This window comes from Actinocorallia herbida (assembly GCF_003751225.1).
Classification (GTDB): domain Bacteria; phylum Actinomycetota; class Actinomycetes; order Streptosporangiales; family Streptosporangiaceae; genus Actinocorallia; species Actinocorallia herbida.
The window spans coordinates 3,063,240-3,120,910 of sequence record NZ_RJKE01000001.1 but is presented as its reverse complement, the minus strand read 5'-3'; the positions used below and the strand labels follow the sequence as shown (position 1 = coordinate 3,120,910).

Genomic DNA, 57,671 nt, shown 5'->3' with positions numbered 1-57,671 from the left:
AAGTCGACCTGGCCCGAGTCGGGATGCCGCCACTGGCCGTGCTGGATGTGCGATGCGGTGTTCATGACGAACGCGTTGAAGTGAAGGGTCATCCTCTGTCCTTCGGGAGAAAGGGGGTCAGGAAAGGGTGAGGCGGCGCGGCGGTCAGGCGCCGGCCAGCCGGGGCGCGGCGTCCAGGAGCCTGCGCGTGTAGGTGTGCTCGGGCGCGGTGAAGACCCGGTCGGCCGGTCCCGACTCGACGATCCGGCCGTCGCTCATCACCGCGACGTCGTCGCTGACGTGTTGGACGACCCCGAGGTCGTGCGAGATGAACAGGTAGGCGAGGCCGAGGTCGCGCTGGAGGTCGTCCAGCAGGTCGAGGACCTGCGCCTGGACCAGGACGTCCAACGCCGACACGGGCTCGTCGCAGACGATCAGCTCGGGCCGCGGCGCCAGCGCGCGGGCGATCGCGACCCTTTGCCGCTGCCCGCCCGACAGCCGCAGCGGCCGCCGGTCCACCACGGACGTGGGCAGCCCGACCGCGTCGAGCAGTTCCTCGATCTCCTTGCGGTGCTGCCCGGCCCGGGTGGTCCTGCCCCGGCTGACGGCGTCGGCGAGGATCTGCCCGACGGTGTGCCGCGGATCGAACGAACCGAGCGGATCCTGGTAGATCGCCCCGATCCGCCACCGTTCGGGGCGGCGTTCCGGCTCGGTCAGCGCGCTCCACGGGCGGCCCGCGAGCCTCAGTTCGCCCGCGTCCGGCCGGACGAGCCCGAGCGCCATCCGCGCGGTCGTCGTCTTGCCCGACCCGGACTCGCCGACGAGCCCGAGGGTCCGGCCGCGCCCGAGCGTGAACGACACGCCCTCCACGACGGGCTTCAGCACGCCGTCCGGTCCGGTGTAGGACTTGGCGAGTCCCGTCGCGCTGATGATCTCCGCGTCGGACCCGGGTGCGGGCGGCGTCCGCTCGGCCGTCTCCAGCCGCGGCCCGGACAGCGGCACGCCGCGCGGCCGGTCGCCGGGGATGGCCGCGATGAGCCGCCGCGTGTAGTCGTCGCGCGGGTCGCCGAGCACCTGGGCGGCCGGTCCGCGCTCGACGACCTTGCCGTGGTGCATGACCGCGATGTCGTCGGCGATCCGGTTCACCACGGCGAGGTCGTGGCTGATGAGCAGGACCGCGGTACCGGCCTCCTTGAGGCTCAGGAGCAGTTCGAGGATCTGCTCCTGGACCGTCGCGTCGAGGGCGGTGGTGGGCTCGTCGGCGATGAGCAGCGGGGGGTCGAGCGCGATCGCCGAGGCGATGAGCGCGCGCTGCCGCAACCCGCCGGACAGCTCGCCTGAGCGCTGCGCGGCCCGCTGCTCGGGGTTCGGCACGCCGGCCGAGGTGAGCAGCTCGACCACCTTCGCGCGCCGCTCGGCCCGCGTCGACCTGGTGTGGCGGGCGAGCGCGTCGCCGATCTCCTTGCCGACCGGCCGTAGCGGGTCGAGCGAGACGAGCGCGTCCTGGAGCACCAGGCCGACCGACGGGCCGCGCAGCTCCCGCAGCCCGCGCGCCGACAGGCCGAGCACGTCCTTGCCGAGCACCCGCAGGGTTTCCGCACGGACCGTCGCGCGCGCCCCGGCCAGGCCGATCACCGACCGGGCCGTGACGCTCTTGCCCGAGCCCGACTCGCCGACCAGGGCGAGGCAGCGCCCGCGCTCGAGCGTGAGGGAGACGTCCGAGACCGCCTCGGCCCCGCCGAACGCGACGCTGAGACCGCCGATCTCCAGGACGGGATCGCTGGGCTGGGTCATGTCATGCCTCCCGGGAACGGTTCTGGAGGGAGCGGCCGAGCAGCGTCAGGGTCGCCGCGGTGAGCACGATGAACACCCCGGGGAAGACCGTCAGCCACCAGGCGTTCGAGATGTAGTCGCGGCCCGCGGCGAGCATCGCGCCCCACTCGGTGTTCGGCGGGGCGACGCCGAGGCCGAGGAAGCTCAGCGAGCACGCCCACACCACGGCCTGCCCGACGCCCAGCGTGGCCAGCACGAACAGCCGGGACGCCATGTTCGGCAGGATGTGCCGGCGCAGCGACGTCCACCGGCTCCGGCCCAGGACCGTCGCGGCCTCGGCGTACCCGGACGTCCGGGCGCTGATCACCTGGCTGCGGATGAGCCTGGCGTACCCCGGCGCGGTCGCCAGCCCGACCGCGATGCCGGACGGCACCACGCCGCTGCCGAGCACCGCGACGAACAGCAGCGCGAGCAGCAGCACGGGCACCGCGAACAGCACTTCGAGTACGCGGCCGACGGCGAAGTCCAGCGCCCGGTTGCCGAGCCCTGCGAGGGTGCCGAGCACGACCGCGAGGCCGAGCCCGATGGCCATCGCCAGGAGGCCGATGAGGATCGATGACTGCGTGCCGTGGATGACCCTGCTGAACGCGTCGCGTCCCGACTCGTCGGTGCCGAACCAGTGGCTCCAGGACGGGCCCTGGAACGCCTCGGACGGGTTGATCTCGAACGGGTCGTAGGGGGCGAGGACGCTCGGGGCGACCATCGCCACGAGCAGGAGCAGCACCAGGACGGCGCCGACCGCCTCTCCGGGGCGCACCGACTTCAGCAGGCGTGCCGGCCTCGCGGGGCCCGCCGTTTTCGTCAAGGTCACCATGCCGCCGCCTCCGTCGGACGGGCGGCCGCCTTGAGCCGCGGGTCGGCGATCCGGTCCGCGGCCTCGGTCGCGAACGTCACCAGGACGTACACGGCCGCGATGACGAGGACCACGCCGACGATGACCGGGATGTCCCCGGCGAGGACCCCGGCGAGCAGGGTCCGGCCGAGGCCGGGCCGGGAGAAGAGCGTCTCCACCACGACCGCGCCGCTGATGAGCGAGCCGAACGCCCAGCCCGACAGGCTGATCGCGGGCAGCGCCGCGTGCCGCAGCGCGTGCACCAGCCGGACCCGGGTCTCGGTCTCGCCGCGGGCCCTCGCCGAGAGGGTGAACGGCGCGTCCAGGGCCGCGATGAACGACTCGCGCATCACCTGGCCGAGGAACCCGGCCAGCGGCAGCGCCAGACTGAGCACCGGCAGCACCAGCCCCGAGGGACCCGGCGTGCTGATCGGCGGCAGCCAGCCGAGGCCGACGCTGAACAGCAGGATCAGCACGCTGCCGAGCCAGAAGTGCGGCACCGCCACGGAGGTGACCTCCAGCAGCGAGCCCAGCGCCGTGCCGAGCCTGCTGTCGCGGGTCGAGCCGAGCGCGACGATGATCGCGACGGCCCAGGCGACGGCCAGGGAGGCCGCCGCGAGGACCAGGGTCCCGCCGACGGTCTGCCCGATCAGCGTGGCCACCGGCGTCTTCAGCGAGTAGGAGGTGCCGAGGTCGCCGTGCAGCAGGTCGCCGAGCGTGTCGAGGTACTGGACCCACAGCGGCCGGTCGAACCCGTACTGCGCGCTGATCTGGGCGAGCTGCTCGGGCGTCGACCGCGATCCCGCGCCGCCCACGACGGCCTCGGCGGGGTCTCCCGGGATCGCGTAGGCGCCGAAGAACGCCAGGGTCACGACGGCCCAGAGGACGAAGACCGCGCCGAGGACGCGTGCGACGATCCTTCCCATCAGTCGTTGATCCAGGCGTCGTAGAAGGTCGGCATGCTCAGCGACGGGAGCAGGCGCAGGCCCTTCACCTTGGTCTCGTAGCCGAGGCGCGTCTGCTGGTCGTAGACGGGCAGCACGTAGTAGCCGTTGGAGAGCAGCTCCTGGGCCTGCTTGTAGAGGTCGGCGCGCTCGGTGTCGTCGGTGCTCTCGCCGGCCTTCTCCAGCAGCGCGTCGAGCTCGGGGCTCTTCAGGGCCGTGTTGCCCGAGTGGTAGCCGCCGACCGTCGTCGCGGTGTTGGCCGAGCTGAGGGAGGTGATGCGCAGGACGTCGGCGGAGTTCTTCGTGTAGTAGATCGGGAGCGCGTCGTACTCCCAGTCGTTGTTGGCGACCCACCACTTGGCGGTCTCCAGCGGCTGGAGCTTGACGTCGAATCCGACCTTCTTCGCGGTCGCCTGGACCTGCTCGTAGAAGCCGGGCTCCAGCGGGATCGTCGCGGCGTACGGCAGGACGACGGTCAGGGCCTTGCCGTCCTTGCTGCGGATGCCGTCGGCGTCCTTGGCGGTCCAGCCCGCCTCGTCGAGGAGCTGGTTCGCGGCGTCGGGGTCGTAGGCCTGCTTGACGGTGTCGGCGCGGTAGCGGGTGGCGGAGCTGAGCGGCGACTTCGCCTGCTCGACGGTGCCGAGGTAGACGCTCTTGAGCGCGCCCGCGACGTCGACGGCGGAGAAGAACGCCTCGCGCACCTTGGCGTCGTCGAACGGGGCGCGCCCGGTGTTCAGCTTGATCTCGACGGGCTCGCCGGGCCGGGAGGCGATCAGCGTCCCCAGCGTCGGGATGTTCTTCGCCGCGACCGCGTTCTGCGGCTCCAGGACGTCCACCACGTTGACCTGGCCGCTCTGGAGGGCCGCGAAGCGGGTGGTGCCGTCCGGCACGAAGCGCCACACGATCTTGTCGAGATAGGCGGGGCCGGTGTGCGACGCGCCGGGCGGCGGCGTGCTGTAGGAGTCGTTGCGGGCGAGGGTGACGTTGTCCTGCTTGGTCCAGGACTCGATCTTGAACGGGCCGGTGCCGACCGGGGAGAGGCAGTTCTCCTCGTTGCTCCGCTTCAGGGCCGTCGGCGACTCGATCGGGAGCCACACCTGCGACAGGGACTCCAGGAGGGCGCCGTCGGGCTGGAGCAGGTGGATCACCGCGGTGTACTCGCCCGTCACCTCGACCTTGTCGACCTTCGACAGGGCGAGCCGGCCGGTGGTCGACTGGGTGTCGGGGTTCAGGACGCGGTCGATGTTGACCTTGACGGCCTCGGCGTTGAGCGGGGTTCCGTCGGAGAACTTCACGTCCTGGCGGACGTCGACCGTCCAGGCCTTGCCGTCCTCGGAGACCTTCCAGGCGGAGGCCAGCCACGGCTGGATCTCGCCCTTCTCGTCCTGGTAGAAGAGGCTCTCCAGGAACTGGCTGCCGAGCAGCGCCTGCGGGACGTTGCCGCGGGTCTGCGGGTCGAGGCAGGCCGGCTCGTCGTCACCCGTCGCGTAGACCAGGGTCCCGCCCTGCTGCGGCGTCAGGTTCGCGGTGTCTTCGCCGCCGCCCCCGCCGCACGCGGCGAGCAGCACCGTGCTCAGGAGGGCGACGGACAGCGAAGGAAGGGTTCTGCGCACGTTGGTGGTCTTTCTGTTCTCAGGGGTCGTGCCGGGATCGAACGGGGTCATGGCGAAGGTCAGAGCAGGCCGTGCCGGGGCGGCGCGGCGCCGTCGAGCAGATGGCGGCCGATGTGCTGGACCTTCCAGCGGGACGGGTCGTGCAGGGTGTGCGTGCGGGCGTCGCGCCAGTACCGGGAGAGGTTGAGCCCGGCGAGGGCACCGCGCGTCCCCGCCAGCTCGAACAGGGCGGAGGACGCCTCCACACAGGCGCGGGCCGTGGCGACCTTGGCGACGGCCGTGGTGACCGAGGCGTGCACGGTGGTCGTCTCGTCGGGGGCGGTGCGGGCGGCGTCGACGGCCTCGGCGGCCTCCCGCAGCAGGGCTTCGGCGGCGCGGACGGTGATCTCCAGCTCCCCCGCCTGCTGGACGAGCAGCGGGTCCTCGGCGGCCCGGTCCGCGCCGCTCTCGAACCACGGCCGGGCGCGGGCGACCTGCCGGACCGCCTCGGTGAGGGCGGCGCGGGCGATCCCGGCGTCCAGGGCGGCGTGCAGGACCTGGGCGAACGAGCCGTAGGCGGTGGGCACGTCGAAGATCTCGGTGTAGGGGACGACGGCGTCGGCGGGCACCGCGACCCGGGCGAGCCGGACCGTGCCGCTGCCCGTGGTGCGCTGGCCGAGCGCGTCCCAGTCGTCCTCGATGGTGACGCCCGGGGCGTCGGCGGGGATGTAGGCGACGGCCTTGCGCAGGGCCCCGGACGGGGTCGGCGCCTCGTGCGGGAGGACGGCGCGGACGACGAGCCAGTGCGCGAACAGCGAGCCCGTGGCGTAGAACTTCTCGCCGTCCAGGACGAAGCCGCCCGCGCCATCGGGGGTGAGGGTCGTCGCGTCGTCGGTGATGGTGCGGCCGGACCGCTCGGACTGGGCGTTGGCGAACCGGCGCCCGGCCAGCGCCTCGGCGAAGAAGCGCGCCTGCTGGGCCTCGGTGCCGCGCAGGCGCAGCGCCTCGAGGAACACGAAGTGGCTGTGCGGGATCTGGCCGATGCTCGGGTCCGCCGCGGCGATCAGCCGGAAGACCTCGGCGAGCGCGGTGACGGGCACGTCGGCGCCGCCGAAGCGGGCGGGGACGGTCAGCCCGAAGATCCCGGCTTCGGACAGCGCGTCGAGTTCGGCATGCGGGAGGCGGCGGTCGAGGTCGCGGGCGGAGGCGCCCTCGGCCAGCCGGGCGGCGAGGTCGCGGGCCGCCGCGACGGCCTGGTCGCCGGTGCGGATCACCGTGGCGCTCACGCGGCGGCTCCGCGGAACGTTCCACCGCGGTGGAGGTGCGTCGCGCTTGCGTTCATGGGGACCTTTCCATACCGGGACGCGCGGGCCGGCCCGCGCGCGGGGAGACAGGGTGACGCGTGCAGCGCGCCCGGACCCCGGTACACCCCGGGTCGCGGGGAGCGACCTTCGCAGGCGACCGAGGCGCCCTGACCGTGACCGGTTCGATGGCCCATGACCTGCGCCGACACAATCCCTACCTTTCAGGTGGACATGGTTAGTATTGTCCCGTGCCTCACGCAGCGTCAAATAGGCGCTGTCGAGAGGGCGGCAGGGAATCCCTTCCACCGGCGACGACAGGAGCGGCATTTGCGGATCGAGCAGCTGGAGTACCTCGCGGCGGTCACCCGCCTCGGATCACTGCGCAGGGCGGCCCAGGAACTGCACGTCTCCCAGCCCGCGCTGAGCGAGACCATCCGGAACCTGGAGCGGGAGCTGTCGGTGACGCTCCTGGACCGCAAGCGGTCCGGCGCCAGCATCAGCAGCGACGGGCGGGAGCTCCTGCCCTACATCACCGGCGTCCTGGAGGCCGTCGACCGGCTCAACCGGGCCGCCGACCAGCAGCACCAGAGCAACCGGATGGTCCGGCTCGGCACCGTCAACGCCGCGACGGTCTCGCTGCTCGCCCCCGCCGTCCAGGCGTTCCGCCGGATCCACCCCGAGACCCGGGTCGAGGTGATGCCCGCCCAGCAGGCCGACATCCACCGGTCGCTCCTCGAAGGCGGCCTCGACCTCGGCCTCGTCAACGTGCTCGCGGGCGACGACCCGCCGCACGACCTCGACTCCACCCTCCTGCTGCGCGGCAGGGTCGTCGCCTGCGTCCGCGCCGACAGCCCCCTGGCCTCGCTGGACACGCTCACCACCGACGACCTGCTCACCGAGCCGCTCATCGTCATGCGCGCGGGCTACCTCATGCACCGGTACGTCCACCGCCTCTACGACGGCCGCGTCCCGTTCTCCTACTCCACCGACGGCGCCGAGATGGGCAAGCTCATGGTCGCCGAAGGCATGGGCGTCACCCTCCTGCCCGACTACAGCGTGCGCGGCGACCCCCTGGAACGCCTCGGCGCCATCACCATCCGCCCCCTCTCCCTCCCCCAGACCGAGGTCTTCCTCCTCCTCCAGGGCCGCCCCTCCCCCCGCCTCCCCAGCGCCGTCCGCGACCTGCACCACCAGCTCGTCCACCACGCCCGCCTCCACCCCGTCCCCTGACGGACGGCGGGAGATGACAGGCGCGGCACAGGTCGCGGGTCCCTCCGTCAGAGCGCTGCCAAGCACCCTTCGCGATAAAGCGTTCAGGGCCATTCGGTCGGATCTTCCTCGGCCCACACCCGTTGCTTCCGTCTCTAAGAGATCACCACGACCAGTGGCCCGATCGACACATGAGACGGTAAAAATGGGATCCATGCTGCGCCGCGCCCAGATCATCCTCTCGGTCATGTTCGTCGCGCTGCTCGGTATCGCGACCAACATCGCAACCGGAGTCCTTCCGTCGTCGTGGCAAGGCCGACTGTGGGTCGCGTGGCCGCTCCTGATCGTCATCCTCATCGCAGCGGCGGTGCTGGAGGTCAGCCAAAAAGACGAACCCTCACCGGACTTTCCTTCACACCAGGCGAGGGACGAACTCCTCCGCCGAGTGAGACGTTTCTGGGTGACCGGTGTCCTGGAGAAGTCCCTGTACAACGAAGCCAGGATCGAACTCGACCTCGTTGTCGAGGACTCGACCGACCGCCCGTTCGACATCACGGTCACCTGGTCGAACGGAACACGAGAACAGTTGCCGCCGGGAACGGGGATGGCCGAGGTCTTTGCGCGAATGGACCGGCGTATCGTGATCCTCGGCGATCCGGGTGCGGGCAAGACCACCATGCTCTTGGAACTCGCCAAGGCCCTCTTGTCCGAAGCGGGGAACGAGACAGATCCTGTGCCTGTCGTCCTGCCGCTCGCCTCCTGGGCACGGCAGCGTAGGTCTATCGGTGAATGGATCGTTGACGAACTCGTCGAAAGCTACGGCATGCCGCGACGTCTCGCGGGAGATTGGCTGCGCGCCCACCAGATCCTACCCTTGTTCGACGGACTGGACGAAGTCGCCCTCGAGCATCGCAAAGCGTGTGTCAGCGCACTCAACCGGTACCTGCATGAGAACCCCACAAGCAGTGCGGTCTGCTGCCGCAGCCAGGAATACAGGCTTCTCGAGGGCGGAATCAAGTTTCATGGCATGGTCACGATCCAGCGCTTGAGCCCCGCTCAGACCGAACGCTTCCTCGCCGCTGCCGGCCCCGGCCTCGACGGTCTGAAGGCCGCGCTGACCTCCGATCCCGAACTCCGGCAGCTCGCGGACTCACCGTTGCTTCTCAGCATCATGGCTCTCGCCTACAGGGACGGCCCCGAGACGACGTCCGCGAACCGGTCCGCCGGCCCACGCCACCGTCTCTATGCGCAATATGTCAGTACGATGCTTCGATGGCGGAAGAACCGACTATATCCTCCCGATAAATCTCACCGCTATCTCAAGCTCCTGGCCCACCGGTTGCAGAGCGACCGGCAAACGGTATTCACCCTCGACCTCTTGGGCACCAATTGGGCTTTCACAGGACGGCGTTTCAGCAATACCTGGTACATCATGGCCTTGGCCGCAATACCGGCCTGTGCGGTCATGTTCCTCACTTCCCAGGTACTCGCGGGCACGACTGTGGCGTTCATCGCGACCACGGCCCTCGGCATCGCATTGATCATCCAAATGTCCAGCGAGGATTACGAGGATGCCGCTGGCATCTCCTGGCGCAGTCAAGAAAATCAAAGGAACTCCGTCGACATCATCCGGCCGCCCCGAGAGTTGCCTGTCCGCGGAGACATTACCTCCAACTCTGTCATGAAATCGTTCATCATGACCGTGAGAGGTTTCCTCGACAGCGGACAGCGAGACAAGATCGCAGCGCTGCCGATCACCATCGGCGTCGGCGTCAGCCTCAGCGTGCACGAAAAGGCTCCGGCAGGACCCGTCTACGCGATCGCACTGTTCGTCTTCTACGTTCTGGTCTCCGGAATGATCGATGGCCTCATGTTCGAACTGGCGAACTCAGGCCGAACCATTTTCCGGCGCTCCGAAGTACCGAGCCCGGCGCTGCGTCCGCGGGTGCGCCTCGCGCTGCGGGTGGGGTCTGCCTGGGGACTGATGACGGGCTTCCTCACGTCCTACATCGCCTCTGCCGCACCCGCCGAGTCGGTTGCGCCCGGAAACTACGGCGTACTCCTCGGCACGGCCGCGTTCCTGCTCACCTTCGTTTCGATCGGTGGCGGACCGCTTGTCGAGCAATGGATCCTGCGCTCCAACCTCGCACGGCACGATCGGGTCCCCTGGCCGTGCCTGCCGTTCCTCGACTTCATGACCGAGTGCCTGATTCTTCGGCAGGTGGGGCACGGCTACATCTTCGTCCACCGCGAACTCCTTGACTTCCTCGCTCAGAACCACCGAGAGGACGCCCCAAGGTCCGTTCTGCCGGATCGCCGTACCCGAACGGATCCTCGCTGAGCGGGAGCCGGACATGCAACGGCAGCCCGCTGCGGTGCTGTGGCCACCTCGTTCGAACATTCACCTCGGGTTCAGGTCGAGCGGGACGGGAAGCGACAAGAAGGGCCTGGTGTTGCTTCAAGGGCAAGGAAGGGGCACACCGAAATGCATGGTGAGTACAAGGTTCCCGGGGGCAAGCTCGTCGTCGTCGACCTCGATGTGGTCGACGGGCTGCTGAGCGACGTCCGGGTGGCGGGGGACTTCTTTCTGGAGCCCGACGAGGCGCTGGCGGCGATCGACGCGGCGCTGGTGGGGGCGCCCGCGGAGACCGCCACGGAAGGGCTCGCGGCGCGGATCGACGCGGCGCTGCCCGAAGGCACGGTGATGTACGGGGTGACGTCGGAGGGCATCGCGGTCGCGCTGCGGCGGGCGCTCGCCCGGGCCACCGACTGGAGCGACTACGAGTGGCAGCTCATCCGCGACGCGCCGCAGCCGCCCGCGCTGCACATGGCCCTGGACGAGGTCATCACCACCGAGGTCGCGGCGGGCCGCAGACCGCCGACCCTGCGCGTCTGGGAGTGGGCGGAGCCCTCGGTGATCATCGGCAGCTTCCAGTCGCTGCGCAACGAGGTCGACCCGGAGGGGGCGGAGCGGCACGGGATCAGCGTGGTCCGCCGCATCTCGGGCGGCGGCGCCATGTTCGTCGAGGTCGGCAACACCATCACGTACTCGCTGTCGGTGCCGGCCCCGCTCGTCTCCGGGCTGTCGTTCGCCGACTCCTACGCCTACCTGGACGACTGGGTGCTCCAGGCGTTCGCCGACATGGGCATCAAGGCCTGGTACCAGCCGCTCAACGACATCGCCACCGACGCGGGCAAGATCGGCGGCGCGGCCCAGAAGCGCCTCGCCCCGATCGACGGCGGGCCCGGCGCGGTCCTCCACCACGTCACCATGAGCTACGACATCGACGCGGACAAGATGCTGGAAGTCCTCCGGATCGGCCGCGAGAAGATGTCCGACAAGGGCACGAAGAGCGCCAAGAAGCGGGTCGATCCCCTGCGCCGTCAGACCGGCCTCCCCCGGGAGACCGTCATCGACCGCATGCTCGCCTCCTTCGCCGCCCGCCACGGCCTCAGCTCCGGCCAGGTGACGCCGGAGGAGATGGCCCGCGCCGAACACCTCGCCGCCACCAAGTTCGCCAACCCCGAATGGACGGCCCGTATCCCCTGACGCGCCGAGCCGCCCGTCGCCTCCGGCCCGGCCGACGGGGAAGGGACTGTGCCCGCCCGGACACGTCACAGGCCGCGGACAGGTGTCTAGATTGAGCGGTATGTGGCACTTGCGGTTGGTGGGCGGGATCGTCGGAGGCGTGGCGGGGGTGGTGGTCACCGGGCTCGTGCTGTGGGTGGCGCTCGGGCCCGGAGCCGTCTGGGTGCTGGCGCACGCGGACGGGGTCCGCGGCCTGGAGGGGGCCGCGCTCGCGGAGGCGATCGACCGGGTGCGGGGGCGCGCGGTCTCGATCGGCACCGGCCTGTTCGCCGTCGCGGCCATCTACTTCACCGCGCGGACCGCCCAGGCGGCACTCGACAGCAGCGCCGCGGCCCGGCAGACCGCGGTCGCCACCGAGCAGGGCCAGGTGACGACCCGGTACACCGCCGCGATCGAGCAGCTCGGCTCGGCCACCATCGACATCCGGCTCGGCGGCATCTACGCCCTGGAGCGCATCGCCCGCGACTCCGCGCGCGACCACCCGACCGTCATGGCGGTCCTCGCCGCGTTCCTCCGCGAGCACTCCCACGACGACGACGCGCACTCCGCGCGGCCCGGCGCGGCCGGGGCCGGGGACGCCCGCTCACCACGGACCCGGCTGCGCCCCGACCTCCAGGCCGCCCTGTCCGTCATGGCCCGCCGCGACCCCGACCTCGACGTCGAACCGCTCGACCTCACCGAGGCCGACCTCAACCGCAGCCGCCTGCGCGGCGTCCGCCTCCCCGGCGCGCACCTGCGCGGCACCGACCTGCGCGGCGCCGACCTCACCGACGCGCAGCTCCAGGGCGCGGATCTGGGCGGCGCGAACCTGCGCGGGGCCCTCCTGGCCGGAGCCGATCTCACCGAAGCCGACCTGCGCAACGCCGACCTGTCCCACGCCGACCTGCGCGCGGCACGTCTGCGCGACGCCGCCTTCCGCCGCGCCGACCTCACCTCCGCGAACCTCGCCCAAGCCGACCTGACCAACGCCAACCTGGGCCGCGCCACCCTGCGCAACGCCAGGCTCCCCGGCGCCGACCTCTCCCAGGCCCACCTCGCCGGCGCCGACCTGGAAGGCGCCGACCTCACCGACGCCGACCTCCAGGGCACCGGCCTCCCCGAACCCGACGCCCCGGAGCCCCCGGCCAAGGACATGGCGGTCAAGGAGTGAGGGCGATGGCCTCGGGGGGAGGGACCAGGCGAACGCAGTCCGCGAGCGGCGGGCACCCGTCGCCGCCCCAGACGACGAGTTCGGCACCCGTCCAGATCAGGACGCCGAAGGACCGGCCGGGCCGACCGGGCACGGGCTGGCTGCTCCAGCGCGCGGTGGCGGGATCGAAGCGCGCGACGGTAGGCCCGCCGTCCCAGAACAGCACGCCCCTCGGCGTGAGCGCCCCTCGGTAGGTCGCCCCCAGCCCGGCGGGCGCGAGCGGCAGCGCCGACCACCGATCCGTCGCCGGATCGTAGACTCCACCGGGATCGAGCGGCTTCGGAAAGGGGTCCACCTCACCCCCGTCGACCCGCTCCGAAGACGGCGAAACCACGAGAACCTTGCCGGAACTCCATACCGCCACCCGCCCGGACGACGAGGAGACGCCCGGTTCCGGCAGTTCCCGCCACCGGTCGGCCCCCGGGTCGTAGGCCGCCCCGGCGAGTTCCTCCCCTCCGTCCGACCCGAGGACGATCACCTCCGACCCCGTCCAGACGAGCTGTTCCACCCACTCCAGCCCCGGCCCGCCGGCCAGCGTCCGCCAGGTCCTCCGCCCCGGATGGTAGGCGACCCCGCCGAGCTCCGACACGAACACGGCCTCCTCCCCCGTCCACACCACATGCTCCGACGGCGGCTCGGGCGCGCCGGGCAGCACCTCCCAGGAATCGGCCACCGGGTCATAAGCCGCCCCGTCCCGAACCCCGTCCGTGCGCCGCCGCACCCGCCCGCCGACCACCAGCACCCGCTCCCCCGTCCACACCATCACCGGCCGCTCCCGCCCGGACAGCGGCGCGACCGGGAGCACCCGCCACCGATCCGTCGCCGGATCGTAGGCCGCCCCGTCCGCCCGCTCCTCCACGACGGTTCGCACCTTCTTCCCGTCCGTCTCCTCCCGCTCCGTCACCCCACCCCAGACGACCATCTCCCGACCCGTCCAGACCGCCCCGCTCCACGACCGGCCGGGGACCGGCGCCCCCGGCAGCACCCGCACCGTTCCCGCCGCCCGGGTCGGCGGTACCGGCACGTCACCCGCCCTCGGCACCGCCCCGGCGCAACCGACCGCGAAGAGAAGCGCGCAGCCCGCCGCCCCCGAACCACGAAGTGTCATACCTCCAAGACGCCCCTGCCCCACCCCCACGTTGCACCGAGCCCATGTTTAAGATCATCGAGTCGACATTATGAAATGTCGACTAATGCAATTATCGGCCTTCCTTCGATCCCGTTCCGCGGGATCACCAGAAAGGGAAACAGCGCAGATGATCCGGGGTTTCACCGGGCGGCTGATAAGAGCCGTCGTGGCCGTGTGCATGGGCGTTAGCGGGGCCGTCCTGGTCGGATCCGGGGCGGGGGCGGTGGTGACCTGGACGGAGAGCAGGTCCAGTGGACCGTCCACCTGGGAGTTGACCTGGTCGGATGAGTTCGCGGGAACGGCGGGGACGCTGCCGAACTCGAGTAAATGGCGATTTTATGAGGGCGGGGTGGGCAACAACGAGCTTGAGCGCTATGTGAAGTTGAACGACCCGGACAACGCCGCGCAGAAGCACGCCTCACTCGACGGCAACGGGCATCTGGTGATCACCGCGTACGAGAACACCGACCCGAACCTGCGCTGCCCGAACCAGGAGAGCGCGACGGTCTGCGCCGCGACCTCGGCCAGGCTCGACACCTATCAGAAGTTCTCGCAGCAGGCCGGCCGGTTCGAGGCGAACATCAAGGTTCCGGCGGGCAAGGGCCTGTGGCCGGCGTTCTGGGGCAAGGGCACCGGGACCCTGGTCAACGAGATGGACATCATGGAGCAGATCGGGAACGCGAACGGCGAGGCCGGCAAGGCGCACAGCGCCCTGCACGGCACCGACGACCTGCACCTGACGAGCACCTACACGCTGGCGAGCGGGAACTTCTCCGACGCCTACCACCTCTTCGCCGCCGACTGGTATCCCGACCACATCAACTACTCCATCGACGGTGTCTCCTACCACACCATCTACCGCGCGCAGGTGGAGTCGCTGGGCAAGCAGTGGCCTCTGGTCGAGGACTTCTATCTGATCCTCAACCTCGCCGTGGGCGGCGACTGGCCGGGCCCGCCGGACGAGACCACGCCCTTCCCCGCCCAGATGTACATCGACTACGTCCGGGTGTACCAGCAGACCGCGCCCAAGGTGAACGCCGTCGGCGCCATCACCAACCACAACGACAAGTGCGTCGACGTCGCCCAGAGCAACCCGCCGGACGGCACCGTCATCCAGCAGTACACCTGCAACGGCACCCAGCCCCAGACCTGGACGCTCGCCACCGACGGCACCATCCGCGCCTTCGGCTCCTGCCTGACCGTTCCCGCGACCGCCCCCGGCAGCAAGGCCGAGGCAAGGGCCTGCGTGCCCAACGACCTGACCCAGCAGTGGCGGGTCGAGATGGGCGCGCAGTCGGGCAGCGTCAAGATGGCCCAGCTCTACCACTCCGCCAGCGGCAAGTGCCTCCAGGTCCCCGCCACCGGCGCCCAGCTGGAGATCCAGCCATGCGGCCCCGCCCTCGGCCAGGCGTGGAGCGTGCCCGCGGGCCCGACCAACCACTGGAGGCTCACGGACGGCACGGGCACCACGGCCAAGGACTTCTCCCGTAACGCCAACCACGCCGCCTGCGCGTCCGGTGTGACCTGGACCCCGGACGCGGTCCGCGGCACCGTCGCGGAGTTCAGCGGCGCCCAGTCCTGCGCCACCGGCACCGGTCCGGTGGTCAACACCGGGCAGAGCTTCACCGTCTCGGCCCGGGTCAAGCTGCCCGGCGTGCCCCTCACCGGCAACAAGACCGCGGTCAGCCAGGACGGTGCCCAGCAGAGCGGCTTCTACCTCCAGTACAGCGGCAGCCTCAACGCCTGGGGCTTCAACCGGATGAGCGCCGACATCGCCAACCCCACCAACAACACGGGCACCTACGGCACGACCACGCCCACCGCCGCCTGGACCCACCTCACCGGCGTCTACAACGCCGCCGACACCACGCTCCGGCTCTACGTCAACGGCACCGCGGAAGGCACCCCCGTGGCCGTCGCGAACCCCTGGAGCGCCACGGGCCCGCTCGTCCTCGGCCGGGGGAAGTGGAACGGCAACCCCGCCGACTTCTTCCCCGGCCTCATCAGCGACGTCCAGGTCTGGAACCGCGCGCTCAACGCCCAAGAAGTCAAGTCGGTGGCCCTCTACCAGTGACCTTTGGCAACACCTGAACAGAGCGGGGCAGGCGAGGGTCTGTCCCGCTCTGCCGTTTCCGCCGCTCTCGTGGACCGCGCCGACGAACCGGGCCGTCCCGGCCGCTCCGGCAGAAATCGACCGGGAATGCGGAGTGACGTGGCATTTCTTCACCGCGCGGGCCGCTTTCTGCCCTACGGTGCCGTTCATGGGGAAGACGAAGGCGCGACTCCTCGCCAAATGGGCGGAGCGCGAAGCGGAGTACCAGCGGATGCTCGGCCTGGAGACGAGCGAAGACCGGCCCGTCGAGGAGGTCGTGACGGTCCGGGCGGCCGAGGTCGCCGAGGCGGTGGAGGCGGTCATCGAGGCGCCTCCGCCCAAGCCCGCGAGACGCACGCGCGAGCGCCGCCCCGCCCCGCAGCCGACCGACGTGAAGCCCTACCAGGTCGGCTGCCCACGGTGCGCCGCCCAGCCCGGCAACCCCTGCCGGACGGGCGCGGGCAAGCCCGTCCGCCCGCACACCGACCGGCTCCGCCAGGCCGCCGAGGCCGCCCGCACCGCTCCCGTGGACCAGGCCCCGCCCGCGGTCGAACCGGGTGCCTCCCCACTGTCCCACTTCTTCGAGACCGCCCGCGAGACGCCCGCCACCGGCGGCTGACCCGTCCCCGGCCGCCCACCCGACGCCGTCGGCGGGGCGGCCGGTCGGCACACGTCGGCCGGTGGCCGGGCGATCGGCCTTCGGCGGGACCGAACCGTCGGTGGGGTCGGGTACGGTCGGCGCATGAGCAAGATCGTGCCGTTCGCCGGAGGTGAGAAGGAGAGCCTGCACGCCAGTCTCGACCGCCACCGCGACGTCGTCCTGTGGAAGCTCGAAGGACTGACCGACGCGGACCTCCGCCGCCCGATGACCCCTTCCGGCACCAGCCTCCTGGGCCTGGTGAAGCATCTGGCGAGCGTCGAGTACTCCTGGTTCTGCGACACCTTCGCCCGCCCGTCCGAGCCACTGTGGTTCGACCCCGCCACCGAGGACATGGCGGCCGCCGAGTCCGAGACCGCCGCCGACCTCGTCGCCTTCTACACCCGTGCCCGCACGGCCGCCGACGCCACCATCGCCGCCCTCCCCCTCGACACGCTGGGCACCTCCTGGGACGGTCGCCGCGTCTCCCTCCGCTGGACCCTCATCCACATGATCGAGGAGACCGCCCGCCACACCGGCCACCTGGACATCCTCCGCGAACTCCTCGACGGCACCACGGGCGCCTACCCAGCCCCCTGACGTCCTCACCACCGGCTCCGGGCGTTCGCCGGTCCCTGGCGCACCGCCTTGGAAGGCCCCGCCGTCGCCGGAACCGCCACCATCGGAAGCGCTCAGGGCGCCGTCGGAGTCCTGATCGTCGGGGTTCCCGGCACCGGGTCCGCCGACGCCGGGTCCGTCCGCCCCGTCCTCAGCAGCGTCCCTGCCGGGATGCAGATCTCCGATACCGAGTCGCCCGTCTTCCGCATGGCCTGCTCGAAAGCGGAACCGACCGTCGCATGACGGCTCTTCGCCCAGGGGATTCCATCGCGCAGCGCCCCGCCCGCCGCTTCCGGAGTGGCCGGGCCGACGTCCGGCCGGTGCCAGGGCGCGACCGGCTAGAGGATCCGGTGGTGATCTGTCGGTTCTTGACTCGGCCGAGTCCGGGGGGATTCCCGGTGCGGGGCAGGTTCGATGCTGGGCTCGGAGGTGCGGTTCCGCCGCCCGGGTCGCCTGCGTCAGGGGAAAGGGGATCTCATGTCCACGGTCGTCGTCTTCGGCGTCACCGGTTATGCGGGCGGGCATATCGCTCGGGAGCTGCTGGATCGGGGGCACTCCGTCGTCGGGGTTGCGCGGAATGTCGGGAAGGTCGCTCCGCGGGAGGGCCTGACCGTCCGAGGCGGGTCGCTCTACGACCCCGCGTTCGTCGACGAGGTCGTGCGGGGCGCGGACGCCGTCGTCATCGCGGTTCACGCGCATCAGGGCGATGAGCCGGATCTGGTGGAGGCGGTGCCCGGCCTGCTGGACGCCGCGGCGAAGGCGGGCGCGCGGCTCGGCGTGGTGGGCGGAGCCGGGAGCCTGCTCGTCGCCGAGGGCGGGCCGCGCGTGCTCGACACCGGGTTCCCCGAGGAGTACCGGCCGGAGGCCGAGGCGCACGCGCGCGTGCTGGAGGCCCTGAAAGACGCCGACACGAAGGCCGACTGGTTCTACCTCAGCCCGGCCGGGTCCTTCGGCTCCTTCGACCCGGGTGAACGAACCGGTGCCTTCCGCCTCGGCACCGACGTCCTCATCACCGACGCCGCAGGCCGCTCCTTCATCTCCGGCGCCGACTACGCCATCGCCTTCGCCGACGAGCTCGACCATCCCGCCCACCACCGAACCCGCTTCACCGTCGCCTACTGACCCCGAGATACCGGCTTCGCGCACTCCCACCGGAGTCCGCCCCGCCCTCCGACCGACGCGGGACCTCCCACGAGATCCGTCGCCCTGCCCGGCAAGCGCTCGCACACCGACCGAGCGCGGCCTCGCGGCCGCGCAGGAGGATCCCAGGAGCGGCAGGCGGAAGCCACGGGTCCCGACCTTGAAGACCACGCCGCGTCACGCCCACCGTCGCAGAGGCGTGAACCGGCGGTCCACCACGGGGGACGAGCCGAGCGCGTGCACGAGACGGCCTGACGTCTCGGACGCACCGACCGTCCGGGCCGGCACGGACAGTCCGCCGCCAGGGACAGACCGCGCATACGCACGTGAGCCGGCCGGATCTCTCGAACGGGACCGACGGGCGGCCCCCGCCGGGCATACCCACACGAGTCGGGCGGACATCCCGGGACAGGCCGATGAGCCGGGCACGGGCCGACAACCCGCCGCCAGGGACGGGCCAGCCATGTGCACGCGAGTCGGGCGGGCATCCCGGACGGACCGACGGGCCGGGCCCGGACCGGCCGCCCCCCACCACGCGTACGCACACAGGTCGGGCTGACGTCCCAGACGGACCGACGGGCCGGGCCCGGACCGGCCGCCCCCCACCACGCGTACGCACACAGGTCGGGCTGACGTCGCGGGCGGGCCGACGGGGCGGGGTTGGGACGGCGGGTCCCGCCGATCGGGGGAGGCCCGATCGGCGGGGCGGGGTTGCAGGTCAGCCGAGGTGGCGGGCGAGGAAGCGGGAGGCGCTGTCCGCCTCGAAGGCGGGGACGGCGTCGTGGCCGCCGGGGTTGGCGTGCAGGGTCTTCTCGGGGGAGGACAGGGCGTCGAAGAGGGCCAGGGCCTCCGTGCGCGGGACCCGTTCGTCGTCCCACTGGAGCAGGAACCTCACCGGGACGGTGACCTTGGCGGCGGCCTCGGGCGAGGCCAGTGAGGTGCCGCTCAGACCGACGACCGCCGCGCGGATGCGCGGCTCGGCGGCGACGAGGGGGAGGCCGAGGGCACAGCCCAGCGACATGCCCCAGTAGCCGACGGGTCCCAGGTCGCCGAGCGCGTCGAGGACCGCGCACCAGTCCGGGACGATCTGCGCGGCCAGCAGCGTGTGGAACTCGGCCAGCACCGGAACGGGGTCTCCCCCGCCGGTCATCCGGGCCCGCAGTTCGGTGACGAGCCTGTCGTGGTCGGCGGTCCTGGGCCGGTCGCCGTGGGCCGGAGCGTCGATCGCCGCCGCGGCGAAGCCGAGCTCGGCGGCCAGCCGGAGCCCCCGGGCCGTGACGCCGGGAGCCTGCTTGTGCTGTCCGCCGCCGTGTCCGATGAGCACGAGGGCACGGGGTTCGGCGTCTTCCGGAGTCCACAGCACACCGGGGATCTCGCCGAGCGTGAAGGAGCGTTCGGTGACGCCGTCGGCCGACGTCTGCGAAGTGAAGCGCATGCGCTTTTCAAGCCTTTCGGGATGCCTTGTGCGGGCGCTCCCTAGGCGATGCGCGAGAGGGAGCCCCGACCTGTCACAGCGTTGATCGGTCTCACCTCCTCGAAGTCGGCGCAGTGCGGTGCACTGGCTTCGCGAAGCTACCACACTTCACCAGATCCCAGGATCAACCGGGTGCGGGTGGCGGCGAAAGAGCGGGGATCGGTCTGGTGGGCGGTGTGCCCCTGCCCGTCGAGGAGGGCCGTGGTGAGGCGGGAGCCGCCGGTGAGGGCCTGTTCCGCGGTGCGGGCGACGGCCGGGCTCCCGGTACCGATGAGGACCCCCGGCCGAGGAACGGCCGTGGCCGCGGCGGTCGGGCATGATGACGCGGAAGCGGTCCTGGAGCAGCGAGGCGACCGGGGCCATTCCAGACCGTCGCTCATCGTGCCCTGGACCATCACCAGGTCCGGACCGCTCCCGACCGTGAGGTACGCCAGCACCGTCCCATCCGGTCCGGTGACCTGGCCGCCCTCGATCGCACGCTCACCCCTTCGCGGTGGCCGGGCACGCCCTCCGCCGACCCGCACGACCGGCATGGCGCGCAGGAACACCAGTCCACGCCCCGGGTGCCGACGGGACGGGAAGTCCGGTAAGCGGGTCCCCAGGGGGAGGTCCGCCTCCACGAGGAAGCCGCCCCCCTCTCGGCGGCCGGTGCGGACGCTGCCGTTGACGGCGCACGCGCGCTCGCGCATCCCGATCAGGCCCCGGCCGGTGCCGCGTCCTGGGACGGCGCCGAGACAGGTGCCGGGACCCTCGTCCTCGATGCGGATGCGGAGGGTGTCGGGGCCGTAGTCCAGGCGCACCCATGCCGTGCGGGTGTCGGCGTGCTTGCGGACGTTGGTCAGCGCCTCCTGGACGATGCGGTAGCCCGAGACGTCCACGGCCGAGGGCAGCGCGACGACCGTGCCCTTGCGACGCACCCGGACGTCGAGGCCCGCGAGGGCGAAGGAGGCGGCCAGATCGTCGAGCCGGCCCAGGCCCGGGATCGGCTCCCGTGGGGCCTCGGCGCCGCCCAGCAGCCCCACGATCGCGCGAAGTTCCGTCAGCGCCTCCTTGGAATCGTGCTTCACGTGCGCGAGGGTCTCGGCGAGCCGGGCCGGCTCCGGCGCCCCGGCGCCGTTCACATGGAGCGCCACCCCCGCCTGCGCGTTGATCAGGGTCAGCCGATGCGCGATCACATCGTGCAGTTCCCCGGCGATGCGCATGCGCTCCTCGGCGACGAGCCGGTCCGCCTCCTCGCGGCGCTGCCGCTCGGCCCGCTCCGCCCGTTCCTCCAGCGCCGCCACATAGGCGCGCTGCGCCCGCACCCCCGCCCCCGCCGCGACCGCGAACCCGGTCGAGGTGACCAGCCCGACCGCGCCCAGCGGTGGCCCGCCGGCCTCCGCCATCAGCACCTGTATCCCCGCGAGGACCACGAGCACCACCCCCGTGATCAGCCCGAACCTGCTCCCCCTGGCCGCCGTCACCGTGTACAGCGCCACGAGCGCCGGCAGGATCTGGTGCGCCCCCGGCCCCTCCGCCCACCCGTGGACGGCCGCCAGCAGGGTCACCGTGACGAGCACCCCGACCGGCCACCGCCGCCGAGCCAGCAGGACCAGGCACGCCGAGAGCGCATAGGCCTGATCGGCCGGGCCCAACACCTGTGGCGACGCCGCGGGCCTGCCGAACCGCAGGATTCCCATGAGCAGGAAGAGCGTCACGAACGCCACCGCCGCGTCGACCGCCCGCGGGCACCGCCCCCACCACGCCTGACCACTCCTCACGACCGCCACCTCACTTTCCGCGACTCCTCGCAGATCACGTTATGCAGCCGGCCCCCCGATCCACGTCCCCCATCCGCGGTCATTCGCCCCCGCCGCCTACCGCGCCCGCGGTATCACCCGCGCGCTAAGAACAGCCCCCACCTTCGTGGGAGGCACCCACCCGGAACGGGTCTCCACACCATGCGCCCCCGCCCTCGCGTCACCCGACTCGCCGAAACCCGACGCCCTCGGCGTCCCACGGAGCATCGAACGAACCTGCGGAACGCCCTTGAGGCCAGGCGCACGCGACGCCCCGGCAGACCGCGGGCCCGCTCCCGGCGGGCATGGCCCAACACACCCAGCGACACGACGGGCATGGTCCAGCACACCCGGCGGCTCTCGACAGCCGTGGGGGACGCCCGACGGCCCGGCAGACCATGAGTCCAGCACGCCCACCGGCACGGCGGGCGTGGTCCAGCACACCCGACGGCCCGGCAGACCATGAGTCCAGCACGCCCACCGGCACGGCGGGCCGTGGGCCGGGACAGTGTCTCCGGCGCTGACGGAGCCGGGCCGGGAGGTCGGTTCCGTCGCGGTACTCACGACAGGCTCCGTTGAGGATCTCGTGGCGCCGGCCCCGGCAGGGGCTTGGGCCGCGAGCGGAGCTCGGCTCGAGCGCCCAGGGGCCGGGGGCGCCCGCGGCCGAGGTGTCGGTGCCGAGGGCAGGCAGCGCGAACGTGTCGTGGACGGCGGCGAAGTCGAACTCGCCGAGGCAGGCCGGGACGTTCTCGCGGGCGGGGAACCATGCCGCCGTGCTCCCACGCGGCGGACTCGCCCGCGAGGCCGCCTCAGCGCGGGGGGGCGCCCTCCCCACCTTGCCTGGGATTCATGGGTTCGTGTGATGCGCGGCGGCGCGTCGGCGCGGGATCGTTCGGGACATGGACAGGGGGCAGATGGCGCGGTGGGCGGGGGCGGTGGGAACGGACGGGAACCGCGTCCCGGCCGGCCCGTCCGCCGCGCTTCCGCGAGGGATCGGGGCGGACGGCGTGCGGGTGCGCACGGCGCTCCTGCGGATGGACGGGACGTTCGATCCGGGATCGCTGCGAGTCGACGGACGGGTGGAGCACTCGACCGCGGAGCTGTTCGCCCGCGCGGTGGCCGCCGTGGTCGAGGGCTCGGCCGGGAGCGTGCGGATAGACCTGGGGCGCGTCGACTTCATCGACCTCGCGGGGCTGCGGTCCCTCATCGCGGCCGCCCGTCGGCTGGCGGCCCGGGACTGCGGCCTGATCCTTCGCTCGGTGGCGCCGCATCTCATGGAGCTGATGAGGCTCGTGGGGTGGGAGGGCCTGCCCGGCCTGACGTTGGTGGCCCGGCACCCCGCCTGCGCCGGATGAACGGCGACACGGCCGCGGCACGAGGCCACGGACGAGGACGATCCGCGCCGGTCCGGCCCGGCTCGGCGGCTTCCGCCGCCCGTACCCCAGGTCGGTACCGCCCCTGCACGGCGCAGGAGACGGCCGCACCCTGGCCTCCCGGCTCGCGGCGCCGCCCCCGGCCCGGCCGGCCCCCCGGCGCGCGACCGGGCTCAGAACGTCCCGGTCACGCCTGAAGCGCCCACCAGAGAAGCGCGTGCCCTGACGCGCGACCGGGCTCGGAACGTCCCAGCGCTGAAGCGCCCGCACCGCACGGCCTTCCGACGATCAGGTGAGCCGGGTCAGGGCATGCGGTGGCCGGGCGCCCTTTGGCCAGGGGCCTGAGCGGACGGCCCGGGCGGTGCCGGGCGCGGAAGCGTCCGAGGGCGGGACTAGGGTTTTGAACGTGCCACGGACGCGGTTCCCCGCGGCCGGGAGTGGGGATCGGTCAGGCGTCCGGGCGACGCCGTCGTGCGAAGGGGTGCGAGATGGACGTCTACAGCCGCCGTCCCTGGCTCGGCCTCTACACGAGCCGCCCAGCCGACGCCGGGCCGGAGTTCGCCAACGCGCTGGAGATGTTCGCGGCGGCGGTGGGACGCGCGCCGGAGACCCCGATCCTCCGTTATTTCGACGGGGTCACCACGCTGCGCGAACTCGACGCGCTCTCGGACGCGTTCGCCTGCGGGCTGCTCGATTCCGGGGTGGCGCACGGCGATCGCGTCGCCCTCTATCTCCAGAATGTGCCCCAGTTCGTGGTCGCGCTGCTGGGCGTCTGGAAGGCCGGGGGGATCGTTGTCTCGGTGAACCCCATGTACAGACCACGCGAACTGGACGAGCTGCTGCGGGACAGCGGGGCGAAGGCCGTCGTCTGCCTGGAGGGGCTGTACGCCAACGTCCGGGCGGTCTTCGACGGGACGGTCTTCACCACCTCCGAACTGCGCCACCAGAGCCGGAACGACCCGCGCGCCTTCGCGGGTGTCGAACGCCTCGCCTGTCCGGACGCGCTCGACCTGGAAGAGGCGATCGCCCGGTACGCCGGGCGGCGGCCGCCGGAGGTGCGGCCCCGACCGGACGACGTCGCGGTGCTCACCTACACCTCCGGGACGACCGGGCCGCCGAAGGGCGCGTTGAACACGCACGGCAATATCGTCTTCACCGCCTCGGTCTACCGGGACTGGACGGAGACGGGTCCCGAGGACGTCATCCTCGGGGTCGCGCCGCTCTTCCACGTGACGGGGCTGATCGGCCACATCGGGCTCGCGCTCCTGGTCGGCTGCCCGCTGGTGCTCTTCCACCGGTTCGAGCCGTCGCTGGCCGTCGACACGGTCCGTGAGTCCGGCGCGACGTTCACGGTCGGCTCGATCACGGTGTTCCTGGCGCTCATGAACGCCCCGAACGCCGACCGCGCGGCGCTCGGCGGCCTGACCACGATCTACTCCGGCGGCGCGCCGATCCCGCCCGCCGTCGTCAAGGCCTTCGTGGAGAGGTTCGGCACCTACATCCACAACATCTACGGCCTGACCGAGACCACCTCGCCCGCGCTGGCCGTACCCCTGCGCTCCGCCGCCCCCGTCGACGAGGCCACCGGCGCGCTGTCGGTCGGCGTGCCGGTGTACGGCACCGTCGTGCGCGTGGTCGGCGACGACGGCGTGCCGCTGCCCGCCGGGGAGGTCGGCGAGATCGTCGTCGCCGGCCCGCAGGTGGTGCCCGGGTACTGGCGCAAGCCCGAGGCGACCGCCGGGACCTTCCGCGACGGCGGCCTGCACACCGGCGACGTCGGATACATGGACGCCGCGGGCTGGTTCTTCATCGTCGACCGCAAGAAGGACCAGATCAACGCGGGCGGATACAAGGTCTGGCCGCGCGAGGTCGAGGACGTCCTCTACGAGCACCCCGCCGTGCACGAGGCCGCCGTCGTCGGCGTCCCCGACCCCTACCGGGGTGAGACCGTGGCCGCCTTCGTCAGCCTCCGCCCCGGCCACCACGCGAACGAGCAGGACCTCATCGCCTTCTGCAAGCCCCGCCTCGCCGCCTACAAGTATCCGAGACGGGTGACCATCCTCCCCGACCTCCCCAAGACGGCCACCGGAAAGCTCCTCCGCCGTGAGCTCCGCACCCGCCCCGGGTCACCCTGAACCCTGTCCCGACGCCCGCCTCACCAGCCGGGTCCAACGGCGCCGGGACGGTCTCGTACCTGCTTCACCGGGCGCGGCGGGCCGAGACCATGCGCGCCCGTGCCCGCGACGGCGACCGCGGCCGGGTCAGAGCATGTACTGGTCGTGGCGGTTGTAGAAGGCGGTCCATTCGTCGGGGGTGAGCTCGGTGCCGTTGGTGATGATGTCGGCGAGGTCCTCGAAGTAGGCCTCGCGGGGGGCTCCGGGGGCGAAGAGGATGAGCATGGTGGCGGGGCCCTGGGCGTTGCGGAAGGCGTGGATGCCGCCGGGCGGGACGAACACGAACTCGCCCGGTGCGGCGTCGTGCCAGGTTTCGCCGTCGTAGATGCCGACGGTGCCGTCCAGGACATAGAACGCCTCGGAGATGGTCTTGTGGAAGTGGGCCGCGGGGCCCGGCGCGCCGTCGCTCATCTCCCACCGGTAGAGCCCGTACTGGCCGCCGGTGCTCGCGCCGGTCGCGAGGTAGTGCACGTCGGTCATGCCGAACATCGACAGGTCGGGCGCGGCGGTCGCGGCCCGGAGCACGGCGCTGACCTCGCCCTTGTCCGCCAGGTAGAGGGCGTCGGGATAGGACATCGTTCCTCCTCATCGGAGCCCGGGCCGGCTGCGTGCGGCCCGGGCTTTCACCCGTCTTGGATCATGATGTGCCCGGCGAGGTTCGCCCTTGTACCGGAATTCCGCGCTAAAGATCCGGGATGCCCATGTCGAGCGGAGGCGCGCCGATGCCGCCGTCGACTTCGAGGACCTTGCCGGTGAGGTAGGAGCCCGCGGGCGAGGCGAGGTAGAGGACCGCCGCGGCGATGTCCTCGGGGGCGGCGATCCGGCCGAGCGGGGTGCCGTCCTCCATCGCGATGCGGAGTTCGTCGCTGGCCATGACGATGTCGAGCGCGGAGGTGGCGACGGATCCGGCGGCGATCGCGTTGACCCGGATCTTCGGGGCCAGGTCGAGGGCGGCCAGCCGGGTGTAGTGGGCGAGCGCGGCCTTGGCGGTGCCGTAGGCGAGGTAGCCGCGCCCGGCGATCCGGCCGATGGCCGAGGAGATGTTGACGACGCCGCCCTGCGTCTCCAGCAGGTGCGGAACCGCGGCCTGGGTGAGAGCGTGCGCGGTCGCCACATTGAAGTGGAACGCGTTCTTGAGCGCCCGTCCGCTGGTGGCCGTGAACGCGTTCGGCATGGCCCCGCCGACATTGTTGACGACGATGTCGAGCCGGCCGAACTCCGCCACCGCGGCGTCGGCCAGCCCGGCGACGGCGTCCAGGTCGCTGAGGTCGGCCGGGACGACGAGCGCCCGTCTTCCCAAGGCCTCGATCTCCGCCGCCACCTTGCGCAGCTGCTCTTCGGTCCGGGCCGACAGGACGACGTCCGCGCCGGCCTGGGCGAGCCCGACCGCGCTCGCCGCCCCGATCCCCCGACCCGCCCCGGTCACCACCGCGACCTTGCCCGACACCGCAAACCGCTCAAGGATCATGCCCCCAACCTAGGCCAACCTAGAACACGTTTCAATTCCCGAATCGAGGAGCCGCCGAAAGCGCACGGCCCCGCACGTTCTCCGGCGCCGGCCCGCCACCCGCGTACCCGGCCGACCCCTCGGGCCTCGGTCAGCGGGGCAGGTGGAGGAGGCGCTGGGCGACGATGGTGCGCTGGATCTGCTGGGTGCCGCCGAAGAGGGACTGGGCGCGGGACCAGAAGTAGGCGTCGAGGACGGGATCCTCCTCGATCAGCGCGGCGGCGCCCCGGACGTTCATGATCACGTGGTTGAGGAGCTGATCTGCCTCGGTGAGCAGGAGCTTGTCGAGGGAGCCTTCGGGCCCGGGAAGTGAGCCGTCCAAGCGCGCGGAGAGGGTCCGCTGGACGTGCAGTTCCAGGGTCCGCAGAGCGACCCAGGCGCGCGCGACGGAGAGCCGCGCCGCCTCATCGGCCGCGACGGTTCCGGTGCGGATGTCCCGCTCCAGGAGGGTGAGCATGCGCCCGAGGCGGGCCACCCAGCCGATGTCGGCGGGGCCGCGCTCGTAGCCCAGGAGCCGCATCGCGATGGCCCACCCCTGGCCCGGCTCGCCCAGGACGTGCCCGGCCGGGACGCGGGCGCCGTCGAAGGCGACCTCGGCGAACTCCCTGGTGCCCGAGGCGGTGGTGATGGCCCGCCGCGTGACGCCCGGGGCGTCGAGGGGCACGAGCAGCATCGACAGGCCGTGGTGGCCCCGGCCGTCGGACCCGGTCCGGCACAGGAGCAGGCACCAGTCGGACCACATCGCCTCACTCGTCCAGATCTTCCGCCCGGTGACGACCCAGCCGGACCCGTCCGGGGCGAGCACGGCCCGGGTGCGCACCGAGGCGAGGTCGCTGCCCGCGTCGGGCTCGCTGAAGCCCTGGCACCAGCGTTCGGTGCAGGCGAGCATGCCGGGCAGGTGCCCGGTCCGCTGCGCCTCGGTGCCGAAGAGCCGCACGGCGTTGGTGAGGTGCCCGATGGCCGGGGGCGGAGGGTGCCCGCCCGCGCCCAGTTCGTCGTTGAGGATCGCCTCGTAGGTCGGGGGCAGGCCGCGGCCCCCGTAGCGGGAGGGGAAGGACAGGCCGACATATCCGGCACCGGCGAGGGCCCGGTGCCAGCCGTTCAGCGCGGCGGCCCGCTCGTCGGGGTCACGGGGCAGGTCGGCGGGCGCGTGGGCGGCGAGCCAGGAGCGTAGTTCGCCCCGGAAAGCGGCCTCCTGCGGGGTGTCGTGGAAGTCCATCAGCCCGTTCCGGAGGGGGCGAGCCGCCGAGCGGCGATGGCGGCGTACTGAGCGTTCTCGTCGCCGAGCAGCGCCCTCGACAGCAGGACGCGGCGCAGCCGCAGATGGCCGGGGTGCTCGCGGGTGAGCGCGATGCCGCCGAGCAGCTGCACCGCGGTCTCGGCGACTTCGAGTGCCGATTCCGCGCAGTAGGCCTTGGCCTGGCGGGCGGCGAGGAGCGCGTCATCGGGGGCGAGCCGGGTCGCGGCCCAGGCGGCGTGCCACATCGCGCCGCGCGATCCCTCGGTACGCGTCGCGGCGTGCGCGGCGAGGTGCTGGACCGCCTGGAAGGACCCGACGGGAACGCCGAACTGCTCTCGGCGCGCGACATGGGCGACCGCGTCGTCCAGGGCCCGGCGCATGGTGCCGAGGAGGTCGGCGGACAGGACGGCGAGGGCCGTGGCCTCGACGCGGATCAGATCCGCCGGGGCGAGCGGAGAGCCGAGTGGCACGCCGAGGTCGATCTCCGCCGCGTCGGCCGCGACCGGGCACAGGGTCCGGGTGAGGTCGGCGCCCCGCGTCGGCGGACCGAGGGCCACCGCGTGCAGGGCGCCGTCCGCGTCCGTCAGCAATCCCGCGCGGGCTCCCCTGGCGTCGACGGCGATGCCGTCCTCGCCGCGCAGGGCCGGGCCCGACAGGTCGGGCCGCAGCACCGGCGCGAGCCGCAGCCCGCCCTCGTTGACGGCCCGGAGCGCCGCGTCGGCGCCCGCGGCGGCGAGCGACGCGGTGCTCCATGAGGCGGCGAGGAAGGGCGCAGCCGACAAGGCCGCGGCGAACCTTTCAGCGACCAAGGCCGTCTCGACGACTCCCGCGTCGCCTCCGCCGACTGAGGCCGGCGTGTGCAGGCCGATCAGCCCGGTCGCGGACAGATCCGCCCAGCCCCGGGCGTCCCGGTCCGTCCAGGCGCCGGGATCGGCGACCTCGTGCCCGGCGAGGTCCACCGCGAACCGTGCGGCGACCTCGTCCAGCATCCGCTGCTCGGCGGTGAGCCGCGCGTCCATCGGTCCTCCCCTACGGCTGGAACGGGCCGCGGCCCATCTGCTCGCGGACGGTCACGACGGGCGGGTTGGTGAGGCTCCGCCGCTGCCAGTTGGCGCCGTCCACGACCAGGGTGTGCCCGGAGACGAACCGGGCATAGGGGGAGGCGAGGAAGGTCGCGGCCCAGCCGAGTTCGCGCAGCCGTCCGACGCGCAGGGCCGGTTGGCACGCGTCCTTCACCTGCGTCCGGTCCAGATTGCCCTTGATGTCGGCGGTCATGTCCTCGTGCGGGAACATCCCCGGCACCAGTCCGTTGACCTGGATCCCGTACGGCCCCCACTCGACGGCGAGGGTCTCCACGAGGTTCTTCACCCCGGCCTTCGCGGCGGCGCTGTGCGCGAACCCCGGCCCGCCCGTCCAGGCGTAGGACGCGCCGACGTTGACGATCGAGCCGGGCGTCCCGGCCTCCAGGTGGCGGCGGGCGAACTCCCTGGCGCAGAAGTACGTGCCGTTGAGCGTGATGTCCACGACCGTCCGCCAGGCGTTCGGCGACATGTCCTCGGCCGGGACGGGGAAGTTGGCGGCCGCGTTGTTGACGAGCACGCCGGGCGGCCCGAACGCCTCGGCCGCCGTGTCGAAGGCCGCCGCGATCCGCTCGGGGTCGCGGATGTCGCAGGGCACGGCGAGCACCCGCCCGCCGAGCTCGCGGAGCACCGCCTCGCCCTGCTCCAGGTGCTCCCGCTTGCGGCTGGCGATGACGAGGTCGGCGCCGAGCCTCGCGAACTCGACGGCGATCGCCAGGCCCAGGCCGGTACCGCCGCCGGTGACCAGCACGCTCGTGCCCGCGAACGTGCCCGGCGGCAGCGCGGCGGCGCCGATGGGAGGCGGCTCGGGCAGGCCGGGGGTAGGGGTCGCGGCGGTGGGCTCGGTCATGGTCAGCTCCCGGTGTAGTGCGGTGCGCGGTTCTCGGCGCGGGCCCCGCGCATCTCGGCGAGGTCGTGGGAGGCGCTGAGGAACGTCTGGTAGATCAGTTCGTCCGCCATCGACGCCCTGACCTCGGGCTCGGCGAGACGGGACAGGACCCGGCGGGCCATGTTCACGGTCGCCTTGGGCGCGGCGGCGATCTTCTCGGCCATCTCGCGCGCCACGGTGTCCAGGTCGGCCTCGGGAACGACCCGGGAGACCACACCGTGCCCGAGCGCCTCGGCGGCGTGCATGGCGCGGCCGGTGAGCACCAGGTCGGCGACCACCCCGTGCCCGCACATCTGGAACAGCCGCGCCATGCCTCCGGTGTCGGGGATGACGCCGTGGCCGGTCTCGGGCAGCATCATCCGGGCGCCCTCCGCCGCGATCCGGATGTCGCACAGCAGCGCGCGCTGGAACGAGGCGCCGATCGACCAGCCCTTCATCGCCACGATGACGGGCGCCTCGAGGTCGAAGAGCTGCTGGATGCCGCGGTGCCCGCGCTTCATCAGCTCGTGGTGGGTCAGCGCCACCTCTCCCCCGCCGAGGGCCCCGACATCGCGCCCCGAAGAGAACGACTTGCCTTCACCGCGCCAGATGACGGCCCGGATACCGGGGTCGGCCTTCAACTCGCCCAGGATCGCGAACAGCCTCGCGTCCATCTCGTCGTCGAAGGCGTTGTGCTTGCCCGGGTTGTCGTTGGTGATGGTGGCGATGGGCCCGTCGACGTCCAACCTCACGCGCTCGGTCACAGCACGACTCCTGACTAAATACTTTATACAGGATGTCGTTGTAACATCCGCGCGCCCGTCCCACAACCTCTTGTCCCCCATCCTCCCGCCGTGCCCGACGCGTACCCGACGGGCCGGCGGCTCATCGGGTACCGCGAAGGATCATCCGGCGCCGGGCTCCGGGGCGAGGGCGACGGTGGCGGGGATGCCGCGGGCGGTCATCTTCGTGTACGGGCAGTGCGTGAGCGCGCGGGCGAGCAGGCGGCGGGCGGTGGCCCGGGGAACACCCGGCCAGGCGACCTCGACGTTCGCCTGGAGGAGGTAGCCGCCATCGGCGGGGTCGCGGCCGACGGCGACGGTCGCCTGGACCGTGATCGGGGCGGGGTCCAGCAGGTGCTGGCGGGCGACCAGGGTGAGTTCGCCGTGCACCGAGGCGGCGAAGGCCGCGGCGAAGAGCTGCTCGGGGTTCGGGCCGCCGCCGTCGCCGCCGAGTTCCGCGGGCATCCGCAGGTCGAACGCGAGGGCGCCGTCACCGGATCTGGCGCGGCCGGTCGCCCGGCCGTGCGCGAGGATCCCGCCGTCCACCGCGACCCGGGCCTCGTAGAGCGGCTTGAACCGGGTGCCGCCGGGCGCGCCGTCCGCGGTCGGGTCGCTCACGTTCCCGTCCCCCTTCCGGGGCCCGCGGGCGTCCGGTGGGAGGCGTCGCCCGCCAGCCCGAGCTGCCAGCGCCGCAGTTTGTCGGGGTTCAGCATGATCCACACCGCGGTGACGTCATCGCCCGCGACGCTCGCGCTGACCACCGCCACGACCTGCTCCTCCGCGCGGAGGAGCACCCCCGCCCTGCCGTTGACCGAGCCGAGGGCGACCGCGGGCCGCGGTTCCCCGCCCAGCAGGTCGGTGACGAACCGGGCGACCGCGGCCGCGCCGAGGGTGGGTTCCGACGCGGCGCGCACCTTGCCGCCGCCGTCGCTCACCACCATCGCGTCCGCCGCCAGGACCGCCCGCAGCGCCGCCGCGTCCCCGGTGGCGCAGGCCCCGGCGAACCGCCGCACGACCGCGTCGTGCCCGGCGAGCAGGTCGGGGTTCGCGTCGTCCCGAGGGGGGTTGCGGCGCAGCCACTCGCTGACGGGATCGGGACCTCCGCGCGGCTCAGGCCGGTGCTCCACGTCGCCCGGGACGTCCGGGAGCAGCCCCTCGGGCACGGTCACCGCCGCGGTGGAGGCGAGCAGTTCCAGGCAGATGCCCCCCGCGGTCCTGGTCAGCCATGCCCGGGGCACGGCGATGCCCGCGCGGTCCCGGTCGGCCAGCGCGTACCAGCGGCGGTAGGTCGCGTGGACGATCTCGTCGGCGGCCGCCGGATCGAACAGCCAGGTCGCGATCTCCAGCAGATGGCGCCGCTCGTCGAGCATCTCGGCCAGGGAGACCGCGCTCGCGCCGGTCACGACCCACCGTCCCCGTGCCTCGCCGCGGCCACCGGCGGGCGGGGACCTCCCGCCCGGCCCGATGGGGCGGGGCGGCTTCCGGCCGTCGGAATCATGCGCACGTCGTCCTCCTTCGCTCGCCACTATGACCGGGCACCCGGTCGCGCTGTGACCCACCCCAGGTGAGGCGGTCGGCTAAGTCCGCGGACGCCGCGGCGATCTTGACGGGATTCACCATCCACAGGACCTGGTCGATGCCCTCGGCGGAGGCGCTGACGGCGAGTACGGCGATCAGCCGGCCGTCGTCGCGCAGGAGGGCCGCCCGCTCCCCGTTGATCTCACCCCAGTCGACGGTGACCCCGGGCCACGCCCGGGTCGCGATCGAGGCGGTGAAGTAGGCGACGCGCGCCGACCCGACCACCGGAAGCCGGGCCGCCCGGTGGCCGCCTCCGCCGTCGGAGTAGCTGACCACGTCCGCGGCGAGCAGTTTCTCCAGGGCGGCGAGATCCCCGATCCGGGCGGCGGCGACGAAGGCGGTCAGCAGTTCGCGGTGCTCGGCGTCGCTCACCGGCGCCCGGCGCTCGGACCACAGGTGCCGGCGCGCCCTGCTGACGAGCTTCCGCGCCGCCGTGTCGTTCACCTGGACGATGTCGGCTATCTGCGGATACGGATACTCGAACGCCTCCCGCAGGATGAACGCCGCGCGTTCGGTGGGCGAGAGCCGTTCCAGGAGCATCAGGACCGCGAGGCCGAGCGCCTCGGCGCGCTCCGCGCCGAGGAACGGGTCGCCGCCGGTGGCGACGGGCTCGGGCAGCCAGGGCCCGACATAGGTCTCGCGCCGGACCCGCGCGGACTGCAGGACGTTGATCGCGAGCCGGGTCGTCGCCGTCGTCAGGAACGCGACGGGGGTGGTCACCGAGGCCCGGTCATAGGTCTGCCAGCGCAGCCACACCTCCTGGAGCACGTCCTCGGCCTCGGTCGCGCTGCCCAGCATCCGGTAGGCGATGCCGAACAGGCGGGGCCGTGCGGCCGTGAAGACCTCCGCCGCCTTGTCGGGATCCTCCGGCCCGCCGGTGTGCGCCTGCCCGGCGTCCGCCATGGTGATCGTCTCCTCGCGCTGGTCGCGGGCGGATCCGGCACTCGCCCGCCCATGGTCAAGGAATGACCGGACAGGCCCGCGATTTGTGACGAGATCGGCAAGGGCGGTTCCGGCCCCTCTGACGCGCACCCGCGCGGGAACGGGTCGATCTCCGGTCCGGGCGACGTATGAGGCGGTGGGGACGCCCCGCCCGGTGGGGTGCCATCCTGGAAACGGCCGCGCCGCGTGGATCCTCCCTTGATCCACGCGGCGCGCCGCTCTCGTTCCGTCAGCTCAGGCGGTGCCCGCGCTGACGGGGTGGTGCGCTCAGGCCTTCTCGCCCGCGGCCTCGAGGATGACGGCGGCCACCTCGTCGGGCCGGGAGGCGCCGACCGCGTGGGACGCGCCGGCGACCTCGCGGGTCCCGCGAGAGGAGGCGCGCTCGGCCATGAACCGGAGCGCCTCGGCCGGGATGTTGAGGTCCCGCTCGCCGTGCACGAACCACGACGGGGTCGTGCGCCACGCCGGCGTGGCGGTGCTCAGGCCGTCGGTGAGGGCCCGCTCGGTCACCGGGCGCTGGGTGGCGCCCATCAGGCCCGCCTCCTCGGCGCCGAGGTCGGCGCAGAACTGGAAGTGGAACTTGGCCGGGTCGATGCGGAACTCGTCGCCGCCGGTGGAGACCGGGTAGGACACCAGCGCCGCGCCCAGGGAGCTGCCCGGGAACTTGCCGGACAGCTCGAACGCGCTCTCACCGGTCTCGGGGGCGAACGCGCCCACGTAGACCAGGGACTGCACGGAGGCGAGCCCCGCCGCGGCCTCGGTGATGACCATGCCGCCGTAGGAGTGCCCGACGAGGACGACCGGGCCCCCGAGGCCGTTGATCACGTCGCGGACGTAGGTGGCGTCGCCGTCCAGGCCGCGCAGCGGGTTCGCCACCGCGACCGAGCGGTAGCCGCGACCGTGCAGGTTCCGGATGACGCCGTTCCAGCTGGCCGACTCGGCGAAGGCGCCGTGGACCAGGACGATGACGGGCTTCTCGGTGGTGCTCATCAGTTGGCCTTTCCGGAGTGCAGGGCGTACTTGAGGACCACGATCGACTGGGCGACGGCGCCGCGCACGGCGCGGGAGTCGGCCAGGGGGTTGAGCATCATGAAGTCGTGCAGGGTGCCGTTGTAGCGGACGCTGATGGTCGGCACGCCCGCCTCGGTGAGCTTGCGGGCGTAGGCCTCGCCCTCGTCGCGGAGCACGTCGTTCTCGTCCACGATGATGAACGCGGGCGGCAGGCCGGCCAGCTCGTCGAGGGTGGCGCGCAGCGGCGACGCGGTGATCTCGGCGCGCTGCGCGGGGTCGGTGGTGTAGGCGTCCCAGAACCAGGCCATGGCCTTGGCGGTCAGGTAGGGGCCGTCGGCGAACTCGCGGTAGCTGTCGGTGTCCTGGCCCGCGTCGGTCACGGGGTAGTACAGCGACTGGTGCACGAACTTGACGTCGCCGCGCTGCTTGGCCATCAGGGTGAGGGCCGCGGTCATGTTGCCGCCGACGGAGTCGCCCGCGATCGCCATGCGGGAGACGTCGAGGTTGCCCTTCGCGCCGTTGGCGGTCAGGAACCGGGCGGCCGCGTAGGCCTGCTCGATCGCGACCGGGTAGCGGGACTCGGGCGAGCGGTCGTACTCCACGAACGCGACGGCGGCGTGCGCGCCGACGGCGAGTTCGCGGACGAGCCGGTCGTGGGTGCCGGCGTTGCCGATCACCCAGCCGCCGCCGTGCACGTACAGCACGACCGGCAGGATCTCGTCGGCGGTCCCGGCGGGCTTGACGATCCTGACCTTCACCTCGCCGACCTCCGACGGCACGGTGAGCCATTTGTCGTCGACCTCCGGCAGCGTGACGGGGGTCTTCTGGAGGTCGTCCAGGACCTTGCGCGCGCCCTCGGCGCCCAGCTCGTAGAGGAACGGGGGCTTGGAGGTGGCGTCGGCGATCGCCTGCGCCGCCGGCTCCAGGATGTGCTTGCTCATTCCGGCTTTCCTTCCGTAGTGGCCGGGGCATCGGTGGCCCGGCCGAAATCGCCGACCGGCTCCTCACGGAAGCCGATCGACCGGTGTGTTCCGTCACAGAGAGGCTTGTTGGCGGAGTGGCCGCACCGGCACAGGGTCATCCGGTTGCGGGTCTCCAGGGGCTTGCCGTCCGAGCGGTGCACCTGCACGCCGCCGGTGACCCAGAGCGCGCTGGCCAGGCCGTCCTCTTCTTCGAGGACCGAGATCGCCTCGGGGAGGTCGACCTCGACGGTCTGCCCTCCGCGTTCCAGGGCGTAGGTGTAGGACCCGGACGGGCAGTGGTCGACGCGGCCCATGATGTTGGAGCGCACGTCGGGGTCCGCGGTGTCGTCGAGCATCTTGGCGATCGGCCTGGTGTGCCCGATGCAGAACGCCGCGTGGACGCACAGTTCGCCGACGCGCTGGAGCGAGATGCCGGTGCCGTCGTGGACGTGCTGGAGCTCCCGGTACGGCGTGGTGATGGCGTTCTCGGCGCCGTCGAAGCCGACGACCGCGTGGGTCCCGTCGCAGAAGGGCTTGGAGGCGGAGCGGCCGCAGCGGCAGAGCGCGTAGGTCTCCTCGGTCTCCAGCCGCTCGCCGGTCTTCCAGGTCAGCGCGTCCTTGTTCTCCGGGCCGACGATCTTGGTCTTGCGGCGGAGCGGGACCTTGCCGTAGACGAGGTAGGGGCCGTCGGGCAGCACCGCGATGCGCCGCCGGTCGGTCTGGCTCCAGCCGCGTTCCTCCGGCGGGACGTAGTCGAACGTCGGGCCCGAGGTCATGCCGTCGCCGTCGGGCATCAGCATCAGGGCCTCGGCCTGCTCCTGGAGCCCGTACATGGTGCCGGTCGCGACCGAGAGCAGCCGCGGGCTCCCGTTGAACGCCTGCTCCAGCAGGTGCAGCAGCGCGGAGTAGGTGTGGTTGAACTCCTCCTGCGCGTCCCGGATCGGGTCGCCCGGCTCGTGGTCGTCCAGCCGCGGGTCGCGCCGCATCCGGTGCACGCCGTCGGGGTCGAAGCCGATCGCCTCGCCGGTCGGGCCCGACGCCGGGGTGTCGCCGCGCCGGTAGCGCCGCCCGACCTTGAGCTCGTGGAAGCGGTAGTAGTGCGCGACCTCGTCCCGTTCGGGGTGGTGCACATCGCGGTCGCCGTCCCAGACCTCGTTGCGGAGCAGGCCCTCGCCCTGTTCGACGATCTCGGCGAGCGCGGTCAGCGCCGACTCCAGGTCGGTGACCGCGATGATCCGTCCCGCGGTGTGCCGGAAGTGGCGGTTCTGCACCTGGCGTACCGGGTCGCCGGAGAACACCGCTTCCTCGCCGAGCTGGGCGCACAGGTCCCGCAAGCCCTCCTCGATCGCGGCGTAGAACTGGCCGATCGTCGCGTAGCCGTCGGCCTGCGCCGGGGCGTCGAAGGGCGCGGGCTGCTCGAGCCTGAGGAACAGGTCGAGCGCCTCGGGGCCGAACGGGAGCAGCGACAGCTCGAGGGACGGGTCGCCGTGCGGCAGCCGCCGGGGGTGCCGGGGCAGCATCCGGGGCGTGTCGAGCTCCGGCCGGCCGCCCACCGCGTTGAGCAGGTTCGCGGCGAGCGCCATGTGGAGCATCTCCTCCACGAAGACGCCCGCGACGAGCTGGGCGGCCTCGGGGTTTCGCTCGGGGTCCAGCGAGTAGAGCGCGCACAGGTACGGCGGGAGGGTCGCGTGCTCCAGTTCGATCGCCCACTGGAGGTGCTCGCGCAGGTCGTCGAGCGTGGTGATGCGGGCGGGCGCGACCGGGTCGGGCGCGGGCACGGGCACGGTGAGGTGCTGTACGGGGGCGTTCACGGGAGTCTCGTCTCATCGGTCGAAGGGTCGGGGTGCGCCGGCTGGTCCGCCGGTTCCGGCGCGCCGTGTTTCAGCTCCACGACCGCGCCGAGAAGGCTGCGCAGTTCGACCTCGTAGGCCTGCTCCTCGACCGGGTCGAACAGCCACTGTTCCGGCGGCTGCGCCATGACCTCTTCCGCGTGGCTCGCCACGGCCTCCCTCAGTTCCACCTCGATCTCGATCTCGAGGTCGAACTCGACGTCGTCGTCGCCGTTCTGCGTGCTCATCTCTCCTCCATGGGGGGTCGGGCCCTGCGTCCGGCGATCCGGTCGCCTGACCGCATGGATCAGCTGAATCGAGGCCTGTCCGGACGCGAACAGGCGGGTGAAGCTCGCGCTCTGGTGCGCCGCGAGCGCGTAGGCGCGGTCCGCGCGGTGCCGGGTCGCGACGACCTCGGCGACCTGCGCGGCGCGCCGCGACCAGGACAGGGGCGCGTCACTCGGCCGCTCGACCTGTTCGACCAGGTCGAAGCCCGCGGCGTCGAGGAGCGCGGCAAGTGCGGTTTGGGTAGGGAAGTGGTTGCCCTCAGGCACCGGTGAGATCCCCGGATCCCGGGCGACGACCACCAGCAGCCCCAGCGACGCGCCGGGCCGCAGGACCCGGTGGATCTCCGCGAGCAGCCCCGCCTGATCCCGGACGGTGTCGAGCACGCCCAGGCACCAGGCGACGTCGATCGACGCCGACCGCAGGGGCATGTCCCGGCCGTCCGCCATGATGACGGGCAGTCCGAACATCCGGGCGGCGGCGCGGCACGCGGCCGGCATCGGCTCCACCAGGATCGGCCGGACGCCGAACCGCTTGGCCGCCCAGGCCGCGGGGCCCCCGGCGCCCGCGCCGACGTCGAGCAGGACCGTCCCGGTCGACAGCTCGCACGCCTCGGCCAGCCAGGCCAGCGCGGCGGGGCTCGCGCTGCCGCGGCAGGCCGCCGGGATCGCGTAGCGCTCCCCCAGCTGCGCGACGGCGTCCGCGGTCCAGCCCGCGATGTCGTCGAACTCGGCTTCCATCGCCACTGCGGTCATCTGGCCTGTCCTTACCTCTCCGGCGCCGCTGCGGCGGCGGCCGTGCGCTTCCTCGGTGCGTCAGGGGTCGGGGTGGGAGGGGACACGGCGGCACACTCTGCGCCAGGCTCCGCCGCGTCCCCCGCAATGGGCACGGACGTGCCGTGTCAGGCGGTCTTCAGCCAGTCCTTGTAGGTGATCTGGCCGAGGGTCGCGCCCTCGCCCGGGACCAGCGTCAGCTCGTCGATCTCCGCGCCGAAGTAGTGCGCGTGCGGGTCGGTGACGACCTCGCGCGGGTCGCCCCATGCCGCGAGCGCCTTCCGGAAGAACTCGTCCATCTGGTAGCGCGTCGGGCCCGCGATCTCGATCGACCCGTTCAGCGGGGTGCCCACCGCGGTCCGGCCGACGTTCTGTGCCACTTCGTCGCCCGCGATCGGCTGGAAGGCGACGGGTGCGATGTACACCTCGTTGCCCTTGGTGGCGCCATCGGCGATGCGCTGGCCGAATTCGAAGAACTGGGTCGCGTGCACGATGGAGAACGGGATGCCCGACTCCTTGATGAGGTTCTCCTGAGCGACCTTCGCCGCGAAGTAGCCGATGTCGGGGCGCCGGCCGGTGCCGACGACCGACAGCGCGACGTGGTGGCCGACCCCGGCCTCCTTCTCCGCGGCCAGCAGGTTGCGGGTGGAGGTGGTGAAGAACTCCAGCACCGCGGCGTCCTCGAACGACGGCGAGTTGGACACGTCGATCACGACGTCCGTGCCCTTCATGACCTCCGCGAGCCCTTCGCCGGTGAGCGTGTTCACGCCGGTGTTCGGCGAGGCCGCGATCGCCTCGTGCCCGTGCTCACCGAGCTTGGTGACGAGCTTCGAGCCGATCAAGCCGGTGCCGCCGATGACCACGATCTTCATGCCAAGGCCCTTCTGTGTCCGCCGGGACTCCCTTGGTGCCCGGTCGACAGCTATGACCGGGCACCGCCACCCGCTGTGACAGGTCGGCGGAAATCGAAGGCAGATCAAAAACGATCCACGACCCGTGTCACAGGAGCGCGCGCCGCCTTGTCTTCTCGGCATACGGAGTCTCGACGGCCCGCGAAGGCCGTCGCCAAGGGGACTCCACCGACGGAAGGAGAGAGGCCATGCCCCCCGCAGGCGCCGAGTACCGGATCCGGGTGCGGATGACCGCGCGCGCCGTCGACGAGCCGCACCGCACCGCGAGCCAGCTCGAACTGCTCTTCGACCTGACCTTCGTGGTCGCGGTCGCCGCGGTCACCGCGCAGTTCGCGCACCACGTCGCCGAGGGGCACGCGCTGAACGGGGTGCTCCCGTTCCTCCAGGTGTTCTTCGCGGTGTGGTGGGCGTGGATGAACTTCACCTGGTTCGCCTCGTCCTACGACACCGACGACGCCCCCTACCGGCTGCTGACGATGGTCCAGATGGGCGGGGTGCTGGTCCTGGCCGCGGGGGTGCCGGCGGCGTCCGACCACGGCGACTTCCTGCTGATCACCATCGGCTACCTGATCATGCGCGTCGCGCTCGTCGCGCAGTGGCTGCGGGCCGCGGCCGAGCATCCGGCGAGCCGCCGGACCGCGCTGCGGTACGCCGCCGGGATCACGGTGCTGGAGGGCGGCTGGATCCTCCGCCTCGTGCTGGCCGAGGCGGGCGCACTGCCGTCCGCGGCGCAGGTCCCCTCGTTCGTGCTGCTGGCCGCGCTGGAACTCGGCGTGCCTCGGTGGGCCGAGCGCGAGCAGCCGACGACGTGGCACCCCCACCACATCGCCGAGCGCTACGGGCTGTTCACGATCATCCTCTTCGGCGAGAGCGTGCTCGCCTCGTCCAACGGAGTTCGCGCCGCCCTGGAGGCCGCCGATGTCAGCGGCACCCTCGTGGTCATCGCGGCGTCCAGCCTGGTCCTGCTGTTCGCGCTGTGGTGGCTCTACTTCCTCCTGCCCTCCGGGGAGGGGCTGAGCGCCCGGCGGCACGCCTCCTACCTGTGGGGGTACGGGCACTACGGCGTGTTCGCGGCCCTCGCGGCCCTCGGGGCCGGACTCGAGGTGGCGGTCGAGCAGACCGGACACGGCGTCGCGGCCTCACCCCTGGCGATCTGCTACGCCGTCGCGGTGCCCGCCGCGATCTTCGTCGGGCTGCTGTGGCTGATCCACACGCCGATCCTGGCCGACCACGTGCTCCGTCCGATCGTGGTCGGCTGCGGGGTCGCCGCCCTCCTCCTGCTTCCCCTGGCGGCCCCGTACACCGGGGCGGCCTCCGTCATCGCGGCGCTCGCCGCGGTGTCCGTGCTGATGGTCCTCATCACCTTCCCCTCGGTGTCCCGTTTCTGCCGGTTGTCCTGACCCTCCCCTGCGCCACTCCCCCGAAAGGCGGTAGCTCCCTCATGAACCGGGCCGTCGCGTGCGTCTTCCCGCCTCAGGCCGATGACCTGTCCTCCCGTCCGCTGCGCGGCCGCGCCGCCGAACTCGCCTTGATCGACGCCCGGCTCGCCGCGCTCGCGGCGGGCTCGGGCGGCGTGGTGGTCGTCGAAGGCGCGCCCGGGGCGGGCAAGACCCGGCTGCTGGCCGAGATCAGCCGACGGGCCGGGGCCGCCGGCATCGACCGCAGGTGCGCCACGGGGGTGCCCGACAGCCGGATGACGCCGTTCGGGGCGCTCTTCGAGGCATTGCTCTCGGGCCCCGACCCGGTGCTGGACGAGGCGGTCCTGCGCGGGCTCACCTCCGAGGACCAGCGCTTCTGGGTGCTCCAGGAGATCCAGGAGCGGCTGGAGAAGCGCGCCGCCGAGCGGCCGCTGGTCGTCCTCATCGACGACGCGCACCGGTGCGACGCCGCGTCGCTGCTCGCGTTGCGCACGCTGCCCCAGCGGCTGGCCGGGCAGGCGATCCTCTGGGTGCTGGCGCTGCGGCCGGGATCCCTGGCGCGCGCCGAGGGCTGTGCCCCGACGGCCTCCCTCGGCCTGCTCGCCGAGCGGCTGCGCGAGACCGGCGCGGTCCGGCTGGAACTCGGCGCGCTGCCCGATGACGCGGTCGCCGCGCTCGCCCGGGACGTCCTGGGCGCCGACGCCGACGCCAACCTGCTCTGCTCGGCCCGCCGTGCCCAGGGGAACCCGCTGCTGCTGGTCGAGCTGCTGCGCGGCCTGCGCGACGAACGCGGCCCGTCGGCGCGGCCCCTCCGCGAGGGACTGCCCCTGCGGTTCGGCTCCTCGATCCGCCACCGCCTCGACGAACTCGCGCCGTCGACCCGTGACGCCGTCCGGATCGCCGCGGCGCTCGGCCGGACCGTCACCGTCGGCGAGCTCGCCGCGCTGCTCGACGTGTCCGCGCTCGAACTCACCGCCGCCACCCGGGAGGCGGTCGCGGCCGACCTTCTCGTGGACGGGCACGACGGGCTCGTCTTCCGGCACGACCTCATCCGGCAGGCCGTCGCCGCCACCCTTCCCGCCGCGCTGCGCCGGAGCCTGCGGCGGCGCGCCGTGGACGTCCGGCTCGACCAGGGGCAGCCCCCGGCCCGGGTGGCCGCCGAACTCGCCGCGACCGCGCTGCCCGGCGATCACCGGGCCGTCGAGCTGCTGCGCGGCGCCGCCGCCGACCTCGCGCCGCACGACCCGGCGGCGGCCGCCGCCGTCAGCAGGCGCGCCCTCGAGCTGTCCGGTCCGGCCGGCCCGCAGACGGCCGATGTCGTCGGCGAGACGGTCATGCTGCTGTGGCGGGACGGGCAGGCCGACGAAGCGCGCGCGCTTGCAGATCGGGCCTTGAGCGGCCGGTTGGAGCCGGAAGCCGAGGCACGGGTACGACTCGGCGTAGCGCGTTTGTCCGGCAGGCACTCCTTCGCCGACGCGGTGCGCGAGTGCCGGACCGCGCTGGACCTGCCCGGCCTGTCGACCCGGATGCGCGCGGCGCTCCTGTCCGTGCAGGCGCTGAACCTCTCGCTCTGCGCGGAGATCGGCGAGACCGACCGGGCCGCGCGGCTCGCCGAGGCCGAGGCGCTGGCCTGCGGAGACCGGGTCGCCGAGGCGACCGCGCTCGCCGCGTCCTCGGTGGTCGCGCTGTACCGGGGCGACCTCGCCGAGGCCTTCCGCCTCCAGCACCGCGCGGTCGGCCTCGCCGCCTCCGCCGACGTGCCGGACGCCCGGTGGATCCCCGAATCCTGCTGGCACACCCTGCTGCTCGGCGCGGCGGGACGGACGGGCGAGGGCCTGCGCGAAGCCGAGGCCGGCATCGCGCGGGCGCAGAAGACCGGACAGGCCCCCGCGCTGTGCCTGTGGACGATGACCCGGGCCAGGCTCCTCTTGGACGCCGGACGGCTCGCCGACGCCAAGGCCGAAGCCGAGGCGGGCCTCGCCATGTCCGGTGACCTCGGTTCCGGCGTCTTCACCGAGGTGACCGCGCGCTATGTGCTCGGCCGGGTCGCGCTGGCGGTCGGCGACAAGGAGGGCATCCGGCGGTGCGCCGCCGATGGGACGCGCTTCCTGGCCGACCCCCTCCCCGCGGCGCACCGCACCGGCGCGTGGATGGCGGCGCTCGCGGCCGACGCCGAAGACGACTCCGTCCGGGCCCTCGACCTCCTGTCCGGGTCCGTCGTCGGCGGGCTCGAACCGTGCTTCGCGACCCCGCCCGACCTCGCGGACCTCGTCGTCTTCACCCGGATCGCCATGCGGGCCGGGGCGCCGGAGCGGGCCGCCCAGGCCGTCGCGGAACTCGACCGGCTCGCCGCGCGCAACCCTGACGTGCGGCTCGTGCGGGGGCTGGCCCGGCACGCCCGCGCGCTGCTCCAGGTGGACGGCGACCTTGCGGAGGAGGCCGTCGCGCTGCTGGCGGACGCCGAACGAAGGCCACTGCACGCCTCCGCGGCGGAGGACGCCGGACGGCTGCTCGCCCTCGGCGGGGACACCGACCGGGCCGTCGCCCTCCTGGACGCCGCGCTCGACCGGCACACCACGAGCGGCGCGGCCAGGGAGGCCGCCCGCGTACGGCGGCGGCTGCGCGGCCTCGGCGTGCGCCGCCCCTCGCCGGCGGAACGGGGTGGGGAGGGCCCGCTCGGGCTGACCCCCGCCGAACTCGACGTCGTCCGGCTCGTGGCCGAGGGCGCGACGAACCGGGAGGCGGCGGCGCACCTGTACCTCTCCCCGCACACCGTCAGCTCCCACCTGCGGCACGCCTTCCAGAAACTGGCGGTCGTCTCACGGGTGGAACTGACGCGGCTGGTGCTGGACCGACCGGACTTTTTGGCGTGACGCCCCGCCGGCAGTTCGGCGGAGCGGTGGACGGGACGGCACGAAGCCGTCCCGGCGAGCAGGAGAGAGGGAGACCGATGCAGTCGGTGGAGGAAGGGTCTCTGTGTGAGCCCCGGCTCAGGGGACGCGATAGGGAAGTCGCCCACCTGGCCGGACTGATCAAGCGGCTGTGCGAAGGGAACGGCGGTGTCCTCCTCGTGGAGGGCGGCCCCGGCGTCGGGAAGAGCCGTCTCGCCCGTGAGGCGCGGGCGCTCGCGGAGTCCACCGGGGTCCGCGTCCTCGCCGGGACCGGCGAGCGCGACCACCAGATCATCCCGTTCGGCGCGCTGCTCCAGGCGCTGGTCTCCGACGGCCGGCCCGTCGTGGACGCCGGGGTGCTCCGGACCCTGTCGGAGGCCGCCGACCAGCGGTTCTGGCTGTTCCAGGCGGTACAGGACCAGCTGCGGCGGGCCGCGCAGGACCGGCCGCTGCTCATCGTCATCGACGACCTCCAGTGGTGCGACGCCGGGACGCTCCTCGCGCTGCGCACCCTCGCGGACCGGCTCACCGGCCAGCCCGTCCTGTGGCTGGCCACCGTCCGTACCGGCTCGCCGGACGCCGACGTCCGGGCCACCGTCGCCAAGCTCACCTACAGCGGCGCCCGCACCCTGCGCCTCGACCCCCTGCCCGACGACGAGGTCGCCCTCATCGCCCGCGACCTGCTGGCCGCCGAACCGGACGCGGACATCCTCGCCCTCCTCCGGCAGGCCGAAGGACGTCCGCTCCAGGTGACCGAGACCCTCCGCGGGCTCGTCGGCGAGGGCGCCGTCACCCGGTCGGACGCGGTCGCCCACCTGACCGGGCGGCACTCGCCGATCCACTCCTACGGCTCCGCGCAGCGCCTCCTCGGCCACCTCTCCCCGCTGGCCAGGGAGGTGCTCCAGCTCGCGTCGGTCCTCGGCCGCGACCTGGAGGCCGACCGGCTCGCCGACCTCAGCGGCCGGACCATCGCCGAACTCGTCGCGGCCCTTCAGGAGGCCGTCGACGCCGACCTCGTCCGGCCCACCGACCCCCTCACCTTCCGGCACGACCTCGTCCGCGAGGCGATCCGCGGGACCGTGCCGGTGTCGCTGCGCCGGGCGCTGCGCAAGCAAGCCGCCGACCTCAGCCTGGCGCGCGGCGCGGCACTCTCCCAGGTCGCGCTGGCCATGGCGGAGACCGCGGAGCCCGGCGACGCCGAGGCCGCCGCGCTGCTGCGCAGGGCGCTCGCCGACCTGTCGGAGGGCTCACCCGAGGCCGCGGTGCCGATCGCGCTCCAGGCCGTCAAGCTCGCCCCCGAAGGCTCGGCGGAACGCGCCGACGCCGTCGCGGACGCTCTTCCCCTGCTCGCGCGGACCGGCCGGGCCGGCGAAGGGCTGGCGCTCGCGGAGTCCGTCCTGGAAGGCGCCCTGCCTGTGGCCGTCGAAGCACGGGTCAGGCTGGGCGCGGCCATGGCGGCGCTGCGGGGGTCGTCGGCCGAGGCGCTGCGGCACAGCCGGGCGGGCGCCCGCCTCGACGGGGCGCCGGACGAGCCGCGCGCGCAGCTCACGGCGCTGCACTGCCTCACCACCCTTCTGACCGGGGACGACGGGGCCGCCGAACTGCTGCTCGCGCCCGCCGGCGAGTCCGTCGCACGGGCCGGGAGCGACCCGGCCGTCGCGCTGCTGCGGACCGCCGACTCCCTGCTGCGGGCCTTCCGGCTGGACTTCACCGAGGCCGAAAGCCTGGCCGCGGCGGCCGTCGCCGCGGCTCCGGACTCCTCCGCGCTGTTCTTCCCCGCGGTCTGGGCGGCGGCGCTGCACGGCATCACCGGCAGGGTCGACGACGGGCTGCGCGCCGCCGACGAGGGCGTCGCGGCGGCGCAGCGGCCGGGCCACGGCCAGGGGCTCGACCTCTGGCGCGCGGTCCGCGCCCGGCTGCTCTTCACCACCGGACGCCTGGCCGAAGCACGTACGGAAGCCGAGGCCGCGCTCGCGCTGGCGGAGGAATCCGGCTCGGGCGAGGCCGTCGCCTTCGAGGCCCTCGCCGTCATCGGACGGGTCGCGGCGCTCACCGGCGACCACGCCGCGGCGGAGCTCGCGGCTACCCGGCTGAGCGACGGGGCGGGACCGCTGCGCCGGGCGGGCGCCCGGTCCGCGGCGCTCCTCGCCGCCCCCGACCGGGCCTGCGCCCTGCTGGAAGAGGCCGCGACGACCTGCGGGCCCCCGACCGCGTCCGGGTTCCCCGCGGACCCGGCCGACGATCCGCATCTCGTGCGGGCCCTCCTGGACGGCGGCCTCCGCGACCACGCCGCCGCCCTGGTCGCCGAGGCGGAGCTCCGGGCCGGGCTCAACCCCGGTGTCCCCTACTTCGCGGCGATCGCGGCGCACACCCGCGGGCTCCTCGACGGCGAGGCCGACGCCGTCCTGCGGGCCGTCGGGATCCTCGACGGGCTGCCCTGCCCGCTGCCGCTCGCCGCCGCGGCGGAGGACGCCGGAAGACTGCTCCTGGAATCCGACCAGGCCGCCGCCGTCCAGCACCTCACCCGGGCCGAGAGCGGCTACACGCGCACCGGCGCCGAGCACGCCGCGGCCGAGGTCCGGCGCAGGCTGAGCGCGGCCGGGCACCGGCGGCGCAGGACCCGGCGGCGCGCCGAGCGGGGCTGGGGCGCGCTCACCCCCGCCGAACGGCGGGTCGCCGCGCTCGTCGCCGAGGGCGCGACCAACCGGCAGGCCGCGGAACGGCTCTTCCTTTCCCCCGCGACCGTCGGCACCCACGTCATGCACATCTTCCACAAAATCGGCGTGAATTCCCGTGTGGAACTCGCCCGCGCTTACCTGGAGCGCGACGGAACCGTCGACTGACGGAACGGCGACAAGGACCGGGACCATTCCCTGACGGGCGGTTCCGGTCCTTCGCGTGCCCGCGAAAGCCCTTGGCCACACCCTGTTCCGTCGGGACCGAAGTCCCCCCGAACTGCGGCAGGAGATCTCATTCGTTCATGTCATGCCGTTCTCCCGCGAAACAGGGATGGTGAGGTGGCAAGCCCGGAACGTCCGGGTGGAGCGCCGGCCCGAAGGAGACGCAAATGCCGTACGTGAAAGTCGGTGAAGAGAACGGCAAGGCGATTCATCTCTTCTACGAGGACCACGGTTCGGGAACTCCCGTGGTACTCGTCCACGGCTTCCCGCTGAGCGGGGCGGCCTGGGAGAAGCAGACGGCGGCGCTGCTGGACGAGGGGCATCGCGTCATCACCTACGACCGGCGTGGATTCGGCAAGTCCGACCAGCCCTCGTTCGGCTATGACTTCGACACCTTCGCCGCCGACCTCAGCGTCCTCATGGAAGCGCTCGACCTGCGCGACGGCGTTCTCGTCGGGTCCTGCATGGGCACCGGCGAAGTCGCCCGCTACATCGGGACGTACAGCTCCGCGCGGGTCGCCAAGGCGGTGATGCTCGCGCCGCTGCCGCCCTGCCTCGGCTGGGACGACGACAACCCCGAGGGCATCGACTGGTCCATCTTCGCCGACATGCGGCGCGAGATCCGCACCGACCGGTTCGCCTTCCTGAAGAACTTCCTCGAAGAGGCGCACAACGCCGACGTCCTGGGCGGCTCCCGGATCGGCTTCGACGCGCTGCGGGCGTTCTTCACCGTCGCCGCCGCGGCGAGCGCGACCGCCACCCACGACAGCGTCGCCGCCTGGACCGCCGACTTCCGCGACGACCTCGCGAAGTTCGACATCCCCGTCCTCGCCGTTCAGGGCGAGGACGACCGGATCATGCCGATCGCCGTGACCGGAGACCGGCTCAAGGGCCACCTCCACGACCTCCGCTACGAGGTCGTCGAAGGCGGCCCGCACGCCATCGGCTGGACCCACGCCGACGAGGTCAACGCCGCCCTCATCGACTTCCTCCGCTGACCGCGCCTTCCGCACCACACGAGAACAAGGAACCCGTATGAACACCACACGCCGTACCCGTCCGCTGCGCTTCGCCGGGCTGCTCACCGGCCTCGCGCTGACCGCCGCGTCCCTGTCCTTCTCCAGCGGGCCCGCCACCGCGGGCGGCCCGAAGCCCGTCAAGCCGACCATCGTGCTCGTGCACGGCGCGTGGGCCGACGCCTCCGGCTGGAACGGCGTCATCGAGCGCCTCCAGAAGGACGGCTACACCGCCGTCGCCGTCGCCAACCCGCTGCGCGGCCTCGCCGCCGACTCGACCTACCTCGACACGGTCATCGCCAGCATCGAAGGCCCGATCGTCCTCGTCGGCCACTCCTACGGCGGCGAGGTCATCGGCCAGACCACCCCCGACCCCGACGTGAAGTCCCTCGTCTACGTCTCGGCCTTCATCCCCGACACGGGCGAGGACGCCTTCTCGATCTCCGCCCGCTTCCCGGGCAGCAAGATCGGCCCGGACACCATCCGGACCGTCCCGCTCCCGTCGGGCGACGCCGACATCTACCTGCGCACCGAGACGTTCGCCGAGGTCTTCGCGGGCGGCCTGTCCGCCAAGACCGCCCGCCTCCTCGGCGCCACCCAGCGGCCCATCACCTACGGCGCGCTGTCCGAGCCCGCCCAGGGCACCCCGGCCTGGAAGCGGCTGCCGTCCTGGGCCGTCATCTCCAAGACCGACCAGGCCATCCCGGTGGCCGCGCAGCGCTTCATGACGGCCCGCGCCGGCTCCCACACCCTCGAGCTCAACGCCTCGCACGTCGCGCTGATCACCAAGGCGGGCGCCGTCGCGGACGTCATCGAGAAGGCCGCCCGCTGAGCCGTCCGCAGAACCGCCCGCTTGTCCCCGGCTCGGGGGCGGGGACAAGCGGCGCCCGTCCACTCCTCTTCAACAGCTCGCAGAAAGGGCACACCGTGGCGCTCGCCGCACCGCGAAAGGAAACCACCGGACCTGACGATCTAGGGCACGCCGCGCGGATCTTCGACGAGGTCCGTCCGCGCCTCTTCGGCATCGCCTACCGCATGCTCGGCAGCGTCCAGGAAGCCGAGGACCTCGTCCAGGACGCCTGGCTCCGCTGGCAGACCTGCGATCGCGCCGCCGTCACCAACCCGGCGGCCTTCCTGGCGACGACCACCACGCGCCTCGCCATCAACACCGCCCAGTCGGCCCGCCTCCGCCGCGAGACCTACATCGGACCCTGGCTCCCCGACCCCGTCGACACCTCGGCCGACCCCCACCTCGGCGCGGAGCGCGCCGAAGCGCTGGAGTCCGCGGTCCTCCTCATCCTCGAACGACTCTCCCCCAACGAACGCGCCGCCTACATCCTCCGCGAAGCCTTCGACTACCCCTACGCCGACATCGCCGCCATCATCCACCTCACCGAACCCGCCACCCGCCAGCTCGTCAGCCGCGCGCGCAAACGCCTCCTCGCCGCCCCCCGCACCAGGTCCGCCACCCTCGACCCCCGCCCCCTCCTCACCGCCTTCCGCACCGCCTCCCGAACCGGCGACCTCACCCCCCTCGAAACCCTCCTGGCCCCACCCACCCCCATCACCCGCCTCCACCCCAGAACCCCCCGCACCCCCGCCACCCCCAAGGCCGCCTGACTCCCTGCTCCATCCCGCTTCCCGACCCGGCCGCCCTCCGGCGAAACCCGCAGACGGCCCACCCGGGTCCCGAGGGGCCCTGCCCCGGGACTTCGAGGGTCGGCCTCGAGGCGGCATCGGGTCTCCACCGCAGGTCGCCGTCATGTGGCACTCGTCAAGGACGGGGGCTTCCGCGGCTGGGCGGGTTCTGCGGGGGTCAGAGGGTTCGGGCGGTGGATCGGAGGAGGGTGATGAGTTCGGTGGTGAGGGGGGTGGGGCGGGAGCGGTGGATGAGGGAGATTCTGCGGGTCGGTGAGGCGTCGGCCAGGGAGTGGACGGTGAGGTCGGTGGGGGTGGGGAGGATGAGGGAGGGGATGAGGGAGATGCCCAGGCCGGCGCGGATCAGGGCGAGGGTGAGGGCGTAGTCGCGGGTCTCGTAGCTGACCTGGGGGGTGAAGCCCGCGGCGGTGGTGAGCGTGGTGAGGCAGACGCGGTTGGGGACGCCGGGGGTGCCGGAGATCCAGTGGTCGTCGCGGAGGGCGGCGAGGGGGATGGGGCCGGAGTGGGCGGACAGGGGGTGGGTGGCGGGGAGGACCAGGCGGAGGGGGTCGGCGAGGAGGGGGCTGCGGGTGAGTCCCTGGGTGGGGACCGCCGGGACGCCGGGGTAGCGGTGCGTGATGAGGAGGTCGAGGTCGCCGGAGGTCACCAGGGCGTAGCCGTCGGGGGGCTCCAGGTCGAGGAGCGTCAGGTGGGTCTCGGGGTGGCGGAGGCGGAGCTCGGCGAGGACCGTGGGAACCAGGGCGGTCCCGGCCGTCGCGAAGGTGCCCAGGGCGATCCGGTGCTGGGTGGCGCCGATCGCGGCTCGGGCGGCGGCCTCCGCCTCGCGGAGCTCGCCCAGGACGCGTTCGGCGTGCCGGAGGAGGACCGCGCCGACCTCGGTGAGGCGCACGCCGGAGCCGGTGCGCTCCACCAGACGGGTCTGGAGTTCCGTTTCCAGCTTGGCCAGTTGCTGCGACACGGCCGAAGGCGTGTAGGCCATGCGGCGGGCGGCCTCGGCGATCGAGCCCGCGCGGGCCACCTCGACCAGGACGCGCAGCCTCCCGACGTCAAGGGTCATTAAGCAATGCTAACGGGACCTCAGGAATGGTCGCTGGTGCTAATGGCCGCGAGCCGCGCAGGATGGGGTCATGACCGTCACCATGCCGCTGCCGGACGCCGCGGACGTCGCGGCCGCCGCCGCGAGGATCGCTCCTCATGTCCGCCGCACTCCGCTGCTGGACGCCCAGGTCGACGGGCGCCGGATCCTGCTGAAACTCGAGTACCTCCAGCGCAGCGGGTCGTTCAAGCTGCGGGGCGCGGTCAACGCCATCCTCGCCGGGCCGCAGGACCTGCACATCGTCACGGCCTCGGGCGGCAACCACGGACTGGGCGTCGCCACCGCGGCGTCGCTGCTCGGGGTGGGGGCCACCGTGTACGTGCCGGAGACGGTCCCCGAGGGCAAGGCACGCCGGATCGAGGCGGCGGGCGCCCGGCTCGTCCGGTTCGGGGCGAGTTACGCGGAGGCCGCCGCCGCCGCGGAGGAGGCCGCCGCCCGGCCCGGCCACAGGTACCTCCCCGCCTATGACGACGCCGCCGTGATCGCGGGCCAGGGCACGCTCGCCGCCGAGATCGTCGCGGACGAGCCCGCCGTCGACGCGATCGCGGTCGCGGTGGGCGGCGGCGGCCTCGCCGCGGGAACCGTGCTCGCCGCCGGATCGCGCACCACCGTCGCCGTCGAGCCGCACGGCTGCCGGGCACTCGCCGCCGCGCTGGAGGCGGGCCGCCCCGTCGACACCGAGATCGACTCCGTGGCCTCCTCCGCCCTCGGCGCAACCCGCATCGGCGTCCTTCCCTATGCTCTGCTCTCCACCGATTCCGTCCGCTCCGTCCTCGTCTCCGACGACGAGATCCGCGCGGCCCGCGACCTGCTCTGGGAGCACTTCCGCGTCGCGGTCGAACCCGCGGCCGCGACCCCGTTCGCCGCCTGGCTCGCCGGCCGCGTCCCCGGCGCCCTTCCCTGCCTCGTCCTCTGCGGCGCGAACACCGACTGGACGCCCGCCTGACCGCGCCCGAGCCCGCGGCGTGGCAGGCTTGCCCCGGATCGGCGAACGAAGCGGGGAGGGCAGTTGGTCGGCGGGGTGATGTTCGACTTCTCGGGCACGCTGATGCGGGTCGAATCGGCCGAGCAGGCGCTGCGGGGCGTGCTCGGCTCGTCGGGTCCGAAGATGGACGACGCCGAGTTCACGGCGTGCGCCGGGCGGCTGGAGGCCATGGGGGCGATTCCGGGCGGAGCACCGCCCCGCGAGGTGCCCGCCCACGTGGCCGCGCTCTGGCGGGACCGGGAAGACCTGAGCGCGGAGTTCCACCGGGCCTGCTACACGGGGCTCGCCCGCGCGGCGGGGCTGCCCGACCCCGCGCTCGCGGACGCCCTCTATGACCGGAGTTCGCTGCCGGTGGCGTGGCGGCCCTACCCCGACGCCGAGAAGACGCTCCACGCCCTGCGCGAGCGGGGCATCCGGCTGGCCGTCGTCAGCAACATCGGCTGGGACCCGCGGCCCGTCCTGAAGTTCCACGGACTCGACCGGTACTTCGACGTCCTCATCCTGTCCTACGAGGTGGGGGTGGAGAAGCCCGATCCCCGGATCTTCCAGGCGGCCTGCGACGAGCTCGGCCTCCCGCCCGCGGACGTGCTCATGGTCGGGGACGACCGCCAGGCCGACACGGGCGCCGCCGCGCTGGGCTGCCGCGTGCACCTCGTCGACCACCTGCCGGTCGACCTCAGGCCGGACTCCCTCGCCCGCGTCCTCGACCTGATCTGACTCCCGAAGCAGAACGCCGGGATCGTTTCCGCATGTGCTCAGAAGATCCGGAAGAGGCTCGGGGCGAGCACGATCACGAGAACCGCGAAGGCCACCGCGCGCCGGCGGCCGGCCGCGCGCTCGTCCAGGCCCAGCGCGACCGCGGCGAAGCAGAGCGCCGCAGTGGCGACGCCGACCACCGCGAGCACGACGACCGTCGGCGAGTGCGGCCAGGTGGCGGACAGCAGCATCGCGTTGCCGCCCGCGGCGTACGTGACCACGACCGAAGCCGGCACCGCACCGGCTTCCCGGCCGAGGCGGTTCCTGCGGAAGAGCAGGTAGGCGAACACGGGGAAGGCCACCACGCTCGAACAGGACGCGGCGATGAGGGAGAGCCAGCCGACGAAGTCCCGGCCGTCGGCGGCGAAGGTCCCGCCGGTCTCGACCGCGAAACCCGCCATGAAGACCAGCCCGGCGAATGCTCCCGCTGCCGCCGCCGCGACCGCGCCCTGCCCCCCGGCCCGCAGCGCGCGTCCGCCGGGTCCGTGCTCCTGCCGTGTCATGTGAAGGATCATGGCACGCGGTCTCCCGACATATCCGTCGCAACCGAGGAGCGGGGGTCCGGAGATCTGCGGGGGCGTGTGCCGGGGTGGGCGGCGCGCGGGAGGATGGCCGGATGCGGGTGATGAGCGACGACGGTGTGCAGATCGGGTTCGAGGTGGTCGGGGAAGGACCGCCCGTGGTGTTGCTGCACGGGTTCTTCGGGGATCGGAGCACATGGCGGGACGCCGGGTATGTCGCCGGGCTCGCGGGATTCCGGCTCGTCCTCGTCGACGGGCGAGGGCACGGGGAGAGCGGGAGGCCGCACGACCCCGGCGCCTACGACGTGACACGGCAGGGAGACGACGTGCTGGCGGTGCTCGACGCGCTCGGGATCGCGAAGGCGTCGGTGTGGGGATCCTCGATGGGCGGGATCGTGGCGCTGCACCTGCTCGCACGGCATCCGGCGCGGATGGACAGGGTCGTCGCCACGGGAGCGCACGGCGACGCCGTCCCCTCGCAGGAGGACGACGACCTGGCGCGGACCCTTCGCGCCCGGGGCGTGGCGCCGCTCATCCCGGAACTGGGCGACGTGCCCGGATGGATGGCAGCGACCATGCGGGCCGCCGATCCCCTTGCGCTCGCCGCCTTGGCCGAGGCGTTGCCCCGGCGTCCTAGCGCGCTGGCGGATCTGGCGAAGGCGCCGAATCCCGTGCTGCTCCTGGCGGGCGAGCACGACGACGACCTGACGACGATCCGCCGCACCGCCGACGTACTCCCCCACGGCGACGTCGCCGTTCTCCCGGGTTGCGGGCACTTCGCCGCGTTCACCCGGGTTGATCTGGCGCTGCCGGAAGTGCTGGGACGCGGGGCGCTCGGGCACCCCGAGGCGCGCTAGCCAAGTGACGGGAAGGTGAGGAGACTGTGGCTATTTGCCGGAATCGGCGAGGGTGCACGCGCTAAGGTGCCTATGATCGGGGATCGGCCGAAGATCCGAGGGGGCTTGGGTGGCCTATCCCTATATCGGGGCATTGAAGCATGGCGGCAAGCAGGGCAAGATCCAGCGGATCGTCATCCATGCCACGGTTTCGCCCTGTGTGCGGGGCGGTGCCCGGAACGTCGCGAAGTACTTTCAGAGTTCAGCCGCCGGAGGCAGCGCCCACTACGTGGTGGATCCCGGTGAGATCATCCAGTGTGTCAAGGACGACGTGGTGGCCTACCACGCGCCGCCCAACACCGGAACGCTCGGGATCGAGCTGTGCGACCCGCAGGCCGGATCGCCGAAGCGGTGGAGCAACGAGGCCCACCAGGCGATGCTCGTGCTCGCCGCGAAGCTCGTCAGGGAACTCGCGGCGAAGCACGACGTGCCGCTCGTCCGGGTGACCGCCGCGCAGCTCAGGGCGGGCAAGCGCGGCATCTGCTCGCATGTCGCGGTCAGCGACGCGTTCGGGCAGTCCGACCACGGCGATCCCGAGGTCGCCGGGCCGTTCCCCTGGGCGAAGTTCATGCAGCTCATCAAGGAGGAGGACGACATGCCGTCGCCCAAGGAGATCTACGAAGCCGTCTGGGAGCAGGACGTCATGGCGGCCCCCGACGGTTCCAAGTCGAACCCGACCTGGAAGCCCAGCAGCGTCCTCACCGACGTCGACAAGAAGGTCCGCGCCCTGCAGAGCCAGGTCACCGGCCTCGAGAGCGAGCTGGCCGCCACCAACGCCAAGCTCGACCAGGTTCTCACCCTGCTCCGCGCCTCGGTGTCCTGACGCCCGAACCGCCGGGGCACCGCGCTCCCCTGCCCGGTCGGCTCCACGCCCGCCCGCACCGCTGACGCCCGCCGGACCACCCGCGTCCGGTAGCGAAGGGCAGGCCGCCGCTTACCCGTGCCCGCCCTGCGCGCCGCGCGGGACGCGCCGCCCGGGGTCAAGATCTTCGCCCGCGCGGGCCAAGATTCTGCGGCGGCACGTCCGTTCCACCCGCTCAAGGGCATGACCGGCCTGGAGCGGGAGGGCCGAAACGGATGAGTACGGCGAGTACGGCAAGTACGGCGGGACCGACCGGGGGACGGCGCTCGCCCGGGGCGATGCTGGCGTTGGCGACCATCGGCTTCGCGGTGAACTTCTGGGCTTGGTCGCTGCTGAGCCCGCTCGCGTCGCGGTTCAAGGAGAACCTGGGGCTGAGCCCGTTCCAGCAGTCGCTGCTGGTGGCGGTGCCGGTGATCGTCGGATCGCTCGGCCGGATCCCGGTCGGGCTGCTCACCGACCGGTACGGCGGCCGGGCGATGTTCACCGTGGTGTCGGCGGTGACGATCATCCCGGTGCTGTGCCTCGCCTGGTTCGGCCACTCCTCGCTCGCGGGCCTGCTGGTCTTCGGGTTCCTGCTCGGTGTCGGCGGCACCGCCTTCGCGGTCGGCGTCCCGTTCGTCAACGCCTGGTACCGGCCGGAGCGGCGCGGCACCGCGATCGGCATCTTCGGCATGGGCATGGGCGGCACCGCGATCAGCGCGTTCACCACGGTCCGGCTCGCCGAGGCGTGGGGCCTCGCCGCGCCGTTCCTGCTGGTCGCCGCGGTCCTCGCGGTGTACGCGGTGGTGGCGTGGTTCGTGCTGCGGGACTCGCCGGCCCGGCCCGTGCCGTCGGGGTCGGCACTCGCCGGACTCAAGGAGACGTGCAGGCTCGGCGTCACCTGGCAGGCGTCGGCGCTGTACGCGGTGGCCTTCGGCGGCTATGTGGCGTTCTCTGTCTATCTGCCGACCTACCTGGAGAACGCCTACCGGCTGACGCCTTCGGACGCCTCGAACCGGATGGCGGGGTTCGTCATCCTCGCGGTCGTCATGCGGCCGGTCGGCGGCTGGATGTCGGATCGGATCGGCGCCGTCAAGGTCCTCTCGGCGGTGCTCGCGGCGGTCGCGGTCGGCGCGGTGATCCAGGCGTTCACGCCGCCGCTGATGCCGCTCGGCACGTTCGCGTTCCTGCTCATGGCGGCCGCGCTCGGCGCGGGCAGCGGCGCGGTGTTCGCGCTGGTCGCGCTGCTCGCCCCGGCCGGGAAGGTCGGCGGGGTGACGGGCGTGGTGGGTGCGGCGGGCGGTCTGGGCGGGTTCGTCCCGCCGCTGGTGATGGGCGCGGTCTACGAGGCCACGGGCGGCTACGGGATCGGTCTCGTCCTGCTCGCCCTGGTGGCCGCCGCGGCCACCGTCTTCACCGCGACGTACGTCACCAAGGCGGTCGCCCGACGAAGTACGGAAGGGAGCCCCGGTGGCCGCTGACGAGAAGGCGGGCCTGGACGGGCCGGTAAGCGACGTCCTCGTACGGACTCGAAGGTTCTTCACCAAGGGCGAGGTCTCCGGGGACCTCCGGACTCTGCGCAAGGAGGGCGGCCGTGACGCGGACGTCTTCTACCGCGACCGCTGGTCCTACGACAAGATCGTCCGCTCCACGCACGGGGTGAACTGCACGGGCTCCTGCTCATGGAAGGTCTACGTCAAGGACGGGATCATCACCTGGGAGACCCAGCAGACCGACTACCCGTCGGTGGGCCCGGACAAGCCGGAGTACGAGCCGCGGGGCTGCCCGCGCGGCGCGGCGTTCTCCTGGTACACCTACTCGCCGACGCGGGTGCGCTACCCGTACGTCCGGGGCGTCCTGCTCGACCTGTACCGCGAGGCGAAGGCCACGACCGGCGACCCGGTGACGGCCTGGGCGTCGATCGTGTCCGATCCGGAGGCCGCACGGCGGTACAAATCGGTCCGCGGCAAGGGCGGTCTCGTCCGGGCGTCCTGGGAGGAGGCGGTCGAGATCGTCGCGGCCGCCCATGTGCACTCGATCAAGGAGTTCGGCCCCGACAGGATCGCCGGTTTCTCGCCGATCCCCGCGATGTCGATCGTCTCGCACGCGTCCGGCGCCCGGTTCATGTCGCTGATCGGCGGCACGATGCTGTCGTTCTACGACTGGTACGCCGACCTGCCCGTCGCCTCGCCGCAGGTGTTCGGCGACCAGACCGACGTGCCGGAGTCCGGCGACTGGTGGGACGCCTCCTACCTCATCATGTGGGGCTCGAACCTCCCGGTGACGCGCACGCCGGACGCCCACTGGATGGCGGAGGCGCGCTACCGGGGCCAGAAGGTCATCGCGGTCTCACCGGACTACGCCGACAACGTGAAGTTCGCCGACGAGTGGCTCGCGGTCGCGCCCGGCACGGACGGCGCGCTCGGCATGGCGATGGGCCATGTGCTGCTCAAGGAGTTCTTCGTCGACCGCCAGGTGGAGTACTTCACGGAGTACGTCACCAAGTACACCGATCTGCCGTTCCTGGTCCGGCTCGACGAGGACGGGACCGGCGGGTACCGGCCCGGCAAGTTCCTCACCGCCGCCGACCTGCCCGGCGACCTGGCGCAGAGCGAGAACGCCGCCTTCAAGACGGTCGTCCTCGACGCCGCGACGGGCTCGCCGCTGGTCCCGAACGGCTCGCTGGGGTTCCGGTTCGGCGAGGAGGGCGAGGGCCGCTGGAACCTCGACCTCGGCGGCGCCCGGCCGGTGCTCACCCTCCTCGGCGACGGTTCCGACGGCGTCGAGATCACCCTCGCCAGGTTCGACAAGCCCGGTGAGCTGCGCCGCGGCGTCCCGGCCAGGACCGTCGCCGGGCATCTGGTGACCACCGTGTTCGACCTGCTGCTCGCCCAGTACGGGGTGGGCCGGGACGGGCTTCCCGGCCTCTGGCCGCGCGACTACGCCGACGCGTCGGTGCCCTACACGCCCGGCTGGCAGGAGCCCATCACGGGCGTCCCCGCGCAGGCGGCGGCCAGGATCGCCCGGGAGTTCGCGGCCAACGCCGAGGCGTCCCGCGGCAGGTCGATGATCGTGATGGGCGCGGGCACCAACCACTGGTTCCACTCCGACACCATCTACCGCACCTTCCTCATGCTCACCACGCTCACCGGCTGCCAGGGCGTCAACGGGGGCGGGTGGGCGCACTACGTCGGGCAGGAGAAGGTCAGGCCGATCACCGGCTGGGCGCAGGTCGCGAACGCGCTCGACTGGTCGCGGCCCGCCCGTCAGATGGTGCAGACGGCCTACTGGTACCTCAACGCCGACCAGTTCCGCTACGACGACTTCGGCGCCGACACCCTCGCCGCGGCAAGGCCCGGCGGCACCCTCGCGGGCCGGACGACCGCCGACGTGATCGCGCTTTCGGCACGGCTCGGCTGGATGCCGTCCTATCCGACGTTCAACCGCAATCCGCTCGATCTGGCCGATGACGTCCGAGCGTCGGGCCGACAGGTCGGCGAGTACGTCGTGGACGAGCTGAAGGCGGGCAGGCTGGGCTTCGCCTGCCAGGACCCCGACGCCCCGGAGAACTTCCCCAGGGTGCTCTCGATCTGGCGGGCGAACCTCTTCGGCTCGTCCGGAAAGGGCACCGAGTACTTCCTGCGGCACCTGCTCGGCGCGGCCGACGCGCTGCGGGCCGAGGAGGCGCCGCCCGAGGCCCGGCCGAAGGACGTCGTCTGGCGGGAGGACGCCCCGGTCGGCAAGCTCGATCTGCTGCTCACCCTCGACTTCCGGATGACCTCGACGACCCTGCTGTCCGACGTGGTCCTGCCCGCCGCGACCTGGTACGAGAAGCACGACCTGAACACCACCGACATGCACCCGTTCGTGCACTCCTTCAATCCGGCGATCGCCCCGCCTTGGCAGACCCGGACGGACTGGTCGGCCTTCCAGACGATCGCCCGCGAGTTCAGCAGGCTCGCCGAAGGCCACCTGGGCGTCCGCGAGGACGTGGTCGCCGCCCCGCTCCTGCACGACTCGCCGGACGCGATGGCGACTC

Annotated in this window: 47 protein-coding genes (2 of these 47 cut by a window edge); 22 read left to right on the top strand and 25 right to left on the bottom strand. The window is 72.7% G+C overall.

Going from position 1 to position 57,671, the window contains the following annotated elements:
- The 6 genes in view from EDD29_RS14535 to EDD29_RS14510 are tightly spaced (at most 59 nt apart) and all read right to left on the bottom strand, a layout consistent with a single transcriptional unit that may run on beyond the window.
- Positions 1-92, bottom strand: partial view of an LLM class flavin-dependent oxidoreductase gene (locus tag EDD29_RS14535; RefSeq protein ID WP_123664919.1) — the beginning only. It extends 1,270 nt beyond the left edge of the window; only the first 92 of its 1,362 coding nucleotides appear in the window; it begins with the start codon at positions 90-92; its stop codon lies beyond the left edge, outside the window.
- Positions 93-144: 52 nt separating this feature from the next.
- Positions 145-1,773, bottom strand: coding sequence for a dipeptide ABC transporter ATP-binding protein (locus EDD29_RS14530; protein ID WP_123664918.1), 1,629 nt, complete (start codon positions 1,771-1,773; stop codon positions 145-147).
- A gap of 1 nt (position 1,774) precedes the next feature.
- Complete coding sequence (locus EDD29_RS14525) at positions 1,775-2,626, bottom strand: ABC transporter permease (RefSeq protein ID WP_123664917.1); 852 nt, start codon at positions 2,624-2,626, stop codon at positions 1,775-1,777.
- A complete protein-coding gene (locus EDD29_RS14520; RefSeq protein WP_123664916.1) occupies positions 2,620-3,570 on the bottom strand; it encodes an ABC transporter permease in 951 nt (316 codons plus the stop codon). The genes EDD29_RS14525 and EDD29_RS14520 overlap by 7 nt, the downstream gene beginning before the upstream one ends.
- Entirely contained in the window at positions 3,570-5,201 is a 1,632-nt protein-coding gene (locus EDD29_RS14515) for an ABC transporter substrate-binding protein (RefSeq protein ID WP_170201404.1), read from the bottom strand. Before EDD29_RS14515 ends, EDD29_RS14520 begins: the two co-directional genes overlap by 1 nt.
- 59 nt (positions 5,202-5,260) lie before the next feature.
- Positions 5,261-6,466: an SfnB family sulfur acquisition oxidoreductase gene (locus tag EDD29_RS14510; protein WP_246052763.1), complete on the bottom strand. Its 1,206-nt coding sequence runs from the start codon at positions 6,464-6,466 to the stop codon at positions 5,261-5,263.
- Positions 6,467-6,811: 345 nt separating this feature from the next.
- On the opposite strand from EDD29_RS14510, the gene EDD29_RS14505 reads away from it, so the two are divergent.
- The 4 genes from EDD29_RS14505 to EDD29_RS14490 all read left to right on the top strand — a co-directional run bounded on the left by EDD29_RS14505 (position 6,812) and on the right by EDD29_RS14490 (position 12,432).
- Positions 6,812-7,714, top strand: a complete 903-nt coding sequence (locus EDD29_RS14505) for a LysR family transcriptional regulator (protein ID WP_123664913.1) — start codon at positions 6,812-6,814, stop codon at positions 7,712-7,714.
- Positions 7,715-7,907: 193 nt separating this feature from the next.
- Positions 7,908-10,034 carry an NACHT domain-containing protein gene (locus EDD29_RS14500; protein ID WP_170201403.1) on the top strand — a complete coding sequence of 709 codons (2,127 nt, stop codon included), beginning with the start codon at positions 7,908-7,910 and terminating at the stop codon, positions 10,032-10,034.
- 144 nt (positions 10,035-10,178) lie between these two features.
- Entirely contained in the window at positions 10,179-11,243 is a 1,065-nt protein-coding gene (lplAB, locus tag EDD29_RS14495; protein ID WP_123664911.1) for a lipoate-protein ligase LplAB, read from the top strand.
- Positions 11,244-11,343: 100 nt separating this feature from the next.
- Positions 11,344-12,432 (top strand): pentapeptide repeat-containing protein, encoded by a 1,089-nt coding sequence (locus tag EDD29_RS14490; RefSeq protein ID WP_148085957.1) that lies wholly within the window; start codon positions 11,344-11,346, stop codon positions 12,430-12,432.
- On the opposite strand, the gene EDD29_RS14485 is transcribed toward EDD29_RS14490, so the two are convergent.
- Positions 12,422-13,495 (bottom strand): Kelch repeat-containing protein, encoded by a 1,074-nt coding sequence (locus EDD29_RS14485; protein WP_148085956.1) that lies wholly within the window; start codon positions 13,493-13,495, stop codon positions 12,422-12,424. The genes EDD29_RS14490 and EDD29_RS14485 overlap by 11 nt on opposite strands.
- Before the next feature lie 283 nt (positions 13,496-13,778).
- Between EDD29_RS14485 and EDD29_RS14480 the strand changes: the two genes are divergently transcribed.
- From EDD29_RS14480 to EDD29_RS14460, 4 genes are all read left to right on the top strand, one after another.
- On the top strand, positions 13,779-15,674 hold the full coding sequence (locus EDD29_RS14480; protein ID WP_170201402.1) for a LamG-like jellyroll fold domain-containing protein: 1,896 nt from the start codon (positions 13,779-13,781) through the stop codon (positions 15,672-15,674).
- Positions 15,675-15,861: 187 nt separating this feature from the next.
- Positions 15,862-16,311 carry a zinc finger domain-containing protein gene (locus EDD29_RS14475; protein ID WP_148085955.1) on the top strand — a complete coding sequence of 150 codons (450 nt, stop codon included), beginning with the start codon at positions 15,862-15,864 and terminating at the stop codon, positions 16,309-16,311.
- A gap of 123 nt (positions 16,312-16,434) precedes the next feature.
- On the top strand, positions 16,435-16,929 hold the full coding sequence (locus tag EDD29_RS14470) for a DinB family protein (RefSeq protein ID WP_123664906.1): 495 nt from the start codon (positions 16,435-16,437) through the stop codon (positions 16,927-16,929).
- 495 nt (positions 16,930-17,424) lie between these two features.
- Complete coding sequence (locus EDD29_RS14460; protein WP_123664904.1) at positions 17,425-18,069, top strand: NAD(P)-dependent oxidoreductase; 645 nt, start codon at positions 17,425-17,427, stop codon at positions 18,067-18,069.
- Between the two features lie 736 nt (positions 18,070-18,805).
- Here EDD29_RS14460 and EDD29_RS14455 read toward each other — a convergent pair.
- On the bottom strand, positions 18,806-19,522 hold the full coding sequence (locus EDD29_RS14455) for a dienelactone hydrolase family protein (protein WP_123664903.1): 717 nt from the start codon (positions 19,520-19,522) through the stop codon (positions 18,806-18,808).
- Positions 19,523-19,659: 137 nt separating this feature from the next.
- Positions 19,660-21,321, bottom strand: a complete 1,662-nt coding sequence (locus EDD29_RS14450) for a sensor histidine kinase (RefSeq protein ID WP_148085954.1) — start codon at positions 21,319-21,321, stop codon at positions 19,660-19,662.
- Between the two features lie 917 nt (positions 21,322-22,238).
- On the opposite strand from EDD29_RS14450, the gene EDD29_RS14445 reads away from it, so the two are divergent.
- Positions 22,239-22,694, top strand: coding sequence for an STAS domain-containing protein (locus tag EDD29_RS14445; RefSeq protein WP_123664901.1), 456 nt, complete (start codon positions 22,239-22,241; stop codon positions 22,692-22,694).
- A 506-nt stretch (positions 22,695-23,200) separates the two neighbouring features.
- Positions 23,201-24,847 (top strand): AMP-binding protein, encoded by a 1,647-nt coding sequence (locus EDD29_RS14440; protein ID WP_123664900.1) that lies wholly within the window; start codon positions 23,201-23,203, stop codon positions 24,845-24,847.
- A 126-nt stretch (positions 24,848-24,973) separates the two neighbouring features.
- On the opposite strand, the gene EDD29_RS14435 is transcribed toward EDD29_RS14440, so the two are convergent.
- The 14 genes from EDD29_RS14435 to EDD29_RS14370 all read right to left on the bottom strand — a co-directional run bounded on the left by EDD29_RS14435 (position 24,974) and on the right by EDD29_RS14370 (position 38,614).
- Positions 24,974-25,462, bottom strand: a complete 489-nt coding sequence (locus EDD29_RS14435; protein WP_123664899.1) for a cupin domain-containing protein — start codon at positions 25,460-25,462, stop codon at positions 24,974-24,976.
- Between the two features lie 106 nt (positions 25,463-25,568).
- Complete coding sequence (locus EDD29_RS14430) at positions 25,569-26,354, bottom strand: SDR family oxidoreductase (RefSeq protein ID WP_123664898.1); 786 nt, start codon at positions 26,352-26,354, stop codon at positions 25,569-25,571.
- 130 nt (positions 26,355-26,484) lie between these two features.
- Entirely contained in the window at positions 26,485-27,612 is a 1,128-nt protein-coding gene (locus EDD29_RS14425; protein WP_123664897.1) for an acyl-CoA dehydrogenase family protein, read from the bottom strand.
- Entirely contained in the window at positions 27,612-28,652 is a 1,041-nt protein-coding gene (locus EDD29_RS14420; protein ID WP_123664896.1) for an acyl-CoA dehydrogenase family protein, read from the bottom strand. The genes EDD29_RS14425 and EDD29_RS14420 overlap by 1 nt, the downstream gene beginning before the upstream one ends.
- A 10-nt stretch (positions 28,653-28,662) precedes the next feature.
- Positions 28,663-29,562, bottom strand: a complete 900-nt coding sequence (locus EDD29_RS14415; protein ID WP_123664895.1) for an SDR family oxidoreductase — start codon at positions 29,560-29,562, stop codon at positions 28,663-28,665.
- A 2-nt stretch (positions 29,563-29,564) separates the two neighbouring features.
- The gene (locus EDD29_RS14410; protein ID WP_211359718.1) at positions 29,565-30,344 is read right to left on the bottom strand and encodes an enoyl-CoA hydratase/isomerase family protein; all 780 of its coding nucleotides are present in this window, start codon (positions 30,342-30,344) and stop codon (positions 29,565-29,567) included.
- A 141-nt stretch (positions 30,345-30,485) separates the two neighbouring features.
- A complete protein-coding gene (locus tag EDD29_RS14405; protein WP_123664893.1) occupies positions 30,486-30,980 on the bottom strand; it encodes an Ohr family peroxiredoxin in 495 nt (164 codons plus the stop codon).
- Complete coding sequence (locus EDD29_RS45435) at positions 30,977-31,765, bottom strand: sigma-70 family RNA polymerase sigma factor family protein (protein ID WP_170201401.1); 789 nt, start codon at positions 31,763-31,765, stop codon at positions 30,977-30,979. The genes EDD29_RS14405 and EDD29_RS45435 overlap by 4 nt, the downstream gene beginning before the upstream one ends.
- A gap of 91 nt (positions 31,766-31,856) precedes the next feature.
- Positions 31,857-32,843 carry an RNA polymerase sigma-70 factor gene (locus EDD29_RS14395; RefSeq protein WP_123664892.1) on the bottom strand — a complete coding sequence of 329 codons (987 nt, stop codon included), beginning with the start codon at positions 32,841-32,843 and terminating at the stop codon, positions 31,857-31,859.
- Positions 32,844-33,149: 306 nt separating this feature from the next.
- Positions 33,150-33,872, bottom strand: a complete 723-nt coding sequence (locus tag EDD29_RS14390; protein WP_123664891.1) for an alpha/beta fold hydrolase — start codon at positions 33,870-33,872, stop codon at positions 33,150-33,152.
- Positions 33,872-34,834: an alpha/beta hydrolase gene (locus EDD29_RS14385; RefSeq protein ID WP_123664890.1), complete on the bottom strand. Its 963-nt coding sequence runs from the start codon at positions 34,832-34,834 to the stop codon at positions 33,872-33,874. The genes EDD29_RS14390 and EDD29_RS14385 overlap by 1 nt, the downstream gene beginning before the upstream one ends.
- Positions 34,831-36,666 carry a ferritin-like domain-containing protein gene (locus EDD29_RS14380; protein ID WP_123664889.1) on the bottom strand — a complete coding sequence of 612 codons (1,836 nt, stop codon included), beginning with the start codon at positions 36,664-36,666 and terminating at the stop codon, positions 34,831-34,833. The genes EDD29_RS14385 and EDD29_RS14380 overlap by 4 nt, the downstream gene beginning before the upstream one ends.
- A complete protein-coding gene (locus EDD29_RS14375; protein WP_123664888.1) occupies positions 36,663-37,724 on the bottom strand; it encodes a class I SAM-dependent methyltransferase in 1,062 nt (353 codons plus the stop codon). Before EDD29_RS14375 ends, EDD29_RS14380 begins: the two co-directional genes overlap by 4 nt.
- Before the next feature lie 146 nt (positions 37,725-37,870).
- Positions 37,871-38,614 carry an SDR family oxidoreductase gene (locus tag EDD29_RS14370; RefSeq protein ID WP_123664887.1) on the bottom strand — a complete coding sequence of 248 codons (744 nt, stop codon included), beginning with the start codon at positions 38,612-38,614 and terminating at the stop codon, positions 37,871-37,873.
- A gap of 227 nt (positions 38,615-38,841) precedes the next feature.
- Between EDD29_RS14370 and EDD29_RS14365 the strand changes: the two genes are divergently transcribed.
- The 6 genes from EDD29_RS14365 (at position 38,842) to EDD29_RS47675 (ending at position 48,498) form a co-directional block, all read left to right on the top strand.
- The gene (locus EDD29_RS14365; protein WP_123664886.1) at positions 38,842-40,053 is read left to right on the top strand and encodes a low temperature requirement protein A; all 1,212 of its coding nucleotides are present in this window, start codon (positions 38,842-38,844) and stop codon (positions 40,051-40,053) included.
- Between the two features lie 41 nt (positions 40,054-40,094).
- Complete coding sequence (locus tag EDD29_RS14360; protein ID WP_123664885.1) at positions 40,095-42,944, top strand: helix-turn-helix transcriptional regulator; 2,850 nt, start codon at positions 40,095-40,097, stop codon at positions 42,942-42,944.
- 77 nt (positions 42,945-43,021) lie between these two features.
- Entirely contained in the window at positions 43,022-45,805 is a 2,784-nt protein-coding gene (locus tag EDD29_RS14355) for a helix-turn-helix transcriptional regulator (protein ID WP_123664884.1), read from the top strand.
- A 224-nt stretch (positions 45,806-46,029) separates the two neighbouring features.
- On the top strand, positions 46,030-46,860 hold the full coding sequence (locus tag EDD29_RS14350; RefSeq protein ID WP_123664883.1) for an alpha/beta fold hydrolase: 831 nt from the start codon (positions 46,030-46,032) through the stop codon (positions 46,858-46,860).
- Between the two features lie 37 nt (positions 46,861-46,897).
- Entirely contained in the window at positions 46,898-47,710 is an 813-nt protein-coding gene (locus EDD29_RS14345; RefSeq protein WP_123664882.1) for an alpha/beta hydrolase, read from the top strand.
- Positions 47,711-47,805: 95 nt separating this feature from the next.
- Positions 47,806-48,498 (top strand): sigma-70 family RNA polymerase sigma factor, encoded by a 693-nt coding sequence (locus tag EDD29_RS47675; RefSeq protein WP_123664881.1) that lies wholly within the window; start codon positions 47,806-47,808, stop codon positions 48,496-48,498.
- A 196-nt stretch (positions 48,499-48,694) separates the two neighbouring features.
- On the opposite strand, the gene EDD29_RS14335 is transcribed toward EDD29_RS47675, so the two are convergent.
- On the bottom strand, positions 48,695-49,594 hold the full coding sequence (locus tag EDD29_RS14335) for a LysR family transcriptional regulator (RefSeq protein ID WP_123664880.1): 900 nt from the start codon (positions 49,592-49,594) through the stop codon (positions 48,695-48,697).
- A gap of 70 nt (positions 49,595-49,664) precedes the next feature.
- On the opposite strand from EDD29_RS14335, the gene EDD29_RS14330 reads away from it, so the two are divergent.
- The gene (locus EDD29_RS14330) at positions 49,665-50,579 is read left to right on the top strand and encodes a serine/threonine dehydratase (RefSeq protein WP_211359717.1); all 915 of its coding nucleotides are present in this window, start codon (positions 49,665-49,667) and stop codon (positions 50,577-50,579) included.
- Positions 50,580-50,642: 63 nt separating this feature from the next.
- Positions 50,643-51,335, top strand: coding sequence for an HAD family hydrolase (locus EDD29_RS14325; protein ID WP_211359716.1), 693 nt, complete (start codon positions 50,643-50,645; stop codon positions 51,333-51,335).
- A 38-nt stretch (positions 51,336-51,373) separates the two neighbouring features.
- Here EDD29_RS14325 and EDD29_RS14320 read toward each other — a convergent pair whose 3' ends face one another.
- Complete coding sequence (locus tag EDD29_RS14320) at positions 51,374-51,877, bottom strand: hypothetical protein (RefSeq protein WP_170201400.1); 504 nt, start codon at positions 51,875-51,877, stop codon at positions 51,374-51,376.
- A 113-nt stretch (positions 51,878-51,990) separates the two neighbouring features.
- Between EDD29_RS14320 and EDD29_RS14315 the strand changes: the two genes are divergently transcribed.
- From EDD29_RS14315 to EDD29_RS14300, 4 genes are all read left to right on the top strand, one after another.
- Positions 51,991-52,752, top strand: a complete 762-nt coding sequence (locus EDD29_RS14315) for an alpha/beta fold hydrolase (RefSeq protein ID WP_170201399.1) — start codon at positions 51,991-51,993, stop codon at positions 52,750-52,752.
- A 109-nt stretch (positions 52,753-52,861) separates the two neighbouring features.
- A complete protein-coding gene (locus EDD29_RS14310) occupies positions 52,862-53,614 on the top strand; it encodes a peptidoglycan recognition protein family protein (protein ID WP_170201398.1) in 753 nt (250 codons plus the stop codon).
- Between the two features lie 317 nt (positions 53,615-53,931).
- The gene (locus EDD29_RS14305; RefSeq protein WP_123664876.1) at positions 53,932-55,113 is read left to right on the top strand and encodes an MFS transporter; all 1,182 of its coding nucleotides are present in this window, start codon (positions 53,932-53,934) and stop codon (positions 55,111-55,113) included.
- Positions 55,103-57,671, top strand: the 5' portion of a protein-coding gene (locus tag EDD29_RS14300; RefSeq protein WP_211359714.1) for a nitrate reductase subunit alpha. The gene runs 1,118 nt beyond the window's last position; the window shows 2,569 of its 3,687 coding nt (coding positions 1-2,569); its start codon is at positions 55,103-55,105; the stop codon falls past the right edge of the window. The genes EDD29_RS14305 and EDD29_RS14300 overlap by 11 nt, the downstream gene beginning before the upstream one ends.

Bases quoted from the DNA above. Each gene is read 5' to 3' on its own strand.
- EDD29_RS14460 (WP_123664904.1), top strand. From the start codon at position 17,425: ATGTCCACGGTCGTCGTCTTCGGCGTCACCGGTTATGCGGGCGGGCAT.
- EDD29_RS14315 (WP_170201399.1), top strand. From the start codon at position 51,991: ATGCGGGTGATGAGCGACGACGGTGTGCAGATCGGGTTCGAGGTGGTC.
- EDD29_RS14355 (WP_123664884.1), top strand. From the start codon at position 43,022: ATGCAGTCGGTGGAGGAAGGGTCTCTGTGTGAGCCCCGGCTCAGGGGA.
- EDD29_RS14425 (WP_123664897.1), bottom strand. From the start codon at position 27,612: ATGGACTTCCACGACACCCCGCAGGAGGCCGCTTTCCGGGGCGAACTA.
- EDD29_RS14360 (WP_123664885.1), top strand. From the start codon at position 40,095: ATGAACCGGGCCGTCGCGTGCGTCTTCCCGCCTCAGGCCGATGACCTG.
- lplAB (WP_123664911.1), top strand. From the start codon at position 10,179: ATGCATGGTGAGTACAAGGTTCCCGGGGGCAAGCTCGTCGTCGTCGAC.
- EDD29_RS14475 (WP_148085955.1), top strand. From the start codon at position 15,862: ATGGGGAAGACGAAGGCGCGACTCCTCGCCAAATGGGCGGAGCGCGAA.
- EDD29_RS14420 (WP_123664896.1), bottom strand. From the start codon at position 28,652: ATGGACGCGCGGCTCACCGCCGAGCAGCGGATGCTGGACGAGGTCGCC.
- EDD29_RS14500 (WP_170201403.1), top strand. From the start codon at position 7,908: ATGCTGCGCCGCGCCCAGATCATCCTCTCGGTCATGTTCGTCGCGCTG.
- EDD29_RS14470 (WP_123664906.1), top strand. From the start codon at position 16,435: ATGAGCAAGATCGTGCCGTTCGCCGGAGGTGAGAAGGAGAGCCTGCAC.
- EDD29_RS14375 (WP_123664888.1), bottom strand. From the start codon at position 37,724: ATGACCGCAGTGGCGATGGAAGCCGAGTTCGACGACATCGCGGGCTGG.
- EDD29_RS14445 (WP_123664901.1), top strand. From the start codon at position 22,239: ATGGACAGGGGGCAGATGGCGCGGTGGGCGGGGGCGGTGGGAACGGAC.
- EDD29_RS14335 (WP_123664880.1), bottom strand. From the start codon at position 49,594: ATGACCCTTGACGTCGGGAGGCTGCGCGTCCTGGTCGAGGTGGCCCGC.
- EDD29_RS14520 (WP_123664916.1), bottom strand. From the start codon at position 3,570: ATGGGAAGGATCGTCGCACGCGTCCTCGGCGCGGTCTTCGTCCTCTGG.
- EDD29_RS14415 (WP_123664895.1), bottom strand. From the start codon at position 29,562: ATGACCGAGCCCACCGCCGCGACCCCTACCCCCGGCCTGCCCGAGCCG.
- EDD29_RS14530 (WP_123664918.1), bottom strand. From the start codon at position 1,773: ATGACCCAGCCCAGCGATCCCGTCCTGGAGATCGGCGGTCTCAGCGTC.
- EDD29_RS14345 (WP_123664882.1), top strand. From the start codon at position 46,898: ATGAACACCACACGCCGTACCCGTCCGCTGCGCTTCGCCGGGCTGCTC.
- EDD29_RS14430 (WP_123664898.1), bottom strand. From the start codon at position 26,354: ATGATCCTTGAGCGGTTTGCGGTGTCGGGCAAGGTCGCGGTGGTGACC.
- EDD29_RS14370 (WP_123664887.1), bottom strand. From the start codon at position 38,614: ATGAAGATCGTGGTCATCGGCGGCACCGGCTTGATCGGCTCGAAGCTC.
- EDD29_RS14350 (WP_123664883.1), top strand. From the start codon at position 46,030: ATGCCGTACGTGAAAGTCGGTGAAGAGAACGGCAAGGCGATTCATCTC.
- EDD29_RS14330 (WP_211359717.1), top strand. From the start codon at position 49,665: ATGACCGTCACCATGCCGCTGCCGGACGCCGCGGACGTCGCGGCCGCC.
- EDD29_RS14455 (WP_123664903.1), bottom strand. From the start codon at position 19,522: ATGCGCTTCACTTCGCAGACGTCGGCCGACGGCGTCACCGAACGCTCC.
- EDD29_RS14395 (WP_123664892.1), bottom strand. From the start codon at position 32,843: ATGGCGGACGCCGGGCAGGCGCACACCGGCGGGCCGGAGGATCCCGAC.
- EDD29_RS14305 (WP_123664876.1), top strand. From the start codon at position 53,932: ATGCTGGCGTTGGCGACCATCGGCTTCGCGGTGAACTTCTGGGCTTGG.
- EDD29_RS14490 (WP_148085957.1), top strand. From the start codon at position 11,344: ATGTGGCACTTGCGGTTGGTGGGCGGGATCGTCGGAGGCGTGGCGGGG.
- EDD29_RS14385 (WP_123664890.1), bottom strand. From the start codon at position 34,834: ATGAGCAAGCACATCCTGGAGCCGGCGGCGCAGGCGATCGCCGACGCC.
- EDD29_RS14525 (WP_123664917.1), bottom strand. From the start codon at position 2,626: ATGGTGACCTTGACGAAAACGGCGGGCCCCGCGAGGCCGGCACGCCTG.
- EDD29_RS14390 (WP_123664891.1), bottom strand. From the start codon at position 33,872: ATGAGCACCACCGAGAAGCCCGTCATCGTCCTGGTCCACGGCGCCTTC.
- EDD29_RS14440 (WP_123664900.1), top strand. From the start codon at position 23,201: ATGGACGTCTACAGCCGCCGTCCCTGGCTCGGCCTCTACACGAGCCGC.
- EDD29_RS14480 (WP_170201402.1), top strand. From the start codon at position 13,779: ATGGGCGTTAGCGGGGCCGTCCTGGTCGGATCCGGGGCGGGGGCGGTG.
- EDD29_RS14320 (WP_170201400.1), bottom strand. From the start codon at position 51,877: ATGACACGGCAGGAGCACGGACCCGGCGGACGCGCGCTGCGGGCCGGG.
- EDD29_RS14435 (WP_123664899.1), bottom strand. From the start codon at position 25,462: ATGTCCTATCCCGACGCCCTCTACCTGGCGGACAAGGGCGAGGTCAGC.
- EDD29_RS14365 (WP_123664886.1), top strand. From the start codon at position 38,842: ATGCCCCCCGCAGGCGCCGAGTACCGGATCCGGGTGCGGATGACCGCG.